The following is a 56,193-nucleotide window of genomic DNA, read 5'->3' on the forward strand; positions in this document are numbered from 1 at the left end:
AGAGCGTTTTCTGCTCGCGGCCGAAAAGCTCCAGCCAGCGCGAGCCAATGTTACCTTTACCAAATAAGATCAGCCCGATGCGCTTTTCCGCCCGGAACAGGGATTGGTGCAGCCCGCGGATTAAGCTCTCCGTTGGCCCTACACGCAGCACGGCCACCAGGCTGATGCTCTCTTCAGACTGCCAGATAAACTCTACCGGCTGATCTTTCAACTGCTGCCAGAAACGATGGCTGTGGAGGGGATTACGGCATACCCCGGCACCGACCATCGCTACCATCGCCATGCCTTCACGCAGCTGGATGCGGCCAGGAATACCGGCATCCTGCAACAGATTCAGCGCGCTGCTGACCACTTCAGAGGTGTAACAAAGCTGCAGAAGGTTACGATCGGGATGCACGCCGGTGGCTAGCGGACGAAGCTGAGCGCGCTTAAGCAGGTGATCGATCTCTTTATGCAGGGAAGCGAAATCATGCTGGGGCGGCACCTGAAACTCAATCAGGCAGACGTCATCATGGCTGGTGACAATACGCGCGCCCGTGCCGGAAGCCAGCACACGCTCAATGCGGGTTGAGCCCTGTTCAGGCTGATAGCTACAGCGCAGCTGCAGGTCAATATCGCTGCCTGAAACGGGCTGCAGAGTGCGGGTATGCAAAACGGGCGCGGCCAGGCGCGCCAGTTCACTGGCCTCATCAAGACGCAGCAAGGGCAGCAGGCAGGCATCTTTGACCTTACGCGGATCGGCGCTGTAAACGCCCGCCACGTCGCTCCAGATCGTCACGCGCGACACGCCAGCCAGCGCACCAATCTGCGTAGCGGAATAGTCACTGCCATTGCGGCCCAGCAGAACGGTTTCGCCCGCTTCATTGCGTGAGATAAAACCGGTCACCACAAGACGACGGCCAGGATGCTGGATCATCAGCTGTTGCAGCAACGGCCAGGATTTCCCTTCATCCACTTCTGGCTGTGCGGCACGTTCAGCGCAGAGGAAATCACGGGCATCAAGCCAGCTCGCCTCTATATCACGCAGGGAGAGCACCGCAGCCATCAGACGGGCAGACCAGATCTCGCCATGCCCGACTACTTCGGCGTACACCGCCTCGGTAATCTTGCCATCCAGCAGCGCGGCAAGCTTTTCCAGATCGTGAATAAATTGCCCGATCAGGCCGTCGGCCTGGTCAGCGGGCAGCAGGCTGCCAATCAGTTCGCTCTGATAACGACGTAACGCCTGTTGCACCTGGTGTGCCGATAACCGGTCGCTCTGGCTTAATTTAAGCCAGCTGATTAACTGGTTAGTGGTACTGCCCGCGGCGGATACCACCATGATATCGCCCGGGCGGCTGTACTCCGCCATAATGCCGGCGACCCGCTGGTAACATTTAGCGTCAGCAAGGCTGCTGCCACCAAATTTATGCAACTGACGCGATCCTGCTGCCACTGCTGACTGACTCATGCTTACCTCTTGGCCGCTATCCGGAATGCATTATCCAGATCGGCGATTAAATCTTCGTGATCTTCAATTCCCACCGAAATTCGCAGCAGGGTTTCTGAAATACCGGCTGCAGCACGCGCTTCCGCCGACATCCCCGCGTGGGTCATGGTAGCGGTATGGGAAATCAGGCTCTCTACCCCACCCAGCGACTCCGCCAGGGTGAAGAGTTCCAGGGCTTTCAGAAAACGACGCAGCGCGGCTTCATCGCCGTCAAACTCAAAACTTAGCATGGCGCCAAAGCCTTTTTGCTGACGTACCGCAAACTGATGTCCGGCGTTTTCCGGCAGGGAGGGATGATACAGCTTTTTGACCAGCGGTTGTTGCTTCAGGTAATCAACAATCGCCAGGGCATTACGTTGCGCGGCCGCCATACGCGGTGCCAGCGTCCGCATGCCGCGTAACAGCAGATAGCTGTCGAAGGCGCTGCCGGTAACGCCAATGTTATTGGCCCACCATGCCAGTTCAGTCACCAGAGCGGGATCTTTTGCAATAACGGCTCCGGCTACCACATCGGAGTGGCCGTTCAGGTATTTCGTGCAGGAGTGCAGCACCAGATCGGCGCCCAGCGCCAGCGGGTTTTGCAGCGCCGGGCTGAGGAAGGTGTTATCCACCACGGTGACGGCACCAGCTTCGGTAGCGGCTTTGCAGATTGAGGCGATATCCACCACGCGCAGCAGAGGATTGCTGGGGCTCTCTACCAGCACTAATTTCGGCTGTTCCGCCAACGCGGCTTTCAGTGCTGCCTCATCGCCCTGATCGACAAACTTCACCCGGTAAGCACCCCGTTTGCTCAGACTGTCGAACAGACGATAGCTGCCACCATAGCAGTCATGGGGCGCAACCAGCAGGTCACCAGGCTTCAGGAAAACGGTACAAACCAGATGAATGGCTGACATACCGGTGTTGGTCATGACCGCACCGGCACCGCCTTCCAACTCGGCCAGCGCGCGCTGAACCACGTCACGGGTGGGATTGCCACGGCGTGAGTAGTCATGGGCACGAGGCTCATTGAAATCGGTAAAGTTATAGGTGCTGGAGAGGTGGATCGGCGGGACAACGCAGCCATATTGCTCGTCATCATTCAAACCGCTGCGTACCGCGATGGTTGCCTGTTTACGCGTCATGGTGCATAAATTCCTGACTGAAGAGAAGAACGCTTAGCATAACAGGGCACAGATAGACGTCAATACATCTGGACATCTAAATGTCTTTGCGTATAGATTGAGCAAACGGGCAATAACCGTTAAGATTATGTCGCTATAGCCCTCAGAAAGTTGAGCCAATGCAGTGTGATGGCCAGCAACTTCGGGCATAATTAGCCGAATTTCGGTATATGCCCCGCACCATTGACGCAGACGTCTGGCAGGCAGGGTATTTCAATTTTAATGATGACTAAGGTAACCCATGGCTGAATGGAACGGCGAATATATCAGCCCGTACGCTGAGCACGGCAAAAAAAGCGAACAGGTTAAAAAAATCACGGTATCCATTCCGTTGAAAGTATTGAAGATTTTGACCGATGAGCGTACCCGCCGTCAGGTGAATAATCTGCGTCATGCCACTAACAGCGAGTTGCTGTGCGAGGCATTCCTGCATGCATTTACCGGCCAGCCCCTGCCGGATGATGTCGATCTGCGTAAAGAGCGCAGCGATGAGATCCCTGAAGAAGCCAAAGCTATTATGCGCGAAATGGGTGTCGATCCCGATACCTGGGAGTACTAGCTTCAGCGGAGTCCGGTAACACTTTTTTGCTGCGGCAATGCGGTCTTATTCAGGCCGCTGTCAGCAGTAAAGGCGCGCCAGGTAAAAGCCAGCTATAAAAAAACCCAGCCGAGGCTGGGTTTTTTCGTTGCATCCGAAACGGAGACCGTCTCGTGCAGGCAGCTTATTTGCTGCCAGGGATGCTGAAACGCTTGTTGAAGCGGTCAACACGACCACCGCTGGCAACATCACGCTGCTTACCGGTGTAGAACGGGTGGCACTGGCCACACACGTCCAGGTTCAGGTCGTGACCCACGGTTGAGCGGGTTTTGATTTCGTTACCGCAAGAACATTTAGCAGTAACTTCAGCGTAATTAGGGTGAATACCTTTTTTCATGGGAAAACCTCAGTTAAGGCCGTGTCGCTCTCCCGTGCCAGGATTAGCCCTGCACCGGCACCACACGAAGATTAAAATTCAGGTGTTTTGATACCAAAATGCCGTATCAACGGCGGCGAACTATACAGAGAATAATCGGCCGCTGCAATCGAATCCGTACATTCAGGAAGACACAGTGTACACTATCTCGCTCACAATTTCATCCGGAAGATTTCATGCCCGTTGTTCAGGTCGCGCTACCCGTCCCGCTTGCCCGCAACTTTGACTATGCGTTGCCCTCACACCTGCCTGTCCCGGTAGCGGGTAGCCGGGTTAGCGTGCCTTTTGGCAAACGTAAGGCAATTGGCGTGGTCGTAGGGATTGCTGAGACCAGCGATTTTCCGATCGATCAGCTGAAAGCCGTGCATGAGATACTGGATACGGAATCGCTCTATCCCCCTTCGCTGTGGCGGATCCTGCTCTGGGCAGCGGATTATTACCACTATCCCTTGGGCGAGGTGTTGTTCCACGCCATGCCCGTTCTGCTGCGCCAGGGGAAACCGGCCCAGGAAGCGCCTTTATACCAGTGGTTCATCACTGAACTGGGAAAAGAGACCGCTTCAGAGAGCCTGAAGCGCGCCCCTAAGCAGCAGCAGGCGCTGGCAGCGCTTCGTCAGCGCGATCTTTACCGGCACGAAATCAGCCAGCATGAGATCACTGATGCCACCTTGCAGGCGCTGCGGGCAAAAGGATTATGTGATTTGCGGGCGCAGCAGCGTGCCCATCAGGACTGGCGCACCGCCTATGCGGTCAAAGGTGAGCGATTAAAACTCAACACCGAGCAGGCCACGGCCGTAGGCGCCATTCGCGGCGAAGATGACCATTTTGCCGCTTGGCTGCTTGCCGGTATCACCGGCTCAGGTAAAACCGAAGTCTACCTGAGCGTCCTGGAAAATGTGCTGGCGAACGGCGGCCAGGCGCTGGTACTGGTGCCTGAAATCGGGCTGACGCCGCAGACCATCGCCCGTTTCCGGGAGCGATTTACCGCACCCGTCGATGTGCTGCACTCCGCCCTCAACGACAGCGAACGCCTCGCCGTCTGGTTGCGCGCCCGTCGCGGAGAAACCGCCATTGTTATCGGCACGCGTTCTGCCCTGTTTACGCCCTTCGCCCGTCTTGGCGTGATCATTATCGATGAAGAGCACGACAGCTCCTACAAACAGCAGGAGGGCTGGCGCTATCAGGCGAGAGATTTAGCCGTGTTCCGCGCCCGTCAGGAAGATATCCCGATCGTGATGGGTACCGCCACGCCAGCGCTGGAAACGCTGCACAATGTGCAGATGGGAAAATATCGCCAGCTTAATCTGAGTAAACGTGCCGGGAACGCCCGGCAGGCTACGCAGCAGCTGATTGACCTGAAAGGCGTGAAGCTCCAGGGCGGTTTATCACCTCTGCTGATCAAAAAAATCGACCAGCATCTGAAAGCGGATAATCAGGTTTTACTCTTCCTGAACCGGCGCGGTTTCTCTCCGGCGATGCTCTGCCATGAGTGCGGCTGGATTGCTGAATGCCAGCGCTGCGACCGCTACTACACGCTGCATCAGCAGCATCGCCAGCTTCGCTGCCACCACTGTGACAGCCAGCGTCCCGTTCCTCATCAATGTCCGCAGTGTGGATCAACCCATCTGGTGCCTGTGGGCCTGGGTACGGAACAGCTGGAACAGAATCTGGCTGAACATTTCCCTGACGTGCCCCTTTCACGCATTGACCGCGACACCACCAGCCGCAAAGGTGCGCTGGAAAAGCACCTTGCTGATGTGCATCGCGGCGGAGCAAGAATTCTGGTAGGCACACAGATGCTGGCTAAGGGACACCACTTCCCGGACGTCACGCTGGTCTCTTTGCTGGACGTGGATGGCGCCCTCTTCTCCGCTGACTTCCGTTCGGCGGAGCGTTTCGCCCAGCTCTATACCCAGGTCGCAGGACGTGCCGGACGTGCCGGAAAACAGGGTGAGGTGCTGTTGCAAACGCACCATCCGGAACATCCGCTGCTGCAAACTTTATTGCATCAGGGATACGATGCGTTTGCGCTGCAGGCGCTGAATGAACGTAAAACCGTGTTTCTGCCGCCGTTTACCAGCCATGCGCTGTTCCGTTCCGACGATCACGATAATCAGCAGTCTGCCCTGTTCCTGCAGCAGTTGCGCAATCTGCTTGAAGCCAGCCCCTTAAAAGATGAGGGATTCTGGGTAATGGGGCCTGTTCCAGCCTTGCAACCCAAGCGCGGCGGCCGTTATCGCTGGCAGCTGCTGTTACAGCATCCTTCACGGGGTGTGCTGCAACGGCTGATAAAAAATTCACTGCCGTTAATCAATACGTTGCCTCAGGCCCGCAAGGTGAAATGGACGCTGGATGTGGACCCTACCGAAGGCTGAAACGGCCTGAGCCTGCGGGCAGCATCGAAAAAAGTCGCACAAGTCACATTTTTTATGCAAATTAAGTAACAGGGTGCCGTTTCATCTGTTAAACAGTAGGACGTGAGCGGGACAGGCATCCGTAGTGGCACTTTTATAATGAGAATCGTCCCCCGGTCGCTCAGGCTGGCGTGAGGAGAAAGAGGTTGGAGCAGAATCAAGAGACAACCGGCGCGACCATGAAGGACGTGGCTGAGAAAGCAGGCGTATCAACGGCGACCGTATCGCGTGCGCTGATGAACCCGGAAAAGGTCTCTGCAGCCACGCGTAAAAAAGTTGAACAGGCAGTGATAGCCGTTGGCTACTCCCCTCATGCCATGGCGCGCAGCGCCAAACGCAGCGAGTCCCGCACCATACTGGTCATTGTGCCGGATATCTGCGATCCCTTTTTCAGCGAGATGATCAGAGGGATAGAAGTGGTGGCCGCCGATCGGGGCTATCTGGTGCTGATAGGGGATTGCGCCCATCAGAATAAGCAGGAAAAGTCCTTTCTTAACCTGGTGATGACCCGCCAGATTGATGGCATGGTGCTGCTGGGGTCTCAGGTTCCTTTCGACACGGGCATTGAAGAGCAGCGCAACCTTCCCCCTATGGTGATGGCCAATGAGTTTGCGCCAGAGCTGGAACTGCCCACCGTCCATATTGATAACCTTACCGCCGCCTTTGAAGCGGTGAATCACCTGCTGAAGCTCGGTCACAGCCGCATTGCCTGCATCGCCGGGCCGCAGGATATGCCGCTGTGCCACTATCGGCTGCAGGGATATATTCAGTCATTAAGGCGTAACGGGCTCGCCGTGGATCCGCAATATATAGTGCGCGGAGACTTTACCTTTGATGCCGGTTCACGGGCCATGAAGCAGCTGATGGCGCTGCCGCAACCGCCTGATGCGCTGTTCTGTCACAGTGATATTATGGCGCTGGGTGCGATGGCGCAGGCCAAAATCATGGGGCTGCGCGTGCCGCAGGATCTCTCATTAATTGGCTTTGATGATATCGAACTCTCGCGCTACAGCGATCCACAGTTAACGACGGTCGCTCAGCCCCGCTTTAATATCGGTCGGGAAGCGATGCTGCTGCTGCTGGAGCAGCTGGAAGGGAAACCGGTCAACAGTGGTTCACGCCTGCTCGATTTTGAACTGAAAATTCGCGGAAGCACCGCGCCATCGCTGCGGTTCAAAGAGTGAAAAGCAAAATATTCCTCTGTGCGCGCCCGCAAAAACAAGATTCAGCAGATTCTTAGCGCTATCCCCGCTGGTCAAACTTCCGGCCCTTGAGTAACATGGCGAGCTGACAGCCGGGCGCGCCAGCTCTGAATAGTTGCCCGGCCTCACTTTTCATTGATTATTAGCGGAACGATAGTGGCACAAAAAGATTACGTAGGCCGCGGGCGTTCGACAGGGACGCGTCGCAAAAAGAGCAACAGTCGCACCAACAGTCGCAGTAAAAAGCGCAGTGGCGGTTCAGGGGTTCCAAAAGTCATGGTAGTGCTTGCCGTTGCCGTTCTGGTGACGTTTGTCGGCGGCCTGTGGTTTATTGCCCATCATAAAAAAGAAGAGACGCCGGTTATCCCCGATCATAAAGCCGCAGGAAATGGCCTGCCGCCGAAGCCGGAAGAGCGCTGGCGCTACATCAAAGAGCTGGAAAATCGTCAACTTACCGTTCCCACGCCTGTTGAACCTTCTGCCGGCGGTGAAGTGCACTCCCAGACGCAGCTGACCGATGAACAGCGCCAGCTGCTGGAACAGATGCAGTCTGATATGCGTCAGCAGCCCACGCAGCTGAATGAAGTGCCGTGGAATGAGCAGACGCCTGCCCAGCGCCAGCAGACGTTACAGCGCCAGCAGCAGCAGTCTCAGCTGCAGCAGCAGTCGCGTATGCCGCAGCAGCAGCCGCAAACCACCCGGCCAGCGCCGGTCACGCCAGCGCCAGTCACCCGCGCGCCGGTAAAACAGGCGCCGACGCAGCCCGCAACGCAGACGGCTCAGCAGCCTAAAGCAGAGAGTAAGCCGAAAGAGAAAGAGGCGGAGAAATCCCAGCGCTGGATGGTGCAGTGCGGCTCCTTTAAAGGAACCGATCAGGCCGAATCGATCCGCGCCCAGCTCGCCTTTGAAGGATTTGAAAGCCGCATCACTACCGGCGGTGGCTGGAATCGCGTGGTTATCGGCCCCTATAACAGCCGCGCCTCCGCAGAGAGCACGCTGAAACGCCTGCGTGGCTCCGGCCACTCAAATTGTATTCCTCTCGCTACCGGGGGTTGAAACCCCTCAAAGCTGCCCCATATCTGATTGCATCAATGCCCCGCAGGTGGACTGCGGGGATATCTACTGACTGCAACAAGGGGTCTGCCCGTGACAACAATTGTAAGTGTACGACGCAACGGCCAGGTAGTAATTGGCGGTGATGGCCAGGCTACCCTCGGCAACACCGTAATGAAGGGCAACGTCAAAAAAGTGCGTCGTCTCTATAATGACAAAGTCATTGCCGGTTTTGCTGGCGGGACTGCAGATGCCTTTACGCTGTTTGAACTTTTCGAACGCAAGCTGGAAATGCATCAGGGTCATCTGGTGAAAGCCGCCGTGGAGCTGGCGAAAGACTGGCGTACGGACCGTATGCTGCGCAAGCTGGAAGCGCTGCTGGCGGTTGCTGATGAAAACGCCTCTCTGATTATTACCGGGAATGGCGACGTCATTCAGCCGGAAAACGATTTAATTGCCATTGGTTCCGGTGGTCCTTACGCACAGGCAGCCGCCCGGGCGCTGTTGGAAAACACCGAGATCGGCGCACGCGACATCGTTGAAAAAGCGCTGGGTATTGCAGGCGACATCTGCATCTATACCAACCACAATCTCACCATCGAAGAATTACCGTCTAAAGCGTAAGGATCCCAATTATGTCCGAAATGACTCCGCGCGAGATCGTCAGCGAGCTGAACCGTTTTATTATTGGCCAGGATAATGCCAAGCGTGCGGTGGCGATCGCCCTGCGCAACCGCTGGCGCCGTATGCAGCTTGATGAAGAGCTGCGTCACGAAGTGACGCCGAAAAATATTTTGATGATTGGCCCAACCGGCGTGGGTAAAACTGAAATTGCCCGCCGCCTGGCAAAACTGGCCAATGCGCCGTTTATTAAAGTGGAAGCGACCAAGTTCACGGAAGTGGGCTACGTGGGGAAAGAGGTGGATTCCATCATCCGCGATCTTACCGACTCTGCGCTGAAAATGGTCCGTTCACAGGCTATTGAAAAAAACCGCTACCGTGCCGAAGAGATGGCAGAAGAGCGTATTCTGGATGTGCTGATCCCGCCTGCCAAGAACAACTGGGGCCAGCCTGAAGAAACGGCTGAGCCCTCTGCCGCGCGTCAGTCTTTCCGCAAAAAATTGCGCGAAGGCCAGCTGGACGAGAAAGAGATTGAGATCGATCTGGCCGCCTCATCGATGGGCGTAGAGATCATGTCTCCGCCGGGTATGGAAGAGATGACCAGCCAGCTGCAGTCGATGTTCCAGAACCTGGGCAACCAGAAGCAGAAGCCGCGTAAGCTGAAAATCAAAGACGCGATGAAGCTGCTGATTGAAGAAGAAGCGGCCAAGCTGGTTAATCCGGAAGAGCTGAAACAGGAAGCTATCGACGCGGTTGAGCAGCACGGTATCGTCTTTATTGATGAGATCGATAAAGTCTGTAAGCGCGGTGAGAGTTCCGGCCCGGATGTGTCGCGCGAAGGCGTTCAGCGTGACCTGCTGCCACTGGTTGAAGGCTGCACCGTCTCCACCAAGCACGGCATGGTGAAAACCGATCACATCCTGTTTATCGCCTCGGGCGCGTTCCAGGTCGCCAGCCCTTCAGACCTGATCCCGGAGCTGCAGGGTCGTCTGCCAATCCGCGTTGAGCTTCAGGCGCTGACCACCCATGACTTCGAGCGCATCCTGACCGAGCCAAGCGCCTCCGTTACCGTGCAGTACAAAGCGTTAATGAAAACCGAAGGCGTGGATATCAGCTTTACCGAAGATGGTATCAGCAAAATTGCCGCCGCCGCCTGGCAGGTGAATGAGACCGCTGAAAATATCGGTGCCCGCCGTCTGCACACGGTGCTGGAGCGGCTGATGGAAGATATTTCCTATGATGCCAGCGACCTGAACGGCCAGTCCTTCACCATTGATGCAGAGTATGTTGGCAAGCATCTGGATGAGCTGGTTGCTGATGAAGATCTGAGCCGCTTTATTCTGTAAGGCGCGTTGCAGAACAGCAAGAAGGAGGCTGCGGCCTCCTTTTTTTACGCCTGAATTTCCTCCCCGCTGGCCACTATTGTTGACGTGGAATAACTCTCCGGCCTGAAACGGACGCTACTATAGCGTCACGATATGCATCCCCTTCAGCAAAGGCCCCAGCGGTTATGACGGACAATCTGCATTCTCTTACTGCCCTTACCCCTTCCCGTGCCTGGCTTGAGAGCCTGCGCCTGCGTACGCTGCCGCTGGCCTGTGCCTCGGTGATCACCGGCTCTTCGCTCGCCTGGTGGCAGGGAGATTTTAATCCCGGCACCGCTGCCCTGGCTTTGCTCACCACCGCGCTGCTGCAAATTCTCTCTAACCTGGCAAACGATTATGGCGACGCGATCAAAGGCAGCGACACGCCTGACCGGCTTGGCCCGTTACGCGGCATGCAGAAAGGCGCCATCACTCAGCAGCAGATGCGCATTGCCCTGATTTTTAACGTGATCCTCACGATCGTAGCGGGCGTGATGCTGATCCTCCGGGCCTGCCGCTCAGTTAACGATATAGCAGGGTTTATCGGCCTGGGCGCGGTCGCAATTGTCGCCGCCATCGCCTATACCGTTGGCAAAAAACCTTATGGCTATCTCGGGCTGGGGGATGCTTCCGTGCTGATCTTCTTTGGCTGGCTGGGCGTAACCGGGAGTTATTATCTTCAGGCGCATAACCTGCCGCTGATGCTGTTTTTGCCCGCTACCGCCTGCGGGCTGATGGCTGTGGCGGTGCTCAACGTCAATAATATGCGCGATATCGACAGCGATCGGCAAAACGGAAAATATACGCTGGCCGTGCGTTTAGGCGCGATCAATGCCAGACGCTACCACTCTCTGCTGCTGGCGGGCGCACTGCTCTGCTGTGCCCTGTTTGCCATGATGAGTTCGCTGAATTCTGCCGGCTGGCTGTTTCTGCTGGCCGCGCCGCTGCTGCTCAGGCATCGCCGCTACATTATGCAGCAAACCTCCCCCGTCGCCATGCACCCGATGCTGGAGAAAACGGTTAAATCTGCCCTGCTGCTTAACCTGCTTTTTTCGCTTGGCCTGCTGCTCAATTAAGTGCGATGTGTTTGACTCATCGCAACTTTTAACAATTGATGATTTTGCCAACAGCGGCGAGAAAGCGATATACTTAAGGTTCCTGTGGCAAACAGACGAAACCCCTTATGAAATATGATACTTCTGAACTCTGCGACATTTACCATGAAGATGTGAATGTCGTTGAACCGCTCTTTTCAAACTTCGGTGGCCGTACCTCGTTTGGCGGGCAAATCATCACGGTAAAATGTTTCGAGGACAACGGGCTGTTGTACGATCTGCTGGAGGAGAACGGTCGCGGTCGCGTGCTGCTGGTGGATGGTGGAGGATCGGTCCGTCGTGCCCTGATCGATGCGGCACTGGCCAGAGTGGCGATGCAGAACGAGTGGGAAGGCATTGTAGTTTACGGTTCCGTACGTCAGGTTGACGATCTGGAAGAGCTGGATATTGGTATTCAGGCCATTGCCGCTATTCCGGTCGGCGCTGCGGGCGAAGGCATTGGCGAAAGCGACATCCGCGTCAATTTTGGTGGCGTCACCTTTTTCTCCGGCGACCATCTCTATGCCGATAACACCGGCATCATCCTTTCTGAAGATCCACTGGATATCGAATAAAAAAACGGGTGCCGCTGGCACCCGTTTCTCATCAGAGGTTTAAACCTCTTCCATTTTTCCCAGCAGCGCACGCAGACGCTCCTGCCAGACATGCTGCTCTTCTTTCAGGTGCTGATTTTCACGCACCAGAGAATCACTGTTTCCCGCAGCCTGTTGAACCTGCTGATTCAGATTGTTGTTCTGCTCTTTCAGCTCTTCAATTTCCATCTGCAGCAGCGTGATGGTATCAATCGCCTGCTGTACTTTCGCTTCCAGTTTCTCAAACACTTCAAATGACATTATAAATAACCTCTTCTAATCGCAACCCGTTGATATTGCCAGCCGCAGATCATGAAGGGGTAAACCGGCATTCCACGGATAACAACGATTATCCGATTGTAAGTAGAGCAGCCCGCCAAGTCCAGCGGCGAACCCACACAGGGTGCAGTCTGTAACAATTTTCAGCATAGACCTGGTATGCGTAACATTAGCCACTTAAAAAGTAAGGTTATGGTTAATGGTTTTCGACAAAAACCTGCTTAAACGAAAAGTGAAATGGTGTTTCATGAAAGCAAAAAGGCGCGAAAACGCTCATTTTTATGACACAGCACACAACTTTTGATTTCGCTATTTCTCGTTTATGCTCGTTAACGATAAATTTACATCAGCCCTACATTAGATTTGGGCGGCTCACGGAATGAGAAAAAAAGCGCACTACAACATTTAACCTCGCCTTCAGGAAATGTCATCATGAGTCAGACTGCAACAAGCACGCTCAAAGGGCAGTGCATCGCCGAATTCCTCGGTGTCGCCACCATTATTTTCTTTGGTGCCGGCTGTGTCGCCGCTATGAAACTGGCAGGCGCAAGTTTTGGACAGTGGGAAATCAGTATCGTCTGGGGTATTGCCGTTGCAATGGCAATTTATCTCAGCGCCGCCATCTCTGGTGCGCATCTTAACCCGGCAGTAACGCTTGCGCTCTGCCTGTTTGCCAACTTCGATGGCCGTAAAGTGGTGCCCTATATCCTTGCTCAGGTAGCCGGAGCATTCTGCTCTGCAGCGTTGGTGTATGGCCTCTACTACAACCTGTTCCTGGATTATGAACAGTCCCATCAGATGGTCCGTGGCACGGTAGAGAGCCTCGACCTGGCCGGAATTTTCTCCACCTATCCTAATCCGCATATCAGCGTTGGCCAGGCTTTCATCGTTGAAGCGGTGATCACCGCCGTGATGATGGGCCTGATTATGGCGCTGACCGACGACGGTAACGGCCTGCCTCGTGGCCCGATGGCCCCTCTGCTGATTGGCCTGCTGATTGCGATTATCGGCGGGGCTATGGGTCCACTGACCGGCTTTGCTCTTAACCCGGCCCGTGATTTCGGACCAAAGCTCTTTGCCTGGCTGGCAGGCTGGGGTAACGTCGCCTTTACCGGTGGCCGTGATATCCCTTATTTCCTCGTGCCGATCTTTGGCCCGATTGTTGGTGCCAGCGTGGGTGCATTTGGCTACCGCACTCTGATAGCCCGTAATCTGCCTGGTGCCACCGTTGTAAAGAAAGATGAGAAGACGATAGCGCGTGCTGAGCAGCGCAAAGCGTAAGTGTTAACCCTTTTCACCATCAGGAATGAATTATGACCACAGAAAAAAAATATATCGTCGCGCTCGACCAGGGGACTACCAGCTCTCGTGCAGTAATCCTGGACCATGATTCCAACATCGTGGCGGTCTCCCAGCGCGAATTTCAGCAAATTTATCCTAAAGCTGGCTGGGTTGAGCATGACCCGATGGATATCTGGGCCTCGCAAAGCTCCACACTGGTAGAAGTGCTGGCGCATGCCGATATTCGCTCTGATGAGATTGCCGCTATTGGTATCACCAACCAGCGTGAAACGGCCATTGTCTGGGATAAAGAGACCGGCAAACCGATTTATAACGCTATCGTCTGGCAGGATCCACGCACCGCTGACTACTGTGCGAAGCTGAAAAGAGAAGGTCTGGAGGAGTATATCCAGCACACCACCGGTCTGGTCATCAACCCCTACTTCTCCGGCACCAAGGTTAAGTGGATCCTGGATCATGTTGAAGGCTCTCGTGAACGCGCGAAACGCGGTGAACTGCTGTTCGGTACCGTCGACTCCTGGCTGGTATGGAAAATGACGCAGGGACGGGTGCACATCACCGACTACACCAACGCCTCACGTACCATGATGTTCAACATCCACAAGCTGGAGTGGGATCAGCGTATGCTGGATATCCTGGATATCCCGCGTGAAATGCTGCCAGAAGTGAAATCCTCTTCAGAAGTGTACGGTCAGACTAACATTGGTGGTAAAGGCGGTACGCGTATTCCTATCGCCGGGATTGCTGGTGACCAGCAGGCTGCGCTCTATGGCCAGCTCTGCGTGGAGCCTGGCATGGCGAAGAACACTTACGGCACCGGTTGCTTTATGTTGATGAACACCGGCACCGAAGCGGTCACCTCCACCAACGGCCTGCTGACCACCATTGCCTGTGGTCCACGTGGTGAAGTGAACTATGCGCTGGAAGGTGCGGTGTTTATCGGCGGCGCCTCTATTCAGTGGCTGCGTGATGAAATGAAGCTGATCGGTGATGCTACCGACTCCGAATATTTCGCCAGCAAAGTGAAAGACAGCAACGGCGTCTACATGGTTCCTGCTTTCACCGGTCTGGGCGCGCCCTACTGGGACCCCTATGCGCGTGGCGCCATCTTCGGCCTGACGCGCGGCGCAAATGCTAACCACATTATTCGCGCAACGCTGGAGTCCATTGCTTTCCAGACGCGTGACGTGCTGGAAGCGATGCAGATTGATGCAAACACTCGCCTGCAATCCCTGCGTGTGGATGGCGGCGCGGTAGCGAACAACTTCCTGATGCAGTTCCAGTCCGATATCCTGGGCGCGCGCGTTGAGCGTCCGGAAGTGCTGGAAGTAACCGCGCTGGGTTCCGCCTATCTGGCGGGCCTTGCGGTCGGCTTCTGGAACGATCTGGATGAAGTTCGTGCTAAAGCGGTCATTGAGCGCGAATTCCGTCCGAGCATTGAAACCACCGAGCGTAATTATCGTTACGCAGGCTGGAAGAAAGCGGTTTCCCGTGCCAAAGCATGGGAAGATCAGGACGATTCGTAACGCCGTAACAGCGCCCGCGGTCATCTGACCGCGGGCTTTTCCCCCTCTCTCTTCTCCCCGCTGTGATAAACTTTCCGCCTCACTTCTTCTCCGGGGCCAATCATGAAACGAGAACTTGCCATTGAATTTTCACGCGTAACGGAAGCCGCTGCTCTGGCAGGCTACAAGTGGCTGGGACGCGGTGATAAAAATGCTGCTGACGGCGGCGCCGTCCATGCTATGCGCATCATGCTGAATAATGTGGATATTGACGGCGAGATCGTTATTGGCGAAGGGGAGATTGATGAAGCCCCGATGCTCTATATCGGCGAAAAGGTTGGCAGCGGCAAAGGCGATGCCGTGGATATCGCAGTCGATCCGATTGAAGGCACGCGAATGACCGCCATGGGCCAGGCGAACGCGCTGGCTGTGCTGGCAGTAGGCGATAAAGGCACCTTCCTGAACGCGCCCGATATGTATATGGAGAAACTGATCGTCGGGCCTGACGCTAAAGGCGCTATCGATCTGGCGTTATCCCTGGAAGAGAACCTGAAACGCGTGGCGCAGGCGCTGCAAAAGCCTCTTTCAGAGCTGACTGTTTCCCTGCTGGCAAAACCGCGCCATGACGCGGTCATCGCTGAGTTACAGCAGCTCGGCGTACGGATATTTGCTTTTCCCGATGGTGACGTGGCCGCCTCGATCCTGACCTGCATGCCGGACAGCGAAGTTGACGTGCTCTATGGCATTGGCGGCGCGCCGGAAGGCGTGATCTCGGCCGCGGTGATCCGCGCAATGGATGGCGATATGCAGGGTCGTCTGCTGGCGCGTTATGAAGTAAAAGGGGATACGCCGGAGAACCGCTTACTGGGCGAGCAGGAGCTGAAGCGCTGTCAGGAGATGGGTATTGAAGCCGGTAAGATTTTACAGCTCGGCGACATGGCGCGGAACGATAACGTGATCTTTGCCGCCACCGGCATCACCAGCGGTGATTTGCTGAAAGGCATCACGCGTAAAGGCAATATCGCTACCACGGAAACGTTGCTGGTACGCGGTAAATCACGCACTATTCGCCGCATTCAGTCGATTCACTATCTCGACAGAAAAGACAAAAATCTGCATCCGTTTATTCTGTAATCCCTGCCGTGGCTTTGCAAGAATGCCGCCGGTTGCGTCCGGCTGAAGCGTTCAGGCTCTGCGTGAAGTCGGACAACTTATCAGGGCCAATGCTTTTCGGCCCTGAGCCGGGCTGAACATCACCCCTCTTTCGCTCCGCTTCCGGGCGCTTCCATCCCGATGATGTTCTCTTTCAGACAGCATGTGGCTCAGGACGGCGCGACAGCGGCAGCCAGCAGAGCAGGATCAGCAGCGCCATCGCAAACATCAGCATCCCCAGGCTGAACTGTCCTGTCTGCGGCAGCAGCGCTGAAAGCCATGCAGCCAGGCCTGACCCCAGGTTCTGCAACCCACCCAGCAGAGCGCCCGCCGTGCCGGCCATATAGGGCCACGGCTCCATCGCACCGGTAGTCGCCAGCGGGAACAGCATCCCCGCGCCAAAGAAGAAGAGCGCCGCAGGCACCACCAGCGTCCAGATGGTCATCACGCCAAACCAGGCGGGGATCCACATCAGCGCGCCCGCTAACAGACAGCTGTTAACCGACCACCACATCAGCTGCTGGAAAGGCCGGTTTTCCCGTCCGGCAAACCAGGCACCAAAAAAAGCGGCGGGAATGGGCAAAATAAACAGCAGGCTGACGGTAAGGCTGTTCAGCCCCAGTACGCCACCCATCAACACGCCACAGCTCGCCTCAAATACGGCAATGCCGCCCAGCGCCCCCATCAGCATAATCAGATAGCGGATAAAGGTGCTGTCGGCCAGCAGCGGACGATAGCGGGAAAACAGAGCGCGCTTTTCAGCGGGAGCAGGCCGCGTTTCTGGCAGCCAGCGCAGCATAGCGACGCCCACGCAGCCACAGAGCAGCAGCAGGAAAGCAAAGCAGGCCTGCCAGCCGAACAGATGGGTCAGCAGCGCGCCAATCACCGGGGCAACCAGCGGGCTTACCAGAATGCCCATATTCAGCAGGCTGTTCGCCAGCCGCAATGCGCCGCCGGCATAGAGGTCACGCGGCATCGTTCGCGCCATTACCCCAGCCACACCGGTACCCAGGCCCTGGATTGCGCTTCCCAGTACCAGCTGGTTAAAGTCAGGCGCAAACAGCGCAATTACCGTGCCCAAACAGAAGATGCTTAGCCCGGCCAGAATAACCGGACGGCGGCCAATGTTATCGGAGAGCGGCCCGTATAACAGCTGCGAACCGCCATAAGTCATCAGATAGGCCGCCATCACCCGCTGCACGGCACCTTCGCGGACGTTGAAGACCTCAGCAATGGCGGTCATCGCAGGGACATAAATGGTTTGCGCCATCTGCCCGACGGCCACCAGCGCAATCAGCATCACCAGCAGATGCCCGTTTTCTAATTTTTTCATTTTTATTCAGCACGATTATCGGCGCTATCCGCAAAATTCAGGGATAACGCACGAAGAAGAGGATCTTATGGCGTGGAAAATATCAGGATTCGATGACAAAGCGAGTGGCGCACCGAAAAATCACTGACCGCATACTGTCAGTGAAAGCGGGCACACCGTAAATCAATCTGTACGTTATAGTGACAAGGGACAGTTTGTCGATACGAGCTTTGTGCCGCAGAGAGACTGGAAAAGCTGACGCCGAGTGGCGAAGATAGCGTCAGGCCCCCACCCCGAGAAAGGAGATGTTTATGGCCGAATGGGTTAACGCCAGGATCAAAGAGGTGAATGACTGGACTGAGAGCTTGTTCAGCCTCGTCGTCACCGCCCCTATCGACCCGTTTACCGCTGGTCAGTTTGCCAAGCTGGCTCTGGAGATTGACGGCGAACGCGTGCAGCGTGCCTATTCTTACGTGAATGCGCCCAGCGACGCTAATCTGGAGTTCTATCTGGTTACCGTGCCGGAAGGCAAGCTCAGCCCGCGGCTGCATGCGTTGAAACCGGGTGAAGAGGTGATGATCACCAAAGAAGCCTCCGGATTCTTTGTACTGGATGAAATTCCTGACTGTAAAACGTTATGGATGCTGGCTACCGGCACCGCCATTGGTCCCTATCTGTCGATTTTGCAGGAAGGAAAAGGGCTGGAGCGTTTTGACAATATCGTGCTGGTGCATGCCGCGCGTTACGCGCAGGATCTGAGCTATCTGCCGCTGATGCAGCAGCTTCAGCAGCGCTACAACGGTCAGCTGCGCATTCAGACCGTTGTCAGCCGGGAAGAGATTGTCGGTTCACTGACCGGTCGTGTGCCGGCTCTGATTGCCAGTGGTGAGCTTGAAGCGGCCGTAGGGTTGCCAATGCAGGCTGAGAGCAGCCATATCATGCTCTGTGGGAACCCGCAGATGGTGAGGGATACGCAGCAGCTGCTGAAAGAGACCCGCGACATGCGTAAGCACCTCAAGCGCAAGCCAGGACATATGACCGCCGAGCATTACTGGTAAGCAGCGGCCTGCATGGAAAGCTGAACAGCATGGGTAATCGGATGTCCCGCTTACAAGCAGGGTATGGCTGGTTTTCCGGCAGTTTGCGTCTGACCGTAGAGGTTACTGGTAATCAGGCAGCTTGCGGCCAAAATAGTTGACCGGGCTGGGCGCTCTGCCAAAGCGGTTCATGCCCTGGGTACCGCTGAAGGTGCCCAGTTCAAGGGTCATCGTGACCAGAATCAGCGTGGGGATAAAACGATCAAGCGCCCACTGCCAGTGCTGCGGCAGCATCTCCCAATCCCTTGCCAGCATCATCCAGGCGACCAGCAGCAGCAGCGCCCACCAGGCGCTTTTATTACGGTCGTGCAGACGCTTGACCACCACTGCGCTGGTGGGCAGAAGCAGGAAAACCACAAGGAATGCCGCCGTCTGGCGACTTATCCAGCCCCGAGCTGCCAGGGTGTAGAGCACGACCATCAGAGCCAGCCATACGGTCAGCCAGACCCAGAAATCGCGCCGCCTCAGACGGCCTCGCCAGGAAAAACACCACGCTTGTAAGGTCATTTTTTATCCCTCAGAACAGCGTCAGGCTTTGACTTTGCCGGTCATTGTCCGTTCTAATCTTGAGCTGAATTTTAAGGTTAGGGCAGACGGAATGAATAAAGCGATTTTTCTGGGCATCACGGCACTGTTCACGCTGACAACAGCCCAGGCGGAGAATGCCCCCGCTGCGCAGGATCGTACCGAACACCTGCCTGCCGCGCCCTATCTTCAGGCAGGAGCGCCTGTCTTTGATATGACTATCGGCCAGTTCCGCGAAAAGTATAATGCTATCAATCCCACGTTACAGATTGCTGAATATCGCGCTATCGATAACCGTGGGGATAAAAGTAATTTGACCCGCGCCGCCAGCAAGATCAATGAAAATCTCTACGCTTCCACCGCACTGGAGCAGGGAACCGGGAAGATCAAAACCTTACAGATAACCTGGCTGCCGGTGCCTGGCCCGGAGGAGAAAGCGGCACGGGACAGAGCGCTGGCTTATATGGCCGCCATGACGCGCTTTTTTGAGCCCACGCTCAATGAAGAACAGAGCCTGAAGCGGCTTAACGACGTGCTGAACAAGGGCAAAGGATCGCGCTATTTCACCCAGGATGAAGGCGCGGTGCGCTACATCGTGGCGGACAATGGCGACAAGGGACTGACCTTTGCCATAGAGCCGATTAAATTAGCGATGGCGGCCAACTGACCCCCAGCAAAGATGACGAAAAGCAAAGCCTTTAGGGGTTTTGATCTCTATACTGTCTGGCAGACAACACTGCTCCGGCAGGGTAATTTAACAGCATCGCGCTAAGCGTGGAGGATATAATGCGACATCCGTTAGTCATGGGTAACTGGAAACTGAACGGCAGCAAAACGATGGTCAACGAACTGATTGTCGGCCTGCGTAACGAGCTGAGCAGCGTTGACGGCTGCGGCGTAGCCATTGCCCCTCCGGTGATGTATCTGGACCTGGCAAAACATGCCGCCTCCGGTAGCCACATTGCGCTTGGCGCACAGAACGTTGATGTGAACCTGTCCGGCGCCTTTACCGGCGAAGTCTCTGCCGACATGCTGAAAGATATCGGCGCGCAGTACATCATCATCGGCCACTCTGAACGTCGCACTTACCATAAAGAGAGCGATGAGCTGATTGCCAAAAAATTTGCCGTGCTGAAGGCCGCAGGCCTGATCCCGGTGCTCTGCATCGGTGAAACCGAAGCGGAAAACGAAGCAGGCAAAACGGAAGAAGTGTGCGCACGTCAGATCGATGCCGTGCTGAACACGCAGGGCGCAGAGGCGTTCAACGGCGTGGTTGTGGCTTATGAGCCAGTCTGGGCTATCGGTACCGGTAAATCCGCTACCCCTGCGCAGGCTCAGGCAGTGCACAAATTTATCCGTGACCACATCGCGAAGAAAGATGCGACCGTGGCTGCCCAGGTGATCATTCAGTACGGCGGTTCTGTTAACGACAAGAATGCGGCAGAATTGTTTGCTCAGCCAGACATCGATGGTGCGCTGGTTGGCGGCGCGTCACTGAAAGCCGATGCTTTCGCAGTGATTGTTAAAGCTGCAGCAGCAGCGAAAAAAGCCTGACGATCTCTCTCCTGCGCTGGCAGCAGCGCAGGAGTTTTCCCTGTTTTAATCCTGCTCCCTCTCTCCAGTCTTTTCTTGTTCACCGCCCTGTCCCAAATCTGCGTTCTCCACTGCCACAATGACTCAAGCTAAGTCTTTGATTATAAATTAACCTTTCAAAAAACCCGCATTTGTTAACGCCCGGATGTCACCCCCGCTATCAATGTTACTAATTTCGTTTGATTTTTCATTCTCATTTTTAATCTTTAAACAATTTTTTAAATGACTCGTAACAATGGTATATTTCTGTCGTGCCATAGGATTTCAGTATGTTCGTTTTATGGCAGGTTACCGAAAATTGCCCCTGGAACAACGAGACAGCGGAACGCGCTCCTCAGAAGCCGTGTCTGTTTCCCTGCTTAACTTGTTAAGAAATCAACGCCCGGAGATGTCGCCTCATGCGAAAAACTGCTGCACTCCAGTCTGTCTGCACTAAAAAGATGGGTTTTGCTGAATCGGCCACGGCCGCAGAATACAACGACGTCGATCTGTTACTGATCGGCGGCGGCATTATGAGCGCCACGCTCGGCACCTATTTACAGGAGCTGGAGCCGGAGTGGCGTATTGGTATGGTGGAACGCCTGGAGAGCCCTGCCGAAGAGAGCTCTGACGGCTGGAACAATGCGGGCACGGGTCACTCTGCGCTGGCAGAAATGAACTATACCCCGGAAAAAGAAGACGGCTCGGTTGAGATCAAAAAGGCCGTGGAGATTAATGAGTCCTTCCAGATCTCCCGCCAGTTTTGGGCACATCAGGTTCGTAAAGGGGTTCTGACTAACCCGCGCAGTTTCATCAACAGCGTCCCGCACATGAGCTTTGTCTGGGGCGACGATAATGTAGCCTTCCTGAAAAAACGTTACCAGGCGTTGCAAAAAAGCAGTCTGTTCCGCGGCATGGAATATTCAGAAGACCCTGAGCTGATCAGAGAATGGGTGCCGCTGATGATGGAAGGCCGTGAGCAAACCGATCGCGTCGCCGCCACGCGCATCTCAAGCGGGACTGACGTTAATTTCGGCGAAATCACCTGCCAGCTGGTGGCATCGTTGCAGAAAAGCCCTAACTTCAGGCTGCAAACCCGCCATGAGGTGCGCGACATCAGGCGCAATAGCGATGAGAGCTGGAGCGTGACGGTGGCCGACCTGAACAACAAGGGCCAGCAAAAAACGCTTCGTGCGCGCTACGTCTTTATTGGCGCAGGCGGTGCGGGTCTCACGCTGCTGCAAAAATCGGGCATTCCTGAAGTCAAAGACTATGCGGGTTTCCCGGTAGGTGGCGAGTTTCTGGTTTCCGACAATCCCGAGGTGGTGAAGCGTCATCTGGCGAAAGTGTATGGTAAAGCCTCCGTAGGCGCGCCGCCGATGTCTGTGCCGCACCTGGATACCCGTATGCTGGACGGCAAGCAGACGCTGCTGTTTGGCCCGTTTGCCACTTTCTCTACCAAATTTCTTAAGCAGGGTTCGCTGTGGGATATGTTTGGCTCGCTGACTTCCTCTAACCTGCTGCCGATGATGCAGGTTGGCCTGAATAATTTTAGTCTGGTGAAATATCTGATTGGTCAGGTCATGCTGACCGATGAAGATCGCCTGAAAGCGCTGCAGGACTATTTCCCGGAAGCAAGGAAGGAAGACTGGCGCCGCGTGAAGGCGGGCCAGCGTGTGCAGATCATCAAGAAAGAAGCGGGTAAAGGCGGCGTGCTGAAGCTGGGCACTGAAGTCGTCACCTCGCAGGATGGTACGCTCTCGGCTTTGCTGGGTGCCTCGCCAGGCGCTTCAACCGCCGCACCTATTATGATCGAGCTGATGAGCAAAGTTTTCCATGACCGCTTTTCCTCGTTTGAATGGCAGTCAAAGCTGAAAGCGATGATCCCATCTTATGGCCAGAAGCTGAATGGCAACGTGGCGGCGACGGAAAAAGAGATGGCAGAAACCAGCCGCATTCTGCAGCTGGAGTACACGCCTGCCTCGGCCGCCAATGACGAAGCTGCAGAAGCTGACGCAGCGGTAGTTGGCAAGTAACCTCTCCTTCCGATCTCAGGGCGGATAAATTCCGCCCTTTTTTTACCTTCTCACTTTCCTCCTGCCCGATCGGCGCAAGCGTCTATGCTTTTAGCTGACCCCTATTAAAGGAGAAGCAGGATGGACACGTCTTTACCTCAGCCGATAACTGATAACGAACTCTCTCTGCTGGACCGCTACTGGCGAGCAGCGAACTATCTGTCGGTGGGGCAGATCTATCTGATGGATAACCCGCTTCTCAGAGAGCCTCTGCTGCCACAGCACATCAAACCCCGACTGTTGGGCCACTGGGGAACCACCCCCGGACTGAATTTTATCTACGCGCACCTCAACCGCATTATCCGCCAGCGCGACCTGAATCTGCTCTATATCTGCGGTCCGGGACACGGCGGGCCAGGCATGGTTGCCAATACCTGGCTTGAAGGCACCTACAGCGAAATCTATCCAGATATCAGTGGTGATGCGCAGGGCATGCGCAAACTGTTTAAGCAGTTCTCTTTCCCCGGCGGGATCCCCAGCCATGCCGCGCCCGAGACGCCAGGCTCCATCAATGAAGGTGGTGAACTGGGCTACTCTCTGGTGCATGCATTCGGCGCGGTTTTTGATAATCCCGAGCTGATTGTTCCCTGCATTATCGGTGATGGCGAAGCGGAAACGGGACCGCTGGCCTCAAGCTGGCACGGCACTAAATTCCTCAATGCCGCCCGTGATGGTGCGGTCCTCCCCATTCTGCATCTCAATGGCTATAAAATTGCCAACCCCACTCTGCTGGGTCGTTCCAGTGATGAGGATCTGCAACAGCTGTTTACTGGCTACGGTTACGAGCCGCTGTTTGTGGAGGGAGATGACCCGCACCAGATGCATCGCGATATGGCGGCCGCCTTCGATAAAGCGTTCGACCGTATCCGTCAGTTGCAGCAGGAAGCACGAGGTAATGAGGCCGCCGCCCCTGTCCCACGCTGGCCAATGATTATCCTGCGCAGCCCCAAAGGCTGGACGGGGCCGAAATCGGTAGATGGTAAAAAAGTTGAAGGGTTCTGGCGAGCTCACCAGGTACCGGTTTCATCATGCCGTGAAGATGAAAACCACCGCCAGATCCTGGAATCCTGGCTGAGAAGCTATCGCCCCGATGACCTGTTTGATACCGAAGGAAAGCTGAAACCTGAACTTCAGGCGCTGGCGCCTGAAGGCGATAAAAGGATGGGAGCCACGCCCTATGCTAACGGCGGGCGGCTGCGGCAGGAACTTAACGTGCCCGATATCCGCCAGTTTGCCGTTGAGGTTGCCAGCCCCGGCGGCAGCCAGGATCAGTCCACCGCGGTGCTCGCCAGCTATCTCAGCGAGATATTTCGCAGCAATCCCGACAACTTCCGCCTGTTTGGGCCAGACGAGACCGCATCAAACCGCCTGGGCCGGGTCTTTGATGTCACCAACCGTACCTGGATGGAGAAGATTGAGGCTTATGATGAGCAGCTTTCGCCAGATGGCCGCGTTATGGAGATCCTCAGCGAGCACCAGTGCCAGGGCTGGCTGGAGGGCTATCTGCTGACCGGCAGGCACGGCCTGTTTACCTGTTACGAAGCCTTTATCCACATTGTGGATTCGATGTTCAACCAGCACGCCAAATGGCTGAAAGTGTCGCGTAAGCTGCCATGGCGTAAACCTATCTCTTCACTGAACTATCTGCTCTCTTCACACGTCTGGCGTCAGGATCACAACGGTTACAGCCATCAGGATCCCGGCTTTATCGATCATGTTGCCAACAAGAAAGCGGATATTGTCCGTATTTATCTGCCGCCTGATGCCAATACCTTACTGTGGGTAGGCGATCACTGCCTGCGAACCTGGGATCGGATCAACGTGATCATCGCCGGTAAGCAGCCCGAGCCGCAGTGGCTGACCATGGAACAGGCTGTAGAGCATTGCGAAAAGGGAATGGGCATCTGGCCCTGGGCCGGGAATGAGCAACCGGGCAGCTCACCGGATGTGGTCATGGCCTGCGCAGGCGATGTACCGACGCTGGAAACAATGGCCGCAGTAGATTTGCTTCGTCAGTGGCTGCCGGAGCTGAAAGTCAGGGTAGTAAATGTGGTCGATTTACTGGCGCTGCAAACCAGAGAGCAGCATCCACATGGCCTGGAAGATGGGGCGTTCGATGAGATATTTACCGCCGACAAACCGGTGGTATTCGCTTTCCACGGCTATCCAGCCCTGATCCACCGGCTGACTTACCAGCGAAACAATCATCGTAATTTCCATGTGAAAGGTTTCAATGAGGAAGGCACCACCACCACGCCGTTTGATATGACCGTGCTTAACGAACTGGACCGTTACCATCTGGCGCAGGAGGCGATTATGCGCGTGCCGGGGCTGGCGGAGAAGGCCTCAGAGGTGCTGGATAAACTCCAGGAAAAACTGGCTGAGCATCATCGCTGGGTTCGTGAGCAGGGGGAAGACTTGCCGGAAGTGCTGAACTGGGTCTGGCCCGCCAGCGCGCGTTAACCCTCACCCTGTGGGCGACCAGCCGGTCGCCCACACCTTTCAGAGCTGCACCGCTTCCACCAGCATCCAGAACGTGGTGATAACCAGCGAGAGCGCCATCACTCCATTGAAGGCGCGCAGCTTCCAGGCTACCTGTAAATGTTTACCCAGCCGATCTCCCATCGCCGCCCAGATCAAAATGCATGGCAGGTTCAGCGCCATAAAGCCAAACATTACCATGACAATACCGCTGCTGGCGGTATACATCAGCGCCACATTCGTCGCCATCAGCCAGGCTTTTGGATTGATTGCCTGAAACATCGCTCCGCCGAGCAGCGTCATTGGCTGCGCTTTTTCACGCAACTCCGGCGCGCCCGAGCGGAAAATTTTCCAGGAGAGCCACAGCAGGTATGCGCCCCCCATCAGCGTCAGCGGCAGACGAACCGCGCTCATCCACTGCAGCAGCACCTCAAGCAGCAATCCCGCTATCGCCGTCTGAACGCCGCACCCGACCATGATCCCCAGCAGCATAGGCAGCGTACGGCGCATGCCGAAATTGACGCCAGAAGTAGCCAGCATCAGGTTGTTTGGCCCGGGCGTAATGGACATCACGGTGACGTAACTAACAAAGGAAGGATCGAGCATGGTCTGTCTCCTGAACACGATTAAGAACACCATGTTAAGGTCATCGCGTCGATGGTAACAGATTCAGAAATACACTATTGTTATGAGTACAAATAGCATTTTAATTACACTGTACCCATCACCAAGGCAGGCGACTGTGTCCATCATCGACTCGCAGGAGAGTACGCTTTATCATCAGCTGGCTGAAACGCTGGCGGAGGCGATCCACAACGGTACTTTTCTGCCCGGAAGCCGTCTGCCCGCTATCCGGCGCTGTGCCAGCAATCACCAGGTGAGCGTGAACACAGTGCTCACAGCCTACCGTATCCTCGAAGATCGCGGCCTGATCGAAGCCAGGCCTCAGTCGGGCTATTACGTCCGTGGCCGGCTGCCTTCTGTGAAAACCAGCGGCGACCGGCAGGCAAAGGTGCGCTCACCCGGCAGTGAAAAGCTGGATTTGATCGATGCCGTATTTGCCGCGCAGAATCATCCCGACTACACCAATATCTCGCTGGCCTGCCCGCAAAACAGTGACTTTTTTCCCACGGCAAAAATCAGCCGCATTATGGCCTCTCTGCTTCGACGTGAACCCGATTTAATTGGTCGCTATGCTCTGCCGCCGGGTAGCCAGCGCCTGAGGCGGGAAATTGCGCGCCGTGCGATGGACCTGGGGATGTCGCTGACCACTGAAGAGGTGACGCTGACACACGGCTGCATGGAGGCGCTCCAGCTGGCGCTGCGAGCCGTCACCAGGCCGGGAGAGTGCGTAGGGGTGGAGACACCCACCTATTTTTATCTGTTCCCGCTGCTGGCCAGTCTTGGTCTGAAAGTGATTGAAATCCCTACCGATCCCCAGCATGGACTCTCGCTTGACGCGCTGGAGCTGCTGCTGCAGGAAAAACGTTTGCAGGCGCTGATCGCGATGCCAAACGTGCAAAACCCGCTGGGGTGCAGCATGAAACTGCAGGATAAAAAACGGCTGGCGAAACTGGTCAATCGCTATCAGGTGCCGCTGATTGAAGACGGGCTCTATGCCGAGCTGCAATTTTGCTGGCCGCTCTCTCCGGCGGTCAAAGCTTTTGATACCGATGGCTGGGTGCTGCATTGCGCCAGTTATACCAAAACGGTAGCACCCGACTTTCATCTGGGCTGGATTGCAGCCGGGCGCTTCAGCAGGGAGCTGGCCAGGCTTAAATCTGTCTCTTCACTGGCTGAATCACGGTTGCTGTCCGAGACGCTGGGGCTGTTTCTGGAATCTGGCGGGTATGATCATCACCTGCGTTCCATGCGCCGCCGCTACGCTGCCCAGTTGGATGAAGTCAGAGGGATCATTGCCCGCTATTTTCCACTGGGAACCCAGGCCACGATGCCCGGCGGAGGCTACGTTTTTTGGGTTGAGCTACCGGGAAAAGTGGACACGGTGGATCTGTTTCACCGGCTGCTGCAGGAGAAAATCTGCCTGACGCCGGGGGCGCTCTATACCCTGAGCGATCGTGGCAATCACGCGCTGCGGCTCTCCTGCTGCTACCCGTTCGATGAGCGTTATACCTGGGCGCTGAAGCGAACGGGGGCGCTGGCGTGTGAAATCAGCGGTATTGCAGCGGGCATGCTCTGAGGTTAAGGCGTGCCGTTTCGGCCCCAGGTGGCATACCCTTTGCGTTCGGTCAGCCGCTCGTAATAGGCCCGCACGGCAGGAAATGCAGGGTGCTCCAGCGGCGTCTCAAACCAGCGGTTAACGGAGAGTCCCACCGGGATATCAGCGAGCGAAAAGGCGCTGCCTGCCACATAGGCGCCGGTACGCTCCAGCTGCGCATTGAGAATGGCCATGGTGTAAGACCAGCCTTTACAGGCCGCGGCAATCAGCCGGGGATCCTGATGCGCCGGCGAGTGACGCACTAATGCCATAAAGGCGTAGCGCCAGGAGGTATTCAGCTCGGTCGCCTGCCAGTCGATCCACTGATCAACCGGCGCACGAGCGCGCGGCTCTTCAGGATAGAGCCAGCCGCCGCCGTAGGCGTTTGCCAGATAGCGGATAATGGCGTTGGATTCCCACATGACGAAATCCCCGTCCTGGATAACCGGCACCAGGGCATTAGGATTCAGCGCTTTGAAGGCAGCCTCCTGCGGAGACTTAAACCCCTCGCCCCACTCTTCACGGCGAAACGGGATATTCAGCTCTTCACAGATCCAGAGCACTTTTCGGACATTAATGGAGGAGGCGCGTCCCAGTATTTTCAGCATAGATCCTTCACTTATTTGTTCAGGTTTTGGCTATTAATACGCATATTCTGCCGGACTGACAATGGCCAACCCCAGCCCGACTTAACAGTGTGACACCCCGCTACACTCAGCGGAAAGATTCAGGATACTCTTTACACATCATAACCAAAAGGAGATGCGCGATGACACAGTTACGTGCGTTTAAGCAGGTTGACGTATTTACTTCCTCTCCGCTGAATGGCAATCCGCTGGCGGTGATTATGGATGCCAGCGGCCTGAGCGATGAGCAGATGGCGGCGATTGCCCGCTGGACTCATCTCTCAGAGACCACTTTTATTCTGCCTGCCCAGAATCCTGCTGCAGACTATCGTGTGCGTATTTTCACGCCAGATCTTGAGCTGCCTTTTGCCGGTCACCCTACTCTGGGCAGCGCGCATGCGCTGATTGAAGCGGGCATCAGCCTTAAGCAGTCTGGCAGGATTGTGCAGGAGTGCGAGTTGGGGCTGGTCACGATAAAGATTGGCCCTGACGGCGCGCTGGCCTTCTCAGCGCCGGAAGCCACGCTCACGCCGTTCACCGATGCGCCTTTAAGCAGTGCGCTTAACTGCGATGCCATAGAGTCTGCACTCCCGGTAATGATAGCGGATATGGGGATCCGCTGGCTGCTGGTACCGATGCAGTCGGCTGAAGCGGTACTGGCGATTAAGCCCAACATGACTGAGTTTGAGAGAGTGATGCGTAAAGCGAAGGTGAATGGCGTAATGCCTTTTGGGCCTCTCGACGGCGTTGCCGAGCAGTATGAAGTCCGCGGCCTGCTGGTTGAAAACGGGTCGTTAACGGAAGACCCGGTCACCGGCAGCGCTAATGCCTGTCTGGCTCGCTATCTGCAGGCTCAGGGCGTGGAGCTGGATTACCGGGTACGCCAGGGTACTGCAATGCAGCGCGCCGGGCGTCTCAGCGTGACCTATGCCGCCGACGGCCTCTGGATTGGTGGGCAGACGGTAACGGTGATCGACGGTACGCTGAATATCTAATGGCGTGCCCTTATCTCCATCATTACAGACTTCAGCCTGTATCGCACAGGGAGGCAGCCTACCTGAGAGCGGTAAGGCCTACCTGAGAGCGGTAAGGCCTACCTGACCTCCTGTAAACAGCCTCCGTTAAACCAGCCCCGGACTTCCCTCATCACGAGGGAAGCCTGAGGTTTTACGCGTCTGTACGGGAGCCTCAGAGAAACATGCCGCCTGAAGCTTCAATACGCTGGCCGTTGATCCAGCCACTCTCGTCGCTGAGCAGCTGGGCAACTGCATTGCCGATGTCGTCCGGTTGCCCCACGCGGCCCAGAGCAGTTTGCGAAGCCACAAAAGCATTCACCTCGGGATTATCGCGCACCATGCCCCCGCTGAAATCGGTGGCGATAGCGCCCGGCGCCAGGATATTCACGCTGATGCGCCGCTCTCCTAACTCTTTGGCCTGATAGCGGGTCAGCACTTCCATCGCGCCTTTCACGGAGGCATACGCGCCGGAACCCGGCAGGGTGAAGCGGGCCAGACCGCTTGAAATGTTAAGGATCCGGCCACCATCAATCATCAGCGGCAACAGCTTCTGCGTCAGGAAAAAAGGCCCTTTAAAATGGACGTTCACCATCTCATCAAACTGCGCTTCGCTAGTCTGATTAAAACTGGCATGCAATGATGTACCGGCGTTGTTTAATAAATAGTCGAAAGTGTCACGCTGCCAGACAGTCTGCAGCAGATCTTTTACCTGACCGGCGAAGTCGGCAAAGCTGCTGCTGTCCGCTACATCCAGCTGCAGCGCCACTGCGCGAGCGCCAAGCGCTTCGATACGCTTGATCACCTGCTCGGCTTCCTGCTGTTTGTTACGATAGGTCAAAATGCTGTTAATGCCCCGGGCGGCCAGCTTAATGGCAGCATTTTCACCTAAACCCCGGCTTCCGCCGGTGATAATTGCAATTTTCGCACTCATTTTTATCTCCGTTTCTCTCACTGTGGACAAAAAACAGGATATTACCTGCGTTCTGATCTATAAATGAGCTTACTAACGCTTCACTGTTTCATCCTGAACAACAATGGGCGCATAAATGGATAAAATTCAGGCAATGCAGGTATTTGTCCGGGTTGCTGAACTCCAGAGCTTTACCCGCGCAGCGGAAAGCCTGGGCGTGCCGAAAGGCAGTCTCTCCCGCCAGCTTCAGGCGCTGGAAAACAGTATGGGCACGCGCCTGTTACACCGGACCACGCGACGGGTTCAGCTCACCCAGGATGGTCTGGTCTATTACGAACGCTGCCGCGACGTACTCGCCACGCTGGAAGAGATGGATTCACTGTTTCAGCACGATCCCGATACGCTCAGCGGCCGGTTACGGGTGGATACTTCGGTCAGCCTGGCCTGCCATTTTATCCTGCCCCTGCTGCCCAATTTTTTGCAGCAATATCCCGGGATTGAGCTGGAGTTAAGCAGCAGCGACCGGCGCGTTGACGTGGTGCGTGAAGGGTTTGACTGCGTTGTGCGTGGTGGCGTGCTGGAAGATTCCGGCCTGGTGGCCCGACCGCTGGGGATGTTGCCGATGGTCAACTGTGCCAGCCCGGACTACCTGGAGCGGTTTGGCACGCCCCTGACGCTGGAAGATCTCGGACAGCACGCCATGGTGCACTACAGCCAGCAATTGGGGAGCCATCCTGCGGGTTTTGAGTTTTACGACGGCAAAACCACGCGTTTCATTAAAACTGGCGGCGCCGTGACCGTGAACAACACGGAAACCTATCGCACAGCCTGCCTCTCCGGGTTGGGAATTATTCAGGCTCCGCTGGCAGGCATGAAAACCTTGCTGAAGGATAAAAAGCTGATCGAAATCTTGCCCCATTTTCGTGCTGAACCGATGCCCCTTTCGCTGATCTATCCCCATCGGCGTAACCTTGCCAGACGGGTCCATGTTTTTATGGAATGGCTCACGCAGGCAATGAAACAGTACATAGACTGACGAGGCGGCTATAATTTCATGCAGGTACATTCATTTGAAGGACATGAAGAAGGGTACATGAAGGAAAATCAACCGGCTGAACAGCAGCAAGATGCAGAAAAACCTCTGATCAACATCAAAACGGGCAATGATACCGTCGACAAATCGATCACCCGGATTTCGCGCCTGGTGAGCTGGTTCCAGGCTATTCCGGCGGTAGCGCATTTTCTCCGGGCGGGGGAACGCTTTAACGATCGTCTTGGCAGCCAGTTTGGAGCGGCCATTACCTATTTTTCGTTTCTGTCGTTGATCCCTATTTTGATGGTCTCCTTTGCCGCGGTGGGCTTTGTGCTCGCCTCTAACCAGGATCTTTTGACGGAGCTGATCAACAAGATCGTCAATAATATCAGCGATCCTACACTGGCTTCGACGCTGAAAAACACCGTCAACACCGCAATTCAGCAACGCACTACCGTTGGGCTGACGGGCTTATTTATCGCCCTCTATTCAGGCATCAGCTGGATGGGCAACCTGCGTGAAGCCATTCGGGCGCAGTCGCGCGATGTCTGGGAACGTAACAAGCAGGAAAAAGAGAAAATCTGGTTTAAATATACGCGTGATTTCATTTCGCTGATGGGGCTGGTACTCGCCCTGATCGTGACGCTGTCGCTGACCTCTATTGCTGGCGCAGCGCAGGAGGCGATCGTTCGCGCGCTGGGTCTGGAGGGGATTGAATGGCTCAGACCGGCGATGACGCTGATTGCGCTTTCCATCTCCATTCTGGCGAACTATCTGCTGTTCTTGTGGATATTCTGGATCCTGCCGCGTCATAAACCGCGCAAGAAAGCGCTGTTTCGCGGCACGTTGCTGGCCGCTATTGGCTTTGAGGTGATTAAATTCATTATGACCCTGACGCTTCCCAAACTCGCCTCATCTCCTTCTGGTGCGGCGTTCGGATCGGTTCTCGGCCTGATGGCTTTCTTCTACTTTTTTGCCCGCCTGACGTTGTTCTGCGCCGCGTGGATAGCGACAGCAAAATATAAGGACGACAAACCTATCGAGGTTTCTGCAAGAAAAGCATAAATCTCATCACTTACTTAAGGGCAGCGTCCGTTGCCCCTGAAGCGTTCAGGATGCTGCAGGTGTGATCCTGCAGCTCTTCAGCAGAGCCCAGGTTCATCAACAGCAGATTACGTTTAATCACCATCAGCGCACGGCGACCATCCGGTAGCGCAGCAATGGCAATGCCATATTTGTACATCTCTTCACGGGCGCCGGGTAATTCGCTGGCGATACGGATAAACGGGCTCATTTTCTTGGTTTCGTCACGCGTTACGGCGCGCACCTGATAAACATGCTCGCCTAACTGTTCAGACTGCCAGAGAGTAGTGAGGCTGGCGCTGAGGCTGTCCAGACGCTGACGAATATCAGGGCGCAGGCAGGAGATATGAATATGCAGCTGATTTTGCGTTCTGCCCCTCTGGGAGTTGATAGCCACAGCCACCGCGCTGTCCGCTATCGGCGCGCCGCGTTTCTCTTCCATATAGTGACGTGCACGCCAGGCTTCAGCAAAAAAATTGGGCGTGGAAGGATTAAGCAGGAGCGGGCTCTCTATACCGCTAATTTTTTCGACCGGCAGCAGTAAAAACTGCAGTGGCCCATTGCGATCTTTCAGGACCACAAAACCATTTCTTAAATCTACTTTGCGACAAGGCGTTGGATCGTTGTTTTGATTTTGGTTAGGTACACATTTTTGACTGACGATTTTCCAGAGCGCATCTGAATTACGTTTAAAATTCAGTGCTATAGAAGCACAACCTGCCGTCAGTACTATTCCCGCCAGCGTCACCGCAATCAGAACACGCGATCTCCCCTTCATGATCAAAACCTCTGGATATTATCTGCCCGTAATGTAAACGAACCCCCGACGAAGATCATGTCAAATAATCAATCGCGGTGACCATTTTTTACGCTTCAGCTTATTTTCATGGGGAAGGAGTGTCTGAAAGGAATGTAGTTTTAAAAAGAGGGAAAGCGGGCGGCAATATTGAGCGCCGCCCTGCAGAAATTAATCTGGTTTCATCACCTGATCGTAAGTTCCGCCATCGGCAAAGTGGGTTTTCTGTGCTTTTGCCCAGCCACCGAATTTGTTATCGATGGTAAATAATTTTACCGGGGCGAAGGTGCTGGAAAACTTCTTAGCGATCTCCGGATCGCGTGGACGGTAATAGTTCTGCGCAGCGATAGTCTGCCCTTCCGGGGAATAGAGGTATTTCAGATAAGCATCGGCCACTTTACGGGTGTCACGCTCATCCACCACTTTATCTACCACGGAGACAGTAGGTTCAGCAAGGATCGACTCTTGCGGAGTCACGATATCAAACTTATCCTTACCCAGCTTGTTAACTGCCAGATAAGCTTCGTTTTCCCAGGCGATCAGCACATCGCCAAGGCCGCGTTCAACGAAGGTGTTGGTTGCACCACGAGCACCGGAATCCTGCACTTCCACATTTTTAAACAGGGCTTTTACGTAAGCCTGTGCTTTAGCCTGGTCACCATTATTATGATCCAGAGCCCAGCCCCATGCCGCCAGATAGTTCCAGCGTGCTCCGCCAGAAGTTTTAGGATTTGGCGTGATCACCGAAACGCCCGGCTTGATGAGATCGCTCCAGTCGTGGATCTGTTTGGGATTACCCTTGCGCACCAGGAAGACGATGGTTGAAGTGTAGGGTGCAGAGTTATCGGGCAGCCGCTTGATCCAGTTTTTATCGATACGACCGCGCTCAGCGATGGCATCAACGTCAGATTCCAGCGCCAGAGTGACGACATCAGCACGAATGCCGTTGATCACGGAGGTGGCCTGCTTGCCGGAACCGCCATGCGACTGGCGGATGACCACATTGTCCCCGGTTTCCTGCTTGTAATGCGCGCTGAAGGCTTTGTTGTACTGTTCATACAGCTCACGAGTCGGATCGTAAGAAACATTCAGCAGCTGAATATCTTTTGCCAGGACGCTGGTTGAGGCCAGTAACAGGGTTAATCCCACACTCCACTTCTTCATCACACTCTCCCAAAGGTTTTTTGCTGAGAGTAGCGTGACACAAAGTGATTCGTGGTTTAAAGAATTAAAAAATAGCTTTAATAACCTTTGGGTATATAGAGAGACAAAATAAAGGCGCTGTCATTCAGCGCCCTGTTTATTATCAGTAAAGCTTTTTCGCCGTGTCCAGCCAGTCGCCTTTGAACGGCCGCTTCATGTTTTCAATGGCGTCAATAATATCGTGGTGCACCATTTTCTCATTCTGAATACCCACACAGCGGCCGCCGTAGCCCTGTAGCAGCAGCTCAATAGAGTAGGCACCCATGCGGGAAGCCAGAATACGGTCATAGGCCACCGGTGCGCCGCCGCGCTGGATATGCCCCAGAACGGTAGAACGGGTTTCTCGTTTGGTTTCCGACTCGATGTACTTTGCCAGCTCATCGATATCGCAAATGTGCTCGGTAATCGCCACAATCGCGTGCTTTTTGCCCTTGGCGATGCCCGCTTTGATCTCTTCTACCAGCTCTTCACGGGTATAAGGGATCTCAGGCAATACGATGAATTCACAGCCGCCGGCAATGGCTGCGGCCAGAGTCAGATCGCCGCAGTAGCGCCCCATCACCTCAACGATTGAGATACGCTGGTGGGAAGAAGAAGTATCACGCAGGCGGTCAATTGCCTCAACGACCGTTTCGAGCGCCGTGAAATAACCGATGGTGTAATCCGTCCCCGCTACATCGTTATCAATAGTGCCCGGCAGGCCGATACAGGGGAAGCCCATCTCCGTCAGGCGTTTGGCGCCCATGTAGGAGCCGTCACCGCCGATCACTACCAGCGCATCAATGCCGCGCTTTTTCATGTTCTCGATAGCAACCTGACGCACGCTTTCTTCGCGGAATTCAGGGAAACGCGCCGACCCAAGAAAGGTGCCGCCGCGGTTAATCATGTCAGAGACGCTGTAGCGGTCCAGGTTGGCCATGCGATCTTCGTACAGACCCAGGTAGCCATCATAAACGCCACACACTTCAAGGCCCTCACTGAGGGCGGCGCGAACCACACCCCTGATGGCTGCGTTCATACCCGGAGCGTCACCGCCGCTTGTCAGTACACCGATTTTTTTAATCATGACAACCTCTGAACTTGTTAATGCGAATGTTGAATGCTGGACGCCGTGGAAGGTCGACGCATAAAGGCGAGCTTAACGACTAATGATGGCAATAGTATATCAAAGCCAGGGGGCTGAATTGATTCAGGTCAGCGATCATTCAGCTATTTTTTTTGCACCCCATCACGTTTCTGTTAATGATTCAGCTAACTTCTTTATTTACCGGAAAATTATAGCTTAAGACTCTTTTCCAGCTCCGCTGGCACCACCGAGCAGGGATCCTGGTGAATAATCACGTCAGAACCTGGAAAACGATCCAGCAGCGCTCTCTCTACTTCTTCGGCCATTTTATGTGCCTGAAAAAGCGGAAGATTATCATCCATTTCAAGATGTAGCTGAATAAACCGGGTCGGCCCGGACTGACGGGTACGCACGTCGTGCGCGCCCTGCACGCCGGGCCAGTTAGCGGCTATATCAATAATCACCTGGCGATCTTCATCGGGCAGCGCTCTGTCCAGCAGCGCCTGCACCGCTTCATAACCCATCCGCAGCGCGCTGTATAAAATCCAGACGCCAATGCCAAGCGCAAAAAGCGCATCCGCACGCCTGAAGCCATACCAGCTCAGGCCTAACGCCAGCAGAATGGCGCCGTTCATGATCACGTCAGACTGGTAATGAAGCATATCGGCGCGAATAGCCAGGCTGCGGGTCTTTTTCACCACCCATCGCTGAAAAGTCACCAGCGCCAGCGTAGAGAAGAGCGCAATCAGCGTAACCACTATCCCCACCAGCGGCGCACGCATTTCATTGGGCGTAGCCAGATGTTGTAAACCTGTCAGGAACAGAAACAGCGCTGATCCGGAGATAAACATGCTCTGAGCCAGCGCGGCAAGCGACTCCGCCTTGCCATGCCCAAAAGTATGCTCTGCATCGGCAGGCTGAAGCGAGTATCGCACCACCAGGAGGTTGGTAAGGGACGCGGCGATATCCACCAGAGAGTCGACAAGCGCCGCTAACAGGCTGACCGAACCGGTATACCACCAGGCAAAAATCTTCACCAGCAGCAGTATTGAAGCCAGCGTGGTAGCCGCCAGCGCAGCCCGGTTTACCAGGCGGGCGTAGTGTTGATCCATGCCGCACTCCCTTTAGTTGAGTGCGTAAGTATACTGGATTTCAGGCAAAAAAAACCCCGCCATCATAGCGGGGGAAGACAGGGATGGTGTCCATTAATCACACCTATCCAAATGAAATAAAAGGATTTATTTCTCGAAATGTCCATGTATTGACCACGTCATAAAAAAAGCCCACTAATTTAGCGGGCTTCGTTTTTCACATCCTTCAGCAGTTTTAACCGTATTTTCTGGCAAAATCTTCGTCGGATGAACATAAGTACATGATGAATTCGATAAAGGCGATAATCGCTGGAATGAACGTCCAGCAGAAGATCAGATACAAAATGCCCTGGCCAACCCGGCCCAGATAAAATTTATGCACCCCAAAACCACCCAGGAAGAAAGCCAAAAGCGCAGCAGCGATCCTGCTTTTTTGACCTGCCTCAGAACCTTGAGTTGCTCCACAATGCGGACACGCCTTAGCGGAACTGTGAATTTCTTTCCCGCAACCACGACAAAAAACCATTCCAGACATATAAAACTCCATCTTCATAAATTTAAAAGTTACATTTGAGTTATCGGCACTGACTTGATTTGTTTTAATTCTGATTAAAAAAAACCCCGCTGGGCGAGGTCATTTATCTTTAAATTTCAGAGTGATAAGGCTAACTGATTTTCACCGTAATTTGACCGCGGGAAAATGTCTGTTGGCACTGTATGCGCCGCAACAGGGGTAACGTTATTCAGGAAATGCTCCACTGCATCGAGCGTGGTAAAAGCACTACCACAACTAAGATTATTACACTGATGATAACTGCGTCTTACCTCATTGCTGAGCATTACGCTGGTACGGGTTTTCGCGCTGGCACCACATTTCGGACAGGTGAACATAACACCTCACCACAATCTGATTAAACTCAGGTGCATTTTAAGACGTATCTGATATAAAATCTATTCCGTTTCGCTTGTTTCTTCATCAGCATCCCATGTGGTTATCCTCACTTCCAGATCAAGCCCAGTCATAAAACCGTTGTCGTCTATCGTATGGTTGACCCGGTTAATTACCCAATCAGCCGCATCTATCATCGGCTTAAACCCGCTGACGTTCGCATGCAGCTCCGGGTAAAGGTCTTCCCGGCCACGTGCCAGGGTAATGCTGAATTCAGCAGCGCCCCGCTGTAATTCAGACCATTTTGCCGCAGCGGCACGCCGCGCCGCCCGTTCCGTCTTGAAGGTTTTACGCATTACAAATACGTTTCCCTCTGCCCCTTCCACATAGTCCCCTTCTTTTTTGCTCGACGCTGGCGTGACATTGACCGGCTTTTTAACTTTTCTGCGTTTCACCGTCGTGGGCTTTTTCTTTCCAAAGTTCAGATCAAGCCAGTAGGCCTGCACGCCCGTATATGCGTCCCTATCCGCAATGCGGAACGAATGCCCGTCACCGCTTTCTTTTGTGATCATCACCGCGGGTAAAACCCGTCCACTTTGTGACACACCCAGCCCCGGCACAATGAACAACAGGCGGCCATTTTTAATGGTGGCAACCGCACCCAACATTTCCGCCATGCGTGTCAGAAAACTGATATCTGATTCACTCGTCTGGTCTGCATGGTCGATACCCACATCTTTCAGTGAAGCGCTCACAGCCGGAATTAAATCATAACGCCCTGCAATAGCAGACACGACGTCACCCACCGTGACGTTATGCCAGCTGTATTCGCGCTTAACGTTGAAGTCGTCCCTAAAATCTGCGCTGCGGGCCGTCACAATCAACCGGTCAGGCGGCCCCTGATGGGTAATTTCATCGACCGTGAAAAATCCTTTATCAACGAGCGGACGATCAGCCCAGCCGATAGCCACGGATATTTGCGCGCCGCGTGAAGGCATAACAACCAGACCGTCCGTATCATCTATGGTCAGCTCAAGCCGATCCGCTTCAAATCCCCGGTTATCAGTAAGTGTCAGAGACATTAACCGATCATCCAGACTTGTCAGCTCAGCCCCTTTTACCGTCAGCCTGTAAGCCGGTCGCGGTGATAAATCATCATCGAATAAATTCAGCATAAATCCCCCTGCCTGCATCCTCGCCCGCGCGGGGACTCCGCGTCAGCAGTCCAGTGTTGTAAGCGGCCAGCGACAACCGGCACAAGGTGAAAAGAGGGGCGGCGTTCCCGATGATGTATTGCACGCATCAAACAGAGGCTAACAAGCATGAGCGACAATTATCACCACGGTACACAGGTCAAGGAAACCACTGACCTGAGCACGCTAATTCGCGACATTGATACCGCCGTTCTCGGCGTGATCTGTGTGGCGGATGATGCCGACGCCGTTGCTTTCCCCCTGGACACGCCAGTATTGCTGACGCGCGTCAGGGACTATCTCGGTAAAGCTGGAAAATCCGGCACGCTTTATTCTACTTTGAAAGCCATTTCCGATCAGTCGAGCCCGAAGACGGTTGTTATCCGTGTAGCGGATGCCTCAAAAGTCGTGGCTGAAGAGGGTGAAACGGCACCCACCCAAACCCAGCTCGTTATCGGCGGCGTCAACAGTGAAGGCCGCTACACCGGACTTTTTGCGCTGTTAACGGCTGAGCCCCGCGTGGGGGAGCGTCCTCGCGTTCTCGCCGTTCCAGGACTGGACACGAAAGAGGCGGCGTTACAACTGGCGGTAATCGCTGAGAAGCTGAGGGCATTCGCCTATGTCAGCGCCAATGGCTGCAAGACTATTGCTGAGGCCAAAGCCTACCGCGAAGCCTTCAGTGAACGTGAAATCATGGTTATTTATCCGGATTTTATCGCCTATAACAGCCAGAGCGGCGCTAACGAGGTTGCCCCCTCACCCGCTTACGCGGTTGGCCTGCGCGCTAAGATTGATGCTGAACAGGGCTGGCATAAAGTACTGTCCAACGTTCCTGTCTCTAACGTGCTGGGTATGTCTGCGGACATTTACTGGACGCTTCAGGGCACCGATACCGACGCTGACGATCTCAACAGCAAAGGCATCACGACCCTGATTAAGCGCGACGGCTTCCGCTTCTGGGGATCACGCACCTGCGACGCGGAAACCTACGTTTTTGAAAGCTACACCCGCACGGCGCAAATCCTCGCAGACATGATCGCTGAGGCGCATTTTGCCTACATCGATAAGCCGATGACGCCTTCGCTGATTAAAGACATCGTGGATGGCATCAACCGCAAAGGAGCCTCTCTGGTTACTGCCGGTCGCCTGCTGGGCTTTAACTGCTGGTATGACAAGAGCGACAACACGACGGAAACCCTGCGTGAAGGCGCGGCCACCATTCGCTACAAATACACGCCGGTTCCTCCACTTGAAAACCTGACTCTGGTTCAGGAATTCACGGATGAATATTTCGCCGTGTTCGATCAGCTCGCTTAGCACCTTCGACCGCCACGCGGAAAAACTTCGATTTAGGCATCGTTCAAACTCCGGTTAATCAGTGGTGTCCTCACCCTGTGCCCCTATATTCATTCCCACAGCAAAACCGCGCCACACATAGGAATTGTCAGACGCCAGCGACAATCTCCCCTGATATTCCCGGCCTCGCGGGCGCGATAGTCTGTGCTCATGAAAACCGTCACCGATCCCCGAACAGAAGCCAAAAGCCTTTACTGGCAGGCTTACAGCATTCCCCAAATCGCTCAGCGAATCGGGGTGAGCGCCAACACGATTTATTCCTGGCGCCGCCGTGATTCCTGGGATGCGACGACGCCTATACAGCGGGCGCTGGAGCGTACTGATGTGCGCTACCTTCGCCTGATTGAGAAAGAGGATTTGAGTGCTCACGATTTCAAAACGATTGACCTGTTAGGCCGACAACTGGCCAGGCTGGCGCGTGACGAACGAAAAGAGCAGGAGAAGGAGAAAAAGGAGAAAGCGCCGAAGAATCACTTCAGTGCAGAGCAGATCGCGGAACTACGCGCCCTGGTACTCGACTCGCTTTATGAGCATCAGAAACGCTGGTACAGACAGCGGGATCGCCGTAACCGGTTCATTCTGAAGTCCCGTCAGATTGGGGCCAGTTGGTACTTTGCGCGTGAGGCGCTGCTGAGGGCTCTTGAAACCGGTACTAACCAGATATTTCTTTCGGCTTCGAGGGCGCAGGCGTTCCAGTTCAAAAAATTCATTATCTTTCTGGCACGCAGCATCGGTGTTGAGTTGAAAGGCGGCGATGAAATCATCCTGTCTAACGGCGCAACGCTCTATTTTCTGGGCACGTCAGCCGCTACAGCGCAGTCATATACCGGGGATCTGTATTTTGATGAGGCGTTCTGGGTAGCCAATTTCCTTAACCTGCGAAAAGTCGCAGCAGGCATGGCAACACACGTTGGACTAAGGCGCACCTATTTTTCCACGCCATCCAGTGAAGAACATGAAGCCTATGAGTTCTGGAGCGGGAACCTGTTTAACAATGGACGGGGGAAAAAGGAGCGCGCAGAACTCGATCTTAGCCACAAGGCGCTGAAAGACGGGCGGCTTTGTGGAGATAACATCTGGCGGCAGATTGTTACGGTCCAGGATGTTATCGACCAAGGTTTCCCCCTTATCGATCTGGACGAAATACAGAGCGATAACAGCCCGGATGAATTTGACAACCTGTACCGGTGCATTTTCGTCAAGCAGGGAGAACGCGCATTCAATTACAACGCCCTGATAGGTTGCGGCGTTGATGGATACAGCGGTATCTGGCCGGACTGGAACCCATACGCTCCCCGCCCGCTGGGTAACAGGAAAGTATGGATTGGCTATGACCCTAACGGCAATAGCGACAAGGGAGACAGCGCCGGGCTTGCTGTACTGGCTCCGCCTATGGTTCCGGGCGGGAAATTCCGCGTTATTGAACGACACCAGTTAAGAGGAATGGAATTCGAAGAGCAGGCCAAATTTATTGAGCAGCTTACAAAAATCTACGACGTCCAGCACATAGACATTGATGGCACCGGCATCGGGGCGGCAGTGCATCAACTCGTAGTGAAATTTTTCCCGGCGGCTCAAATGCATCTCTATACCCCAGCGGTTAAGCGCCAGCTCGTACTTAAAGCACAAATGGTTATTCGTGCAGGCCGCTTTGAATATGACGCCGGAATGATGGATATCGTCAGTAGCTTTATGACGATCCGCAAATTCATCACTCAGGGGGGGCAAACCTCCTATGCATCCGACCGCAAGCGCGGTAGCAGTCACGGTGACCTTGCCTGGGCAACCATGCACGCATTACAAAATGAACCGCTCGGCAATGATGCTGGCAGCGGTGATGACAGTTTCGTTGAGGAATTTTAATAATGAGCCGCAGGCATAAAGCTTCAGAAAGCATCAGTCTCAACACCATGGCAGACGTACTGCCAGCAGGGGATTCAGTTCAGCAGCCAATTGAGGAACTACAATCTTTCAGTTTCGGTGAACCGACGCAGATTATGGACCAGCGTGATTTACAGGATTGTATGGAGTGCGCCAAGAACGGGCGCTGGTATGAGCCACCGATCAGCACATACGGGCTTGCTCGTCTGGTTGAAGGGGCTGTGCATCATCAGTCACCGCTGATATTTAAACGCAATGTCATTATGTCCTGCTATAAACCGCATCCACTACTTTCACGGCAGGATGCCAGCGCCTTCATCATGGATTACCTGGTGTTTGGGAATGCCTACCTTGAATTAAGAGAGAACCGTCTGGGACAACCCCTTAAGCTTAAGCACACCCTGGCTAAGTACATGCGACGCGGTGAAGACCTGGACCAGTACTGGTTCGTGACCTATTACGAAGAAGATTACGCTTTCCCGCCGGGGAAAATTTATCACCTGCGGAGCCCAAGCATTCATCAGGAAATTTACGGCAACCCAGAATATATGTCTGCCTTGCAGTCCATTTTACTGAATGGAGAAGCTACGCTGTTCCGGCGAAACTATTACATCAATGGTAGCCACGCTGGCGTGATTGTGTACTTGACGGATCCTGTGGCTAACAGCGCTGATGTCGATAAGCTCAAGCGCTCTCTCAAGGATGCCAGGGGAGGGGGAGCATTCAAAAACTTATTCGTGTATGCGGCAGGCGGCAAGAAGGATGGCCTACAGATCATGCCTTTCAGCCAGATTGCGGCCAAGGATGAATTCACCGGTATTAAAGACGCAACCCGTGATGACATGTTAGCGATTCACCGCGTGCCGCCACAGCTTATGGGCGTCATGCCTAACAACACAGGCGGGCTTGGTGATATCGAAAAAGCGGCAAAGGTTTTCGCTATCAATGAGCTGTACCCTATTCAGGAAGTACTGAAAGATCTCAATGACTGGCTTGGAATTGAAGTCTTCAGCTTTAAACCTTACGCCCTGGCAGAACCCGGCGCCGCCACCTGATTCACCAGCCAGCAGCTGGCAAGGTCATTTCTGACCTTAGCACACCCTCCAATACCAGCCCTTCAGCGCCTCGCTGCGGGGTTTTTTCTTTTCTGGTGCCTTGATGCGCCCTGCCCCCTGAAAATCGCCCTGCGTGCTGATTTTCGGCCAAATTTCCTGTTTTGATAATTACCCCTCCCTACCCCCCTTAGCGCGCGACTGCTCCCCCGCCTCGCCCGCGCATAAAAAGGGTGCCTTTCTTTGCACTTTTGCAGCCCGACCAACCCCACGCCACTACAGGGGCGAACGGGCCACTTACCCTAAAAAAAATTTGTGCAAATCCGCGTCGTTTATTGCACTGATTTTGCACCCTTGTTTTTTGATTAGGCCCGACCCGCACTTATTAAAGGTATTTGAGTTTTTTCAGAGAGAATGTTGCTGTATATAAAAACAGTGTTCGTCTGAGGTTTTCCTATGGTACGACGTGGCGATATTAAGTTTGCTTTCACTCAAAGTGTGAAGATGGAACCGAAAAAAGTAAGAGGCTTTACCCATCAAATTTTGTGATCGAACTGAGAAAAATTAACCATCACTTTCCTCACCGTGAGGCAAATCAATGGATTGTTTACTATCAATCTTTTTGGCCCGCATATACTGACGACGGTTATGAACTAAAACAACATTACTTAATGATTATGAATAGGAAGTTATAAGGAACATGCCAGATTTTCGGCTGGCATTTTTTATTTACGCAAATAAGTTATTTTCTTTACACTTTCATTTTTTTTCACGACTATGGCATTTTTCTCGATCAAGAAAACATATTTTTCATTTATAGCTAGCATTTCATAAACTTTACCATCATCCAAACTAGCAATAGCATGATTACTTAAAATATCAATACGTGCGAGCGTGGAGGGGGAATAAAACATACTTAAAGATAAGCTTAAAATCAAAAATAACCCGCTTGATAAAGTCATAAAGCTTAAATTGGTTTTCTGCGCCCTAATAAGTTTAGCAGCTATTATTTGTGATACTAACTGACTGATAATAGCCCCAGCCAGTACTAGAAACAAGCTGAGTAAGTGATAAACCCAATGCAACTTCACATCATAGTGAATAGCAGCATCCATGCTCAATTTTAAAATAAGAAAGACTGTGACAAAAAACAGCACATAAATTTTCATCTTTGAGGGGGCCACCTCATGGGGATCAAACTTATCCATGAATTTAGCTATTTTACTTCTTTCATTTGGAGCTAAATTAACTTGAATTGAAATCTTCTCTGAATAAAATAATGCCGCCAAGTAGCCAGATAATGTACCAATTAAAACGGATGCCATTTGTATTAAAGCGCTGATAGCTCGCATGATAGATTCAGTATAACCGATAAAATCATACGAATTTATCCCAAAACTTTTCCAATATAAGTAATTATAGTAGTAGCAATACGCCCCTAAAATTAAGGTAATAAAAGCCAACCATTCAGTAAATTTAAAGCTTCTCGACTCCATAAAACTCCCGAAATTTTTCGATAAAACTTGTTTCGGGAGGGATTTTATCATTAAACTAAGGAAATTTTAATTAATATTAACTCAATTAAGTTTTTTTTCCTTAGCATTCCAACTATTGGAATATGACCATCCGTTATCATGGCATACCAAATCAGATACCGATGCCACTTTATCAACAAGAATTACTTTGAGTAACACAGTATCAGGCGCTTCGTCACTATCAACTGATGAAACAATACGCATAGTTATCTTTTCTCTCACCACGCTCTGAAAAGTACAACTGATTCGTAGATGATCGCCTGGTGTTGGCCTTTCATAACCCTGATAGCTGAGAAACATTTCGCTGATAAGCCCCATTTGTATACGTCCAAAGATATCGGGACCGTAGTTTGTATCGTAAACTTTCATTTTTGACCGCTCCGCGCGGGTTCGACTCGCCTTTGATATATCTGCGAAACCAGAGCCGGTCAAGAAAACAGCAAGAAAATGGACCTCCCGCCTCGCTTTTCAGAATCATCTTGATTAATTTTTTTCAGATCATACAGCGAGCACCGCCTCACTGACGTTTTGTATTTGCCAGTTGATATACCCGGCTCATCAAACCACTTTTAATCTGTTCGTCAGTTCGCCCGGCCAACCTTATGCTTCCATCGGATGAAGCCAATAAACGCTTGCCGTTCAACATCACCAATTCCCCTGCGGCCAGCTTCATCACTTCAAGTTCGTTTAACCCCATACCGCAACTTTCAGCGAAGTCCGCGACAGCTTCAGCGTGCCCAGGCCTAATGTCTGCAACTGCTTTTACGGTCGAACGAGGCTTACGGCACTGTGAAACCAAGTATTCATTGAAGGCACGGCGCTCTTTGCGGGTCATTTTTTCAAAGTTCACCCCGCCCCATTCATGGGCTTCTGTAACCACTGCATGCGGTACCGCATGGTCATTAGTAACCGGGCTGCTGACACGGCCATTCATGACCGTATTTTTTTCACTTTTATTCGCCTTTCGCGGCTCCCGCGTACAGTTATTGACAGAACTCCGAGGGGCGGCGGGGCCGCCTGAAAAGACAGGATCAACACCAAAGGCAAGAGAGGAAGAACCATCCTCTTTTGCTTTTGGAACAATTTTGTATTCAGTGGTACGGGTATAGATAACGGAAGTGACAGGAGCGGAAGGAGAATAGACGCCGGTGATACGGCTGATATCGTCACCATAATCATTTCCGTTTTCGGTGATCTCATAGCTCAGGCGAACGCGCAGACAATCACGGGCAACCAGCGGGCCGCCCTGCGCAAGCGTGTAACCAGCCCAGTCATACTCACCGGCGGAAACCTGTGCCGGGGCAATTTCAGGGTGAAGACAAAGCTCACGATCACGCAACCGGCCAAGCTCACGGTAAACGGTCACCGGCGCGCCGCCGATTTGCTGAAACTGACGGATGTTCCACCGTGAAGCCCATGCACTTACGCGCGCAGACATATCCTTCAGAGACTCCCCCGTTTCATCGTCGGTTTCACCGTCGAGGCCGTGAGCATCGATATTTTTAGAAATGTACTTCGCGATGTAGCCAGTAGCCGATCCAAAAGCCTCATCGATAGGAATGTGCTTGAAACGATTTTCAATAGCGCCCTTTTCGTGACCATCAACCTTCAGCGCATATCTACGGAAAATAGCGCGCGCTTCCTCTACCCGTTCAGGCTTGAAGAACAGCAACGCATGCCAGTGCGGCGTACCATCGTGATGTGGCTCCGTGACACGAAATCCGAATGTGCGAATACCTTCACGCTTCCACTTGGCGCGGACTTTCGCCCACACATTGCAGAGATATCGCTGAGTGGCGCGGGGGCTGGCACCGTTATATTTATTGTTGCGCTTGCCGCTTTGCTGCATGGAATGGAACTTTGACGGGGCTGTCAGGGTGTAAAACTCACCCACAAAACCATCAGCTTTAGCCAGGTCCTCAAATCCACGCATACGGGCCATGAGCTCAGCACGGCGGATATTTTTGTTAGCAACACTCCCGTTAACCTTATCGGCTAATGAGGTGCGATCACCGGTTTCCTTGTCTTCCAGTTCCATCGCATTGATAAATTCACGATTGGACTTTTTCTGCGCCAGCCATTCACTCAGGCAAGGTTCGCTGCAATAGGGCTTCGCTTTTTTGTGAACATAACCAGAAGCAATCATGAGGTGTTCGCGCCACTGATCGTGTAAACGACGCAGACGACGAAGCCACCAAGCAGGGGTTTCGATACGGGCAGCAGCGCATAAAGCTTCTTCTGCGGTAAGTTCTTCCTGGCAGTATTTTTTCCAGCCAGGCGCAGTCATGTTTAGATGTGTGATTAACCAACCGGCACGGCCATATCCCGACAGGATCGCAAACTCAACATCGCCGGTAGTTTCCACCTTGTGATTAGTTTCCCGGACAAGCTCAGTAGTCAGTGAGTCAGCCAGGCGATAAGCCAGTTTTTTTAGCTCCCGTTTACCTGCCCAGGGGATCCGGTGCAAATCCTCACGGAGTTGCATCAGTGGGCCCGGCAAAGTATCAGACGGCAGGTATTTGCTATTTACCTTGTCAATGCGAGGAAGAACAAAGCGCCCGAACGAGTTTTTCAACCAGTCAGACGCTTTCTTATTCCCCTGTTTTTGCTCAATGTCGCTCAGGCGTAATTCGTAATAGCGACGGATATATTGCGGCAGAGACTGGAGACGGCGACGTAACAGCCGCGCCTCTGAGTCACCTACGTTTTTCTGTCCGCAATAATCAAAGACAGAAATGCTACGCACTTCCCCTTCAAGGTTGCGATAACGGATAACCGATGGGGTCGGATCCACTTCATCAAAAAATGATTGTCGAGGCGCGTTCCATGAGTAAGCCCCGGCAGGTTCTGAGGCTTTGCCGGGGTATGAAGGAGGAGGAGAAGGCGCCACACGTCCACGGTATACGTCAGGCATTCTGAAGCGCCTGACTAACCGCCACGATTTCGGCTGCTTTTTTCCCTTTGCCAGCGGCCACGCCAACACTCCGGGAAGTAGTGATGAAGTTCAGCTCAAAGCCCGCGTAAGCTTCACGCGTAAACTCGGTGTCGCTGTTAGAAGCTACGACCGGAAAACCCCGGCAGCGTAATTCCTGAAGTACAGCGGCCAGCTCTATTTGCTGAGGACGGCCAAAGCCTTCAGTGTGGTACTGGCTGAAGGTGCCGTCATAGGGGGAATCACTGTAGATAACATCACCTGGCTGAACCATTGCGAGGGTTTCAGCAAAGCCAGCACAGATAAATGATGCCTTTTGAGCCTTCAGGGCGAATGCACGGATCTCACTTTCAGGAAAATACGGCTTAGCGATTTTTTCAAAAGGGACATTGAAACCGCCGCTGAGGTTATAGCGGCAAACGCCCCGGTAACCGTGCCGGTTGAGGTATAAAAAATAAACGGCACGATGCAGCAGAGGTAATGCCGCCTCATTGTTGAACTCAGCACGGATAGTGTTGTAGCAAGCTTGTGTTTTATTCTGAGCGAATACCTTTGCGGTCAGCGCGAGAAAGGCGTTTTCATGTTGCTTAATCTGGGTATAAAGATTTATCAGATCTGAGTTGATATCCGCGACCAGATAAGCCGGAAAGTCTGTGTTCATCATTACCGCACAAGAACCCGCGAACGGCTCAACCAGCCGATCACCGACAGGCAAATGTTTATTCAGCTCGGCCATTACCTTGACCTTGCTTCCGACCCATTTCAAAACAGTGCTGTTCATTTAGCACCGCCCACACGAATTAGACGCAGCATGGCGCTACGGGCTGTGCACTTATTCATTTGAATTTTCTCCATGCCTGATCGTTGGCTGTCAGGCGATGCCTGAATATGAAGTTGTTGACGGTGCCGTGAGAGATTTCCATCTTTTCGGCAATTACTTTAGGTGTTACGCCAGCGTCATATAACTGACGGCATAAAGTTACATCTTCATCAGAATGGATAGCGCAGTGGTGGCGTTCTCCAACCTGATAAAGCTGAATTCCTAACTGCTTCGCTTTACCTTTAATGGAATAAACAGACCTGCCTAATTTGCATGCTATTTCCTCAGCAGAATAAAGACCGGCATAGCCACGCAATTCACCCTCATCAAACGCTGACCAGCTTTTAACGGAGCGTTTACCCAACTGAAGCCGATAACTCATAGCGCGAACAGAAGAAAAACTACGGTTAAGCAAGGCAGCGACTTCACGTAACGGAAGTGAATTAGCCAATGATTTGAATTGCTCAATTTCGAATGGAGTCCAAGACGTGCCGTTATTACACTTCATTGGACACGATCTTCAGCTATTGCCTTAATGACGCCAAGCGTCAGGAGGCAATCAGCTAATGCCCGGTGAGGTGTTCCTGTGACTTTTACGCCCTGCTGTTCAGCAGCAGCCGTCAGCCTTTGCCATTTGAAATTATTGTGCTTCTCATCCCACTGCCCAAAATATTCGGCATAAAGGAGCATCGCGCAATCATGACAACTTTCTAAAGCAACCTGGTCCCCTGATAAATCTAAGCCGCTGATGGCTGCTGATTGCCGAATTAGGCGCGCATCATATTCAGAGTTATAGGCAATAAATCCTGCGTCCAGAATCAAATCCAGAGCCTGATCATGTAACTGCTCCCATGCGGGCGCATTCTCAACCATGCTATTGGTGATGCCGTGGATCGCGGTAGCTTCCGCAGGAATGGCGTTAACAGGTTTAACCAGGCTATTGAGCAACACCTCACCACGGCAATTAATAATGGCGATCTCAACAATCTCTGATTCGCTATCAAGTCCGGTAGTCTCAGTATCCAAAATCAGGCAGTTTCCCGATAACCACTGATGCGCGGTCATCATTGCCATTTGCTTAGATGTCATCATTTTTTACCGCCATGAATCTTTGATTTGAGGTCGATTAGCTGTTGGCAGCCGATGCAGGTAGCAACGCCAAACAGCGCAGCACGACGGGCTTCAGGAATTGGTTCGCCGCAACCTTCACAGAAAAATGCACTGGGCAATTGCGCCTTAAGGCGGGCCTTTTCAATCTGGCGGGCCAGCGTTTCCGCCTGGCGCTCCTGTTCTAAATCCATTGCATCGGCCATTAGTGCAACTCCGCAGCCTCAACCTCATAACGCGCCGCTTCTTTCAGCAGCAATTCAGCCGCCTGTACGCCAGAGAGTTGATTTTTTTGTATATGAATTGCCACGGCATTCAGGCGGATTGATACGGCTAACGCTTTAGCCTTTTTGCCTTCACCATTGGCTTTTGTGAGGAGATGGATCATGGCTATTTCATTATTAGCCTCCATCATTCTTTTCTCTAAATTACGCATGTAGTCTCCTAAAAAATGGCAATAAAAAGCCCGACACAAATTAAGGTGCCCTTTTTAACTGCTGTGGGATAAATCAGAATCCTGAAACGTTATTAACTTCGCTTTTGGGTATTGCAGAATCACCGTTCTGGTAATCATCCAATGTTTCTGGCGTTACCGTTCGGGGGTTTTTAAGCGCTTCCTCTTCGCCCGGAGGGCTATAAGGTATTTTTGCTGCCAGCTTCTTTGCTTCTTTCATACCACGAATTACCGTCAATTTTTCTTTGTTCGACAATTCTTCGTAGCTTAAAAGGATATGGCGCTCGGTTAGTTTTTCCATTTCCCTTGGCGAACGAATTGCAACACCATTACCTAAAATGAATATCACTCTGCGTTCTTCAGTGCTGAGTCCTTTAAACGCTAATGCCATTTTGCTACCGCCTCGCGCTTCGTCTACTTGTTGATGAAACTTTTCGAGGTAGGGCCGCGCTATTGCGGCGTAAGGGTTAACCGTCCCAAGACCTCCCGCAATAATTCTCACAGCAACCCCCTATTCAATTCAGCTTATCAGGCGCACCACTCGTAAGAGGTGCCTCGGATAGGAGCCGGTTTTTAACCATGTCCGGCGCATGGTGTGTTATCTTCGCTTCGTTCGCCAACACGACCAAGAGCAGCGAACAAAACAGACCACACAAGGAGACCACTATGCGTAATATTCAACATGACCAAATTGTCTTGGCTAATCTTCAGGAAGTAATTGACTCCCTTCACAGTATCCCAGCACGTGTAGTAAATAGCCCTGTAGAACATGAAATCAGGGATAACATCGAAATAATAACGAGACTCTTCAATCAAAAATTTGGTGGCTCAGTAAGTCTTGATATTTCGTCTTTCTGACCCCTTGAGGATGGCGACACTAATCGCCATCCCTTCTGGTACCCAGCAACTGAATAACCTTAAAAACTGTTTCAACATCTGAGGCCCTAACGCATTCAACGCGGTTATCGCGGGCCCATTCATGTATCGCGGTACAGACCATATGACTTAGGTCTAAAATCTGACGGTGCTTTAATTTCTCTGTAACTCCTTTAAGAGAAGCGCCGGATTCATGAACGAACAAATTGGAAAACTTTCCATTAAACTTTGCATTGCTGCTTAATTTTTTCAGCTCATTCCGCAAATGTGCTTCATCCTCTGCACTTACATTCATCATTGAATAAACCAGAGTGCCGTGAGATTGCTTACCAATGCGCTGCCTTAATTTCATCTTGTTCATATGGCTCCCTATTTTCTTATCAGACACACCACTCGTGAATGATGCCTCGGATAGGCCCGGCGCTTAGCGCCGGATTATTACCAACTATTTGGAATAGGATGATTACCACCGTTACATTGTGCGATCAGCTGTTCAATACCCACCGACGAGTTTTCGTCAGCCGCAGCATTTGCAACAGTTAATAACCCTTCCAGACCGATGCTAAGGCGAAAAGCATAATCAGACTGAGATACTTCGCGAACCTGCGGAGCAACTGCGGTTGCAGCTTTTAAATTCATTACTTTTGTGTGATAGGCAAATAAAAGGTTATTAGCCAAAATTTTGTATTCTTCGCGCATGATATTCATTCCAGTTTAAAAAGCTATTTATTTTGCTGTGCGTTTATTTCTTATACGGCGGCAATGGTCACGGATCATTAGCTGTATTGATTCAATTATTCCGTAAGCCAGCACACCAAAAGAAATAACAAAAAAAACATCATCACTCGTCAGTGACTGAAACACTGGTCACCTCCGACGATGGCAAAAATCCGGAAAGTTTGTCCGTCCATTCCTGCTGAGCCGCGCATAAGGTATCAATGATTTTTACAGCTTCAGCCTGAGCGAAGTCCTGTCCGTAGTAGAGGCCATCTTTAGTCACCTGATAACGGTGATTGGGATAGGCCACCGATCTTGGCAGGCGCTGAATTGTGAATCCCCGATAAATGCTCACATGCTTTGTCATGCTAACGATTTGATGGCTCATGACAGACCTCAAATTCCAAGCCATAACAACCAAGCATCGCGTTGTTCGGTCGGTCGGCTGTAATATGCATCGCGCATAGCACGATTAAATTCAGGCAGATAGACCATTTTCTCACCTGCCCGGCCAGTTGGGTTTTCTGGATTACGCCACTCGATCAACGGCAGCTTGTTGCTTTCAGCCATTGCCTTAATGGCTGATACCGGCTTACCGATCATCTCGCTGAAGCGCTGAAAAGTTACAGCGTCGAGAGGGCTCTTAATCTCGGAAACATCACTAATTGTGCTCATCGTGTTAATCTCCTGTTTTAGGTTCCAACTGCTTCTAACTGCTTCCTACGGCTTCTAGCTGCTGTTGGTTTATATTTAATTGCATGGTGTCAAACTTGAGACCATGAAGGATAATAGGATCAGACTTGATACCATGTCAACGATCTATGGTAAAAAATTAAGATTAATCCGTATTGCAGAAGGATTAACACAGATGCAAATGCGTGACTTAACAGGCATAAGTCTTGGCTCAATAAAAGGTTATGAGACCGGAAGAGAAGTTGGATTAAGCATCATCGAACGGATTGTTTCCCATACGCTTTTTCAGAAATACACTCTCTGGTTAATGACAGGTGAAACGGCTGAAAAAGCAGGGCAAGTGGCACCAAAAGGAGCGGAAGAACTCATCGAATCAGAAGAGTCAAATGCAGTTGATGGGAAGCAACTTCGATACTGATAAAAATTAATTACCACGCTAACTAATTGAAGGATTCATAAATCCAGACGATAGATCCCCTGCCAATGAGCAGACTGGCTAATATTTTTTTGCCTATAGGGATTCGAAATGGAAAACGACTTTAGTTATAAATTGCGCGCTATAAGACTGGCGGAGGGCCTTACACAACCGGCTCTAAATAAAGTGACTGGCCTGCCGCTGAGTAGCATTAAAAACTATGAATCTGGCGGCAACATGGTAGGGCTGGAAACCGTAAAAAGAATCTTAACGGTCGAGCGTTTCCAGAAATACACCTTATGGTTGATGATTGGTAAAACCTCAGAGGCGGCCGGACAGATTTCCCCGCCTCTCGCGCACACTGGGCGCGCAAAAACAGAATCACCCCTATTAACAGACAGGGCTGGTTAGCGGTACATTCAGCCTGGCTGTTGAGTTCCGGCCCGACAGCAAACGAATATCTAACCCCATCAGTCAGGAGGGCTCAGCCATGAGCATTAAACTTCTTGATGATGGTCAGTACATGGTGGACATAAGACCGCGCGGCAGCGATGGAAAACGCATTCGGCGGAAATTCAGCAGGAAATCCGAAGCGAAAGCTTTCGAGTTACATACGCTAGCTAATATCGGGAAAAGGGAAGAATGGCAGGGAAAGAAAACAGACAGGCGGTCGCTCAGTGAGTTGATAGAAAATTGGTGGAATATTCATGGGGTGACGCTTGATACCGGTGTTATCGAACGCAGGCACCTTATCAAGACGATGAAACTGCTTGGCGATGTGCCAGTTCATACCCTAACAAAGAAATCACTTCTTCTGCACCGAACGGCACGACTCAGACAGGGAATTTCAGCAAGCACCATTAACCGGGATCTCTATCGCCTCTCTGGCATGTTTACCACGCTCATTAAGCTGGAAGAATTCCGGGGTGAAAATCCTGCTGCCGGCCTTCCCCCTTTGAAGCAGGATCAGCCAGATCTGGTTTATCTTGAACATACTGAGATCGCTGATCTGCTTTCAGTTACCAAGGGAGACGAGCATTTAATAACATTGCTTTGCCTGAGCACCGGCGCGCGATGGAGCGAGGCAGATAAACTGACGTCTTCGCAGGTCACAATGCGCCGCGTGAGATACCTGAATACCAAAAATGGCAAAAACCGCATCATCCCGATATCAGCGGAGCTTCAGGCTTTGTTGAAGGCTAAGGGGCCGGGGAAACTCTTTAAAGTGGATTATGAGAAGTACTGCGATCTACTGAGAGACGTTAAGCCGGATTTACCCAGGGGGCAGGCAACACACGTGCTGCGCCATACCTTTGCCAGCCATTTCATGATGAACGGGGGAAACATAATTACGCTGCGGGATATTTTGGGCCATGCCAGCATTGAACAGACAATGGTCTATGCGCATTTCGCACCAGACTTTCTTCAACATGCGGTGACTTTGAACCCTTTGAAAGGCGGGATTTCGTGTCCACAAAGTGTCCACAAATGACCATAACGCGTCCTTTTTCCAACTGCTTCTAACTGGCTCTAACTGCTTAACAGTATCTTATAAGCCATTATAAACACTGGGAAAATTCGCTAAGTTATTGAAAAAAAACCCCCTCATCATGAGGGGGGAAGACAGGGATGGTGTCTATGGCAAGGAAAAACAGGGATACTATGTTACTGGTTACTGCCGGTACTACTCACTGCCTGCAGCGATGAAGCCTGCTGCATGTTCGTTAGCTCGCGCATTTCATGCATGCGCTGCTGATGTTTCTCATTCAGAACGTCCTGCTGGGCGGGCGTTAACAGGTGATACATCTGGTTGCGCACCCGGGCCATCTCGACCTGCCGTGCCACTTCCGCCTGTGCAATCCTGTTTAACTGCGCTTTGTAGGACGTTTCATCAAATTTATCTGCAATAATCAGCTCGTGCAGTTGCTCTAAATCGTTAATACTTATAGGAGAACTTTCATGACGCGCCTGCTGCATCAGATCTCGCATTTGTTGACGCTGCTGTTCTGTGAGATTGATGCCATCAAACATGTGACTCTGCGGAATTTGCGCCATACTGCGTGGCGCCGCGTTGTCCTGATGCATCTCGTCAGTCGTCGTCACTTCTGCAGCCCATGCGGCGGAGAAACTGAGTATCAGCGCCGGAACCACAACGACGGCGGTAACTTTGCGCATCGTTAACTCCCAGGTTGGTTTCCACTTTTTGATTCAACGAGAGCCAGTCTACGGGGCCAGCTGCAAACATGCGTCAGGCGGTGTAAAACTACGTAAAGTCATGGAATGACAGCATTCGTTCACGCTATTTTGCCTGCGGAGGGCAATAAAAAATGAATAAAATCCTGTTGGTTGACGATGACCGCGAATTGACTTCGCTACTGAAAGAATTACTTGAGATGGAAGGGTTTGACGTACTGGTAGCCGGTGACGGTGAACAGGCTCTGGCCTTGTTAGATAACACTATCGACCTCTTGCTGCTGGACGTCATGATGCCGAAAAAAAATGGCATCGACACCCTGAAAGAGCTACGTCAGCAACATCAAACGCCGGTCATCATGCTGACAGCGCGCGGAAGCGAGTTAGATCGCGTTCTGGGGCTGGAACTGGGCGCAGATGACTACTTGCCTAAGCCGTTTAACGATCGCGAGCTGGTGGCCCGCATACGCGCTATTTTGCGGCGTTCAAACTGGAGTGAACAGCAACAGCAGCACGATAACAGTTCCCCTACGCTGGAAGTGGATCACCTGCGCCTGAATCCAGGGCGTCAGGAAGCGAGTTTTGAGGGTGTGGCGCTGGATTTAACCGGCACCGAATTTACCCTGCTTTATCTGCTTGCCCAGCACCTGGGACAGGTGGTCTCTCGTGAACATCTCAGTCAGGAAGTTCTTGGCAAACGCTTAACGCCGTTCGATCGCGCAATCGATATGCATATTTCAAACCTGCGCCGGAAACTGCCGGATCGGAAAGATGGTCATCCGTGGTTTAAAACGCTGCGTGGCCGTGGGTATCTGATGGTTTCCGCTACATGATCTCAAGCCTGACTACCCGCATCTTCGCCATATTCTGGCTCACCCTGGCACTGGTGTTGATGCTGGTTTTAATGGTGCCAAAGCTGGATACCCGCCAGATGACGCCGCTGCTGGATAATGAGCAGCGTCAGGGCACTATGATTGAACAGCACGTGGAAGCGGAGCTGACGCAGGATCCGCCCAATGACCTGATGTGGTGGCGACGGCTGTTTCGCGCTATCGACAAGTGGGCTCCTCCCGGCCAGCGGCTTTTGCTGGTGACCAGCGAGGGACGCGTCATTGGTGCGCAGCATAACGAAATGCAGGTGATCAGGAACTTTATCGGCCAGTCCGATAACGCCGATCATCCGCAGAAGAAGAAATATGGCCGTGTAGAGATGGTCGGCCCCTTCTCCGTTCGCGATGGAGAAGATAACTACCAGCTTTACCTGATTCGCCCGGCGGGCAGTTCGCAGCTGGACTTTATCAATCTGCTGTTCGACCGCCCGCTGCTGCTGCTGATCGTCACCATGCTCATCAGCTCTCCGCTGCTGCTCTGGCTAGCGTGGAGCCTGGCGAAGCCGGCGCGTAAACTCAAGCATGCCGCTGACGACGTCGCCGCCGGCAACCTGCGCCAGCGTCCTGAACTGGAAGCGGGGCCGCAGGAGTTTCTGGCTGCCGGAGCCAGCTTCAACCAGATGGTTAGCGCCCTGGAGAGAATGATGACCGGTCAGCAGCGCCTGCTCTCCGATATCTCCCATGAGCTCCGTACGCCGCTAACGCGCCTGCAGCTGGCGACCGCGCTGATGCGACGCCGGCAGGGTGAAGGCAAAGAGCTGCAGCGCATTGAGATGGAAGCGCAACGGCTGGATGGCATGATCAACGACCTGCTGGTGCTCTCACGCACGCAGCATAAAAATGCGCTGGTCAGCGAAGCCATGAAAGCCAACCAGCTCTGG

The 56,193-nt window shown here is 53.1% G+C and carries 59 protein-coding genes (2 of these 59 running past the window's edge); 29 read left to right on the top strand and 30 right to left on the bottom strand.

Translation table 11 applies throughout. The annotated features are described in order from the left end of the window. Window positions 1–1,450, bottom strand: the 5' portion of a protein-coding gene (locus tag Q3V30_RS20545) for a bifunctional aspartate kinase/homoserine dehydrogenase II (RefSeq protein ID WP_306208956.1). The gene continues 980 nt to the left of window position 1, outside the view; the window shows 1,450 of its 2,430 coding nt (coding positions 1–1,450); its start codon is at window positions 1,448–1,450; its stop codon lies beyond the left edge, outside the window. Between the two features lie 2 nt (window positions 1,451–1,452). Beyond that, complete coding sequence (gene metB, locus Q3V30_RS20550) at window positions 1,453–2,613, bottom strand: cystathionine gamma-synthase (RefSeq protein ID WP_306208957.1); 1,161 nt, start codon at window positions 2,611–2,613, stop codon at window positions 1,453–1,455. Window positions 2,614–2,893: 280 nt separating this feature from the next. Between metB and metJ the strand changes: the two genes are divergently transcribed. Continuing rightward, complete coding sequence (gene metJ / locus Q3V30_RS20555) at window positions 2,894–3,211, top strand: met regulon transcriptional regulator MetJ (RefSeq protein WP_013200201.1); 318 nt, start codon at window positions 2,894–2,896, stop codon at window positions 3,209–3,211. A 163-nt stretch (window positions 3,212–3,374) separates the two neighbouring features. Here metJ and rpmE read toward each other — a convergent pair whose 3' ends face one another. Beyond that, the gene (gene rpmE / locus Q3V30_RS20560; RefSeq protein ID WP_306208963.1) at window positions 3,375–3,587 is read right to left on the bottom strand and encodes a 50S ribosomal protein L31; all 213 of its coding nucleotides are present in this window, start codon (window positions 3,585–3,587) and stop codon (window positions 3,375–3,377) included. Between the two features lie 215 nt (window positions 3,588–3,802). On the opposite strand from rpmE, the gene priA reads away from it, so the two are divergent. The 7 genes from priA (at window position 3,803) to rraA (ending at window position 11,949) form a co-directional block, all read left to right on the top strand. After that, complete coding sequence (gene priA, locus Q3V30_RS20565) at window positions 3,803–6,001, top strand: primosomal protein N' (protein WP_306208965.1); 2,199 nt, start codon at window positions 3,803–3,805, stop codon at window positions 5,999–6,001. A 185-nt stretch (window positions 6,002–6,186) separates the two neighbouring features. Then, on the top strand, window positions 6,187–7,224 hold the full coding sequence (cytR, locus tag Q3V30_RS20570) for a DNA-binding transcriptional regulator CytR (protein ID WP_306208967.1): 1,038 nt from the start codon (window positions 6,187–6,189) through the stop codon (window positions 7,222–7,224). A 174-nt stretch (window positions 7,225–7,398) separates the two neighbouring features. Further along, a complete protein-coding gene (gene ftsN / locus Q3V30_RS20575) occupies window positions 7,399–8,298 on the top strand; it encodes a cell division protein FtsN (protein WP_306208969.1) in 900 nt (299 codons plus the stop codon). A gap of 90 nt (window positions 8,299–8,388) precedes the next feature. Then, entirely contained in the window at window positions 8,389–8,919 is a 531-nt protein-coding gene (gene hslV, locus Q3V30_RS20580; RefSeq protein WP_147200319.1) for an ATP-dependent protease subunit HslV, read from the top strand. Between the two features lie 11 nt (window positions 8,920–8,930). Further along, on the top strand, window positions 8,931–10,262 hold the full coding sequence (gene hslU / locus Q3V30_RS20585; RefSeq protein ID WP_306208973.1) for an ATP-dependent protease ATPase subunit HslU: 1,332 nt from the start codon (window positions 8,931–8,933) through the stop codon (window positions 10,260–10,262). A 164-nt stretch (window positions 10,263–10,426) separates the two neighbouring features. Further along, entirely contained in the window at window positions 10,427–11,356 is a 930-nt protein-coding gene (locus Q3V30_RS20590; protein WP_306208975.1) for a 1,4-dihydroxy-2-naphthoate polyprenyltransferase, read from the top strand. Between the two features lie 107 nt (window positions 11,357–11,463). Then, a complete protein-coding gene (gene rraA / locus Q3V30_RS20595; protein ID WP_306208977.1) occupies window positions 11,464–11,949 on the top strand; it encodes a ribonuclease E activity regulator RraA in 486 nt (161 codons plus the stop codon). A 39-nt stretch (window positions 11,950–11,988) separates the two neighbouring features. On the opposite strand, the gene zapB is transcribed toward rraA, so the two are convergent. Beyond that, window positions 11,989–12,228 (bottom strand): cell division protein ZapB, encoded by a 240-nt coding sequence (zapB, locus tag Q3V30_RS20600; protein ID WP_158782239.1) that lies wholly within the window; start codon window positions 12,226–12,228, stop codon window positions 11,989–11,991. Window positions 12,229–12,678: 450 nt separating this feature from the next. Between zapB and Q3V30_RS20605 the strand changes: the two genes are divergently transcribed. The 3 genes from Q3V30_RS20605 (at window position 12,679) to glpX (ending at window position 16,187) form a co-directional block, all read left to right on the top strand. Continuing rightward, window positions 12,679–13,527 carry an MIP/aquaporin family protein gene (locus Q3V30_RS20605; protein ID WP_306208979.1) on the top strand — a complete coding sequence of 283 codons (849 nt, stop codon included), beginning with the start codon at window positions 12,679–12,681 and terminating at the stop codon, window positions 13,525–13,527. Between the two features lie 32 nt (window positions 13,528–13,559). Further along, entirely contained in the window at window positions 13,560–15,074 is a 1,515-nt protein-coding gene (gene glpK, locus Q3V30_RS20610) for a glycerol kinase GlpK (protein ID WP_306208981.1), read from the top strand. A gap of 102 nt (window positions 15,075–15,176) precedes the next feature. Continuing rightward, the gene (gene glpX, locus Q3V30_RS20615) at window positions 15,177–16,187 is read left to right on the top strand and encodes a class II fructose-bisphosphatase (RefSeq protein WP_306208984.1); all 1,011 of its coding nucleotides are present in this window, start codon (window positions 15,177–15,179) and stop codon (window positions 16,185–16,187) included. A gap of 172 nt (window positions 16,188–16,359) precedes the next feature. On the opposite strand, the gene emrD is transcribed toward glpX, so the two are convergent. After that, window positions 16,360–17,538 carry a multidrug efflux MFS transporter EmrD gene (gene emrD / locus Q3V30_RS20620; RefSeq protein WP_306208986.1) on the bottom strand — a complete coding sequence of 393 codons (1,179 nt, stop codon included), beginning with the start codon at window positions 17,536–17,538 and terminating at the stop codon, window positions 16,360–16,362. Between the two features lie 290 nt (window positions 17,539–17,828). Between emrD and fpr the strand changes: the two genes are divergently transcribed. Continuing rightward, window positions 17,829–18,575 (top strand): ferredoxin--NADP(+) reductase, encoded by a 747-nt coding sequence (gene fpr, locus Q3V30_RS20625; RefSeq protein WP_306208988.1) that lies wholly within the window; start codon window positions 17,829–17,831, stop codon window positions 18,573–18,575. A gap of 102 nt (window positions 18,576–18,677) precedes the next feature. Here the strand turns inward: fpr and Q3V30_RS20630 are convergent, their stop codons facing one another. Then, entirely contained in the window at window positions 18,678–19,121 is a 444-nt protein-coding gene (locus Q3V30_RS20630; RefSeq protein WP_306208990.1) for a DUF805 domain-containing protein, read from the bottom strand. 91 nt (window positions 19,122–19,212) lie between these two features. Here Q3V30_RS20630 and Q3V30_RS20635 point away from each other — a divergent pair, with 91 nt between their 5' ends. From Q3V30_RS20635 to Q3V30_RS20650, 4 genes are all read left to right on the top strand, one after another. Further along, on the top strand, window positions 19,213–19,806 hold the full coding sequence (locus tag Q3V30_RS20635) for a DUF1454 family protein (protein ID WP_306208992.1): 594 nt from the start codon (window positions 19,213–19,215) through the stop codon (window positions 19,804–19,806). A 119-nt stretch (window positions 19,807–19,925) separates the two neighbouring features. Continuing rightward, a complete protein-coding gene (tpiA, locus tag Q3V30_RS20640) occupies window positions 19,926–20,693 on the top strand; it encodes a triose-phosphate isomerase (protein ID WP_306208994.1) in 768 nt (255 codons plus the stop codon). Window positions 20,694–21,130: 437 nt separating this feature from the next. Then, window positions 21,131–22,747 (top strand): malate dehydrogenase (quinone), encoded by a 1,617-nt coding sequence (gene mqo / locus Q3V30_RS20645; protein WP_306208996.1) that lies wholly within the window; start codon window positions 21,131–21,133, stop codon window positions 22,745–22,747. Window positions 22,748–22,867: 120 nt separating this feature from the next. After that, window positions 22,868–25,249, top strand: a complete 2,382-nt coding sequence (locus Q3V30_RS20650; RefSeq protein WP_306208998.1) for a phosphoketolase family protein — start codon at window positions 22,868–22,870, stop codon at window positions 25,247–25,249. Between the two features lie 39 nt (window positions 25,250–25,288). Here the strand turns inward: Q3V30_RS20650 and Q3V30_RS20655 are convergent, their stop codons facing one another. Continuing rightward, on the bottom strand, window positions 25,289–25,873 hold the full coding sequence (locus Q3V30_RS20655) for a LysE family translocator (RefSeq protein ID WP_306209000.1): 585 nt from the start codon (window positions 25,871–25,873) through the stop codon (window positions 25,289–25,291). Window positions 25,874–26,009: 136 nt separating this feature from the next. On the opposite strand from Q3V30_RS20655, the gene Q3V30_RS20660 reads away from it, so the two are divergent. Beyond that, on the top strand, window positions 26,010–27,467 hold the full coding sequence (locus Q3V30_RS20660) for an aminotransferase-like domain-containing protein (RefSeq protein ID WP_306209002.1): 1,458 nt from the start codon (window positions 26,010–26,012) through the stop codon (window positions 27,465–27,467). A 2-nt stretch (window positions 27,468–27,469) separates the two neighbouring features. On the opposite strand, the gene Q3V30_RS20665 is transcribed toward Q3V30_RS20660, so the two are convergent. Next, window positions 27,470–28,093 carry a glutathione S-transferase family protein gene (locus Q3V30_RS20665; protein WP_306209004.1) on the bottom strand — a complete coding sequence of 208 codons (624 nt, stop codon included), beginning with the start codon at window positions 28,091–28,093 and terminating at the stop codon, window positions 27,470–27,472. Between the two features lie 161 nt (window positions 28,094–28,254). On the opposite strand from Q3V30_RS20665, the gene Q3V30_RS20670 reads away from it, so the two are divergent. Continuing rightward, window positions 28,255–29,106, top strand: a complete 852-nt coding sequence (locus Q3V30_RS20670) for a PhzF family phenazine biosynthesis protein (protein ID WP_306209005.1) — start codon at window positions 28,255–28,257, stop codon at window positions 29,104–29,106. Window positions 29,107–29,299: 193 nt separating this feature from the next. On the opposite strand, the gene Q3V30_RS20675 is transcribed toward Q3V30_RS20670, so the two are convergent. Next, window positions 29,300–30,058, bottom strand: a complete 759-nt coding sequence (locus Q3V30_RS20675) for an SDR family NAD(P)-dependent oxidoreductase (RefSeq protein ID WP_306209007.1) — start codon at window positions 30,056–30,058, stop codon at window positions 29,300–29,302. A 115-nt stretch (window positions 30,059–30,173) separates the two neighbouring features. Here Q3V30_RS20675 and Q3V30_RS20680 point away from each other — a divergent pair, with 115 nt between their 5' ends. After that, on the top strand, window positions 30,174–31,073 hold the full coding sequence (locus tag Q3V30_RS20680; protein ID WP_306209009.1) for a LysR family transcriptional regulator: 900 nt from the start codon (window positions 30,174–30,176) through the stop codon (window positions 31,071–31,073). A gap of 57 nt (window positions 31,074–31,130) precedes the next feature. Beyond that, entirely contained in the window at window positions 31,131–32,135 is a 1,005-nt protein-coding gene (gene yhjD / locus Q3V30_RS20685; RefSeq protein WP_306209011.1) for an inner membrane protein YhjD, read from the top strand. A gap of 10 nt (window positions 32,136–32,145) precedes the next feature. Here yhjD and Q3V30_RS20690 read toward each other — a convergent pair whose 3' ends face one another. The 7 genes from Q3V30_RS20690 to Q3V30_RS20720 form a co-directional block, all read right to left on the bottom strand. Further along, the gene (locus tag Q3V30_RS20690) at window positions 32,146–32,931 is read right to left on the bottom strand and encodes a CDP-diacylglycerol diphosphatase (protein ID WP_306209013.1); all 786 of its coding nucleotides are present in this window, start codon (window positions 32,929–32,931) and stop codon (window positions 32,146–32,148) included. Between the two features lie 189 nt (window positions 32,932–33,120). Beyond that, entirely contained in the window at window positions 33,121–34,113 is a 993-nt protein-coding gene (locus tag Q3V30_RS20695) for a sulfate ABC transporter substrate-binding protein (RefSeq protein ID WP_306209016.1), read from the bottom strand. A 142-nt stretch (window positions 34,114–34,255) separates the two neighbouring features. Then, a complete protein-coding gene (gene pfkA / locus Q3V30_RS20700; RefSeq protein ID WP_306209019.1) occupies window positions 34,256–35,218 on the bottom strand; it encodes a 6-phosphofructokinase in 963 nt (320 codons plus the stop codon). A gap of 209 nt (window positions 35,219–35,427) precedes the next feature. Further along, window positions 35,428–36,330, bottom strand: coding sequence for a CDF family cation-efflux transporter FieF (fieF, locus tag Q3V30_RS20705; RefSeq protein WP_306209021.1), 903 nt, complete (start codon window positions 36,328–36,330; stop codon window positions 35,428–35,430). A gap of 214 nt (window positions 36,331–36,544) precedes the next feature. Beyond that, on the bottom strand, window positions 36,545–36,844 hold the full coding sequence (locus tag Q3V30_RS20710; protein WP_306209023.1) for a TM2 domain-containing protein: 300 nt from the start codon (window positions 36,842–36,844) through the stop codon (window positions 36,545–36,547). Window positions 36,845–36,960: 116 nt separating this feature from the next. After that, entirely contained in the window at window positions 36,961–37,200 is a 240-nt protein-coding gene (locus tag Q3V30_RS20715) for an ogr/Delta-like zinc finger family protein (protein ID WP_306209025.1), read from the bottom strand. Between the two features lie 60 nt (window positions 37,201–37,260). Next, the gene (locus Q3V30_RS20720) at window positions 37,261–38,373 is read right to left on the bottom strand and encodes a phage late control D family protein (RefSeq protein ID WP_306209027.1); all 1,113 of its coding nucleotides are present in this window, start codon (window positions 38,371–38,373) and stop codon (window positions 37,261–37,263) included. A 147-nt stretch (window positions 38,374–38,520) separates the two neighbouring features. On the opposite strand from Q3V30_RS20720, the gene Q3V30_RS20725 reads away from it, so the two are divergent. The 3 genes from Q3V30_RS20725 (at window position 38,521) to Q3V30_RS20735 (ending at window position 42,683) form a co-directional block, all read left to right on the top strand. Next, window positions 38,521–39,708, top strand: coding sequence for a phage tail sheath subtilisin-like domain-containing protein (locus Q3V30_RS20725; protein ID WP_306209029.1), 1,188 nt, complete (start codon window positions 38,521–38,523; stop codon window positions 39,706–39,708). Between the two features lie 189 nt (window positions 39,709–39,897). Next, window positions 39,898–41,610: a terminase large subunit domain-containing protein gene (locus tag Q3V30_RS20730; protein ID WP_306209031.1), complete on the top strand. Its 1,713-nt coding sequence runs from the start codon at window positions 39,898–39,900 to the stop codon at window positions 41,608–41,610. Window positions 41,611–41,657: 47 nt separating this feature from the next. Next, window positions 41,658–42,683 (top strand): phage portal protein, encoded by a 1,026-nt coding sequence (locus Q3V30_RS20735; RefSeq protein ID WP_306213265.1) that lies wholly within the window; start codon window positions 41,658–41,660, stop codon window positions 42,681–42,683. A gap of 722 nt (window positions 42,684–43,405) precedes the next feature. Here Q3V30_RS20735 and Q3V30_RS20740 read toward each other — a convergent pair. The 9 genes from Q3V30_RS20740 to Q3V30_RS20780 all read right to left on the bottom strand — a co-directional run bounded on the left by Q3V30_RS20740 (window position 43,406) and on the right by Q3V30_RS20780 (window position 50,030). Continuing rightward, window positions 43,406–44,176, bottom strand: coding sequence for a hypothetical protein (locus Q3V30_RS20740; RefSeq protein WP_306209033.1), 771 nt, complete (start codon window positions 44,174–44,176; stop codon window positions 43,406–43,408). 81 nt (window positions 44,177–44,257) lie between these two features. Further along, entirely contained in the window at window positions 44,258–44,584 is a 327-nt protein-coding gene (locus Q3V30_RS20745; protein ID WP_306209035.1) for a hypothetical protein, read from the bottom strand. Window positions 44,585–44,732: 148 nt separating this feature from the next. After that, window positions 44,733–47,129, bottom strand: a complete 2,397-nt coding sequence (locus Q3V30_RS20750) for a replication endonuclease (RefSeq protein ID WP_306209037.1) — start codon at window positions 47,127–47,129, stop codon at window positions 44,733–44,735. Beyond that, complete coding sequence (locus Q3V30_RS20755) at window positions 47,122–47,928, bottom strand: Dam family site-specific DNA-(adenine-N6)-methyltransferase (RefSeq protein ID WP_306209039.1); 807 nt, start codon at window positions 47,926–47,928, stop codon at window positions 47,122–47,124. Before Q3V30_RS20755 ends, Q3V30_RS20750 begins: the two co-directional genes overlap by 8 nt. 55 nt (window positions 47,929–47,983) lie before the next feature. Continuing rightward, complete coding sequence (locus Q3V30_RS20760) at window positions 47,984–48,475, bottom strand: hypothetical protein (RefSeq protein WP_306209041.1); 492 nt, start codon at window positions 48,473–48,475, stop codon at window positions 47,984–47,986. Further along, complete coding sequence (locus tag Q3V30_RS20765; protein ID WP_306209044.1) at window positions 48,472–49,059, bottom strand: 3'-5' exonuclease; 588 nt, start codon at window positions 49,057–49,059, stop codon at window positions 48,472–48,474. The genes Q3V30_RS20760 and Q3V30_RS20765 overlap by 4 nt, the downstream gene beginning before the upstream one ends. Then, entirely contained in the window at window positions 49,056–49,280 is a 225-nt protein-coding gene (locus Q3V30_RS20770; RefSeq protein WP_306209046.1) for a TraR/DksA family transcriptional regulator, read from the bottom strand. Before Q3V30_RS20770 ends, Q3V30_RS20765 begins: the two co-directional genes overlap by 4 nt. Continuing rightward, the gene (locus tag Q3V30_RS20775; protein WP_306209048.1) at window positions 49,280–49,510 is read right to left on the bottom strand and encodes a DUF2732 family protein; all 231 of its coding nucleotides are present in this window, start codon (window positions 49,508–49,510) and stop codon (window positions 49,280–49,282) included. Before Q3V30_RS20775 ends, Q3V30_RS20770 begins: the two co-directional genes overlap by 1 nt. Window positions 49,511–49,583: 73 nt before the next feature. Then, a complete protein-coding gene (locus Q3V30_RS20780) occupies window positions 49,584–50,030 on the bottom strand; it encodes a hypothetical protein (protein ID WP_306209050.1) in 447 nt (148 codons plus the stop codon). Between the two features lie 164 nt (window positions 50,031–50,194). Here Q3V30_RS20780 and Q3V30_RS20785 point away from each other — a divergent pair, with 164 nt between their 5' ends. Beyond that, window positions 50,195–50,386, top strand: coding sequence for a hypothetical protein (locus Q3V30_RS20785; RefSeq protein ID WP_306209052.1), 192 nt, complete (start codon window positions 50,195–50,197; stop codon window positions 50,384–50,386). A 19-nt stretch (window positions 50,387–50,405) separates the two neighbouring features. On the opposite strand, the gene Q3V30_RS20790 is transcribed toward Q3V30_RS20785, so the two are convergent. From Q3V30_RS20790 to Q3V30_RS20805, 4 genes are all read right to left on the bottom strand, one after another. After that, a complete protein-coding gene (locus Q3V30_RS20790; RefSeq protein ID WP_306209054.1) occupies window positions 50,406–50,765 on the bottom strand; it encodes a hypothetical protein in 360 nt (119 codons plus the stop codon). Window positions 50,766–50,842: 77 nt separating this feature from the next. After that, complete coding sequence (locus tag Q3V30_RS20795; protein WP_306209056.1) at window positions 50,843–51,103, bottom strand: hypothetical protein; 261 nt, start codon at window positions 51,101–51,103, stop codon at window positions 50,843–50,845. 142 nt (window positions 51,104–51,245) lie between these two features. Further along, a complete protein-coding gene (locus tag Q3V30_RS20800; protein WP_306209058.1) occupies window positions 51,246–51,509 on the bottom strand; it encodes a hypothetical protein in 264 nt (87 codons plus the stop codon). An 8-nt stretch (window positions 51,510–51,517) separates the two neighbouring features. Continuing rightward, entirely contained in the window at window positions 51,518–51,796 is a 279-nt protein-coding gene (locus Q3V30_RS20805) for a Cox family DNA-binding protein (protein WP_306209060.1), read from the bottom strand. 133 nt (window positions 51,797–51,929) lie between these two features. Here Q3V30_RS20805 and Q3V30_RS20810 point away from each other — a divergent pair, with 133 nt between their 5' ends. The 3 genes from Q3V30_RS20810 (at window position 51,930) to Q3V30_RS20820 (ending at window position 53,721) form a co-directional block, all read left to right on the top strand. Next, complete coding sequence (locus tag Q3V30_RS20810) at window positions 51,930–52,232, top strand: helix-turn-helix domain-containing protein (RefSeq protein WP_306209062.1); 303 nt, start codon at window positions 51,930–51,932, stop codon at window positions 52,230–52,232. A 108-nt stretch (window positions 52,233–52,340) separates the two neighbouring features. After that, window positions 52,341–52,640, top strand: coding sequence for a helix-turn-helix transcriptional regulator (locus tag Q3V30_RS20815; protein WP_306209064.1), 300 nt, complete (start codon window positions 52,341–52,343; stop codon window positions 52,638–52,640). A 79-nt stretch (window positions 52,641–52,719) separates the two neighbouring features. Then, window positions 52,720–53,721: a phage integrase gene (locus Q3V30_RS20820; RefSeq protein ID WP_306209066.1), complete on the top strand. Its 1,002-nt coding sequence runs from the start codon at window positions 52,720–52,722 to the stop codon at window positions 53,719–53,721. A gap of 173 nt (window positions 53,722–53,894) precedes the next feature. Here Q3V30_RS20820 and cpxP read toward each other — a convergent pair whose 3' ends face one another. Further along, complete coding sequence (gene cpxP, locus Q3V30_RS20825; protein ID WP_306209068.1) at window positions 53,895–54,404, bottom strand: cell-envelope stress modulator CpxP; 510 nt, start codon at window positions 54,402–54,404, stop codon at window positions 53,895–53,897. A gap of 152 nt (window positions 54,405–54,556) precedes the next feature. Here cpxP and cpxR point away from each other — a divergent pair, with 152 nt between their 5' ends. Both cpxR and cpxA read left to right on the top strand, forming a co-directional pair. After that, a complete protein-coding gene (cpxR, locus tag Q3V30_RS20830) occupies window positions 54,557–55,255 on the top strand; it encodes an envelope stress response regulator transcription factor CpxR (RefSeq protein ID WP_306209070.1) in 699 nt (232 codons plus the stop codon). Continuing rightward, on the top strand, window positions 55,252–56,193 hold the 5' portion of the coding sequence (gene cpxA, locus Q3V30_RS20835) for an envelope stress sensor histidine kinase CpxA (protein WP_306209071.1). The gene runs 435 nt beyond the window's last position; 942 of the gene's 1,377 nt are visible here — the first part of the coding sequence; it begins with the start codon at window positions 55,252–55,254; its stop codon lies beyond the right edge, outside the window. Before cpxR ends, cpxA begins: the two co-directional genes overlap by 4 nt.

Source organism: Erwinia pyri (assembly GCF_030758455.1).
Classification (GTDB): domain Bacteria; phylum Pseudomonadota; class Gammaproteobacteria; order Enterobacterales; family Enterobacteriaceae; genus Erwinia; species Erwinia pyri.

Coding starts and splice junctions, on each gene's coding strand:
- metB (WP_306208957.1), bottom strand. CDS start 2,613: ATGACGCGTAAACAGGCAACCATCGCGGTACGCAGCGGTTTGAATGAT.
- metJ (WP_013200201.1), top strand. CDS start 2,894: ATGGCTGAATGGAACGGCGAATATATCAGCCCGTACGCTGAGCACGGC.
- rpmE (WP_306208963.1), bottom strand. CDS start 3,587: ATGAAAAAAGGTATTCACCCTAATTACGCTGAAGTTACTGCTAAATGT.
- priA (WP_306208965.1), top strand. CDS start 3,803: ATGCCCGTTGTTCAGGTCGCGCTACCCGTCCCGCTTGCCCGCAACTTT.
- hslU (WP_306208973.1), top strand. CDS start 8,931: ATGTCCGAAATGACTCCGCGCGAGATCGTCAGCGAGCTGAACCGTTTT.
- Q3V30_RS20590 (WP_306208975.1), top strand. CDS start 10,427: ATGACGGACAATCTGCATTCTCTTACTGCCCTTACCCCTTCCCGTGCC.
- rraA (WP_306208977.1), top strand. CDS start 11,464: ATGAAATATGATACTTCTGAACTCTGCGACATTTACCATGAAGATGTG.
- zapB (WP_158782239.1), bottom strand. CDS start 12,228: ATGTCATTTGAAGTGTTTGAGAAACTGGAAGCGAAAGTACAGCAGGCG.
- Q3V30_RS20605 (WP_306208979.1), top strand. CDS start 12,679: ATGAGTCAGACTGCAACAAGCACGCTCAAAGGGCAGTGCATCGCCGAA.
- glpK (WP_306208981.1), top strand. CDS start 13,560: ATGACCACAGAAAAAAAATATATCGTCGCGCTCGACCAGGGGACTACC.
- glpX (WP_306208984.1), top strand. CDS start 15,177: ATGAAACGAGAACTTGCCATTGAATTTTCACGCGTAACGGAAGCCGCT.
- emrD (WP_306208986.1), bottom strand. CDS start 17,538: ATGAAAAAATTAGAAAACGGGCATCTGCTGGTGATGCTGATTGCGCTG.
- fpr (WP_306208988.1), top strand. CDS start 17,829: ATGGCCGAATGGGTTAACGCCAGGATCAAAGAGGTGAATGACTGGACT.
- Q3V30_RS20630 (WP_306208990.1), bottom strand. CDS start 19,121: ATGACCTTACAAGCGTGGTGTTTTTCCTGGCGAGGCCGTCTGAGGCGG.
- Q3V30_RS20635 (WP_306208992.1), top strand. CDS start 19,213: ATGAATAAAGCGATTTTTCTGGGCATCACGGCACTGTTCACGCTGACA.
- tpiA (WP_306208994.1), top strand. CDS start 19,926: ATGCGACATCCGTTAGTCATGGGTAACTGGAAACTGAACGGCAGCAAA.
- mqo (WP_306208996.1), top strand. CDS start 21,131: ATGCGAAAAACTGCTGCACTCCAGTCTGTCTGCACTAAAAAGATGGGT.
- Q3V30_RS20650 (WP_306208998.1), top strand. CDS start 22,868: ATGGACACGTCTTTACCTCAGCCGATAACTGATAACGAACTCTCTCTG.
- Q3V30_RS20655 (WP_306209000.1), bottom strand. CDS start 25,873: ATGCTCGATCCTTCCTTTGTTAGTTACGTCACCGTGATGTCCATTACG.
- Q3V30_RS20665 (WP_306209004.1), bottom strand. CDS start 28,093: ATGCTGAAAATACTGGGACGCGCCTCCTCCATTAATGTCCGAAAAGTG.
- Q3V30_RS20670 (WP_306209005.1), top strand. CDS start 28,255: ATGACACAGTTACGTGCGTTTAAGCAGGTTGACGTATTTACTTCCTCT.
- Q3V30_RS20675 (WP_306209007.1), bottom strand. CDS start 30,058: ATGAGTGCGAAAATTGCAATTATCACCGGCGGAAGCCGGGGTTTAGGT.
- Q3V30_RS20680 (WP_306209009.1), top strand. CDS start 30,174: ATGGATAAAATTCAGGCAATGCAGGTATTTGTCCGGGTTGCTGAACTC.
- yhjD (WP_306209011.1), top strand. CDS start 31,131: ATGAAGGAAAATCAACCGGCTGAACAGCAGCAAGATGCAGAAAAACCT.
- Q3V30_RS20690 (WP_306209013.1), bottom strand. CDS start 32,931: ATGAAGGGGAGATCGCGTGTTCTGATTGCGGTGACGCTGGCGGGAATA.
- Q3V30_RS20695 (WP_306209016.1), bottom strand. CDS start 34,113: ATGAAGAAGTGGAGTGTGGGATTAACCCTGTTACTGGCCTCAACCAGC.
- pfkA (WP_306209019.1), bottom strand. CDS start 35,218: ATGATTAAAAAAATCGGTGTACTGACAAGCGGCGGTGACGCTCCGGGT.
- fieF (WP_306209021.1), bottom strand. CDS start 36,330: ATGGATCAACACTACGCCCGCCTGGTAAACCGGGCTGCGCTGGCGGCT.
- Q3V30_RS20710 (WP_306209023.1), bottom strand. CDS start 36,844: ATGTCTGGAATGGTTTTTTGTCGTGGTTGCGGGAAAGAAATTCACAGT.
- Q3V30_RS20715 (WP_306209025.1), bottom strand. CDS start 37,200: ATGTTCACCTGTCCGAAATGTGGTGCCAGCGCGAAAACCCGTACCAGC.
- Q3V30_RS20720 (WP_306209027.1), bottom strand. CDS start 38,373: ATGCTGAATTTATTCGATGATGATTTATCACCGCGACCGGCTTACAGG.
- Q3V30_RS20725 (WP_306209029.1), top strand. CDS start 38,521: ATGAGCGACAATTATCACCACGGTACACAGGTCAAGGAAACCACTGAC.
- Q3V30_RS20730 (WP_306209031.1), top strand. CDS start 39,898: ATGAAAACCGTCACCGATCCCCGAACAGAAGCCAAAAGCCTTTACTGG.
- Q3V30_RS20735 (WP_306213265.1), top strand. CDS start 41,658: ATGGCAGACGTACTGCCAGCAGGGGATTCAGTTCAGCAGCCAATTGAG.
- Q3V30_RS20740 (WP_306209033.1), bottom strand. CDS start 44,176: ATGGAGTCGAGAAGCTTTAAATTTACTGAATGGTTGGCTTTTATTACC.
- Q3V30_RS20745 (WP_306209035.1), bottom strand. CDS start 44,584: ATGAAAGTTTACGATACAAACTACGGTCCCGATATCTTTGGACGTATA.
- Q3V30_RS20750 (WP_306209037.1), bottom strand. CDS start 47,129: ATGCCTGACGTATACCGTGGACGTGTGGCGCCTTCTCCTCCTCCTTCA.
- Q3V30_RS20755 (WP_306209039.1), bottom strand. CDS start 47,928: ATGAACAGCACTGTTTTGAAATGGGTCGGAAGCAAGGTCAAGGTAATG.
- Q3V30_RS20760 (WP_306209041.1), bottom strand. CDS start 48,475: ATGAAGTGTAATAACGGCACGTCTTGGACTCCATTCGAAATTGAGCAA.
- Q3V30_RS20765 (WP_306209044.1), bottom strand. CDS start 49,059: ATGATGACATCTAAGCAAATGGCAATGATGACCGCGCATCAGTGGTTA.
- Q3V30_RS20770 (WP_306209046.1), bottom strand. CDS start 49,280: ATGGCCGATGCAATGGATTTAGAACAGGAGCGCCAGGCGGAAACGCTG.
- Q3V30_RS20775 (WP_306209048.1), bottom strand. CDS start 49,510: ATGCGTAATTTAGAGAAAAGAATGATGGAGGCTAATAATGAAATAGCC.
- Q3V30_RS20785 (WP_306209052.1), top strand. CDS start 50,195: ATGCGTAATATTCAACATGACCAAATTGTCTTGGCTAATCTTCAGGAA.
- Q3V30_RS20790 (WP_306209054.1), bottom strand. CDS start 50,765: ATGAACAAGATGAAATTAAGGCAGCGCATTGGTAAGCAATCTCACGGC.
- Q3V30_RS20795 (WP_306209056.1), bottom strand. CDS start 51,103: ATGCGCGAAGAATACAAAATTTTGGCTAATAACCTTTTATTTGCCTAT.
- Q3V30_RS20800 (WP_306209058.1), bottom strand. CDS start 51,509: ATGAGCCATCAAATCGTTAGCATGACAAAGCATGTGAGCATTTATCGG.
- Q3V30_RS20805 (WP_306209060.1), bottom strand. CDS start 51,796: ATGAGCACAATTAGTGATGTTTCCGAGATTAAGAGCCCTCTCGACGCT.
- Q3V30_RS20810 (WP_306209062.1), top strand. CDS start 51,930: ATGTCAACGATCTATGGTAAAAAATTAAGATTAATCCGTATTGCAGAA.
- Q3V30_RS20815 (WP_306209064.1), top strand. CDS start 52,341: ATGGAAAACGACTTTAGTTATAAATTGCGCGCTATAAGACTGGCGGAG.
- Q3V30_RS20820 (WP_306209066.1), top strand. CDS start 52,720: ATGAGCATTAAACTTCTTGATGATGGTCAGTACATGGTGGACATAAGA.
- cpxP (WP_306209068.1), bottom strand. CDS start 54,404: ATGCGCAAAGTTACCGCCGTCGTTGTGGTTCCGGCGCTGATACTCAGT.
- cpxR (WP_306209070.1), top strand. CDS start 54,557: ATGAATAAAATCCTGTTGGTTGACGATGACCGCGAATTGACTTCGCTA.